The sequence below is a fragment of the Streptomyces sp. NPDC088554 genome (assembly GCF_044752945.1).
Taxonomy (GTDB): domain Bacteria; phylum Actinomycetota; class Actinomycetes; order Streptomycetales; family Streptomycetaceae; genus Streptomyces.
Genome location: NZ_JBIVMF010000017.1, coordinates 1 through 56,709, shown reverse-complemented (window position 1 = coordinate 56,709; position 56,709 = coordinate 1). Strand labels below are relative to the sequence as shown.

Below are 56,709 nucleotides of genomic sequence, written 5' to 3'. Positions count from 1 at the left end.
CATCTCCTCGATGGAGGCGGCGCCCACGTACCCCATGGTCTGGCGCAGTCCGCCGACCAGCTGGTGCAGTACGGCGGAGAGCGGGCCCCGGTAGGGAACCTGGCCCTCGATGCCCTCGGGGACGAGCTTGTCGTCCGCGGAGACCTCGCCCTGGAAGTAGCGGTCCTTGGAGTACGAGCGTCCCTGGCCGCGCGACTGCATCGCGCCCAGCGAGCCCATGCCCCGGTAGGACTTGAACTGCTTGCCGTTGATGAACTGGAGCTCGCCCGGCGACTCCTCGCACCCGGCGAGCAGGCTGCCGAGCATGACCGTGCTGGCTCCGGCGGCGAGCGCCTTGCCGATGTCGCCCGAGTACTGGAGGCCGCCGTCGCCGATGACCGGGATCCCGGCGGCCATACAGGCCACCGCGGCCTCGTAGATCGCCGTGACCTGCGGGACACCGATACCGGCGACCACGCGGGTGGTGCAGATCGAGCCGGGGCCCACGCCGACCTTCACGCCGTCGACACCCGCGTCGATCAGCGCCTGGGCGCCGTCACGAGTGGCGACATTGCCGCCGATGATGTCCACCGGGACGCTGGACTTGATCTTGGACATCCAGCTGAGCGCGTTGCTGTTGTGGCCGTGCGAGGTGTCCACGACCAGGAAGTCGACGCCCGCCGCGACCAGCGCCTGGGCCCGCTCCAGCGCTTCCGGGCTGGCGCCCACGGCGGCACCGACGAGCAGCCTGCCCTCGGCGTCCTTGGCCGCGTTCGGGTACTTCTCGGCCTTGACGAAGTCCTTGACCGTGATGAGGCCCTTGAGGATGCCCGCGTCGTCGACCAGCGGCAGCTTCTCGATCTTGTGGCGGCGCAGCAGCTCCATGGCGTCCACGCCGGAGATGCCGACCTTGCCGGTGACGAGCGGCATCGGGGTCATGACCTCGCGCACCTGGCGCGTACGGTCCGCCTCGAAGGCCATGTCGCGGTTGGTCACGATGCCCAGCAGCTTGCCCGCGCGGTCGGTGACCGGGACGCCGCTGATCCGGAACTTGGCGCAGAGCTGGTCGGCCTCGCCGAGCGTCGCGTCCGGGTGGACCGTGATCGGGTCGGTGACCATGCCGGACTCGGAGCGCTTCACCAGGTCGACCTGGTTGGCCTGGTCGGCGATGGAGAGGTTGCGGTGCAGCACGCCCACGCCGCCCTGCCGCGCCATGGCGATGGCCATGCGGGACTCGGTGACCTTGTCCATCGCCGCGGAGAGCAGCGGGATGTTCACCTTGACGTTCCGGGAGACGAGAGACGCGGTGTCCACCTGGTTCGGCAGGACCTCCGAGGCGCCCGGCAGCAGCAGCACGTCGTCGTATGTCAGCCCGAGCGTCGCGAATTTCTCGGGCACTCCGTCGACGTTTGCAGTCATGACACCTTCCCCATATGGCCTTGATCGGTGCGGATGTCCATGCTAACGGGCTCTGCGAGCCCCTCATTCCATGAAACATTCCATGGACAAGATCACCCATAAGCTTTGTATGTTCATACGTCGTATACGTCATACGTCGCATACGCCACGGATGCTCATCCGCCGCCCACCGACCGCCGCCGCCCGCCGCCACCGCCCGCCGCCACCGGCCATCCGCCGGGACGGCCGGCCGTCCCGGCGGATCCCGATCCACCGGCCGCCGGTTGCCTCACTGCCTCGCCAGGGCCCGCAGTCTGCTCAGTGCCCGGTGCTGGGCGACCCGGACCGCTCCCGGGGACATCCCCAGCATCTGGCCGGTCTCCTCGGCGGTCAGCCCGACCGCCACCCGCAGCACCAGCAGCTCACGCTGGTTGTCCGGGAGGTTGGCGAGCAGCTTCTTGGCCCACTCGGCATCGCTGCTGAGCAGCGCGCGCTCCTCCGGGCCCAGCGAATCATCGGGCCGCTCCGGCATCTCGTCCGAGGGCACGGCCGTGGATCCCGGGTGCCGCATGGCGGCGCGCTGGAGATCGGCGACCTTGTGCCCGGCGATGGCGAAGACGAATGCCTCGAAGGGCCTGCCCGTGTCGCGGTACCGGGGCAGCGCCATCAGGACCGCGACACAGACCTCCTGCGCGAGGTCCTCCACGAAGTGGCGGGCGTCACCCGGCAGCCGGTTCAGCCGCGTACGGCAGTAACGCAGCGCGAGCGGATGGACCCGGGCCAGAAGGTCGTGCGTGGCCTGCTCGTCGCCGTCGACGGCACGGTGAACGAGCGCACCGATCACCGTGGTCTCGTCATCGCGCATCGGTCCATGGTGCCTTGGCGGCTGTTCATCGGCTGCACCGCGTCCGTAGTTGTGCACTGAAGCGTTATGAGCAGGTGCGGCAGAACTCATACCCTGCGCCCTCCCCTCGCGCTCGTCCGACTCGTCCCCGAGGACTTCCACATCTCCAAGGATGCGGCATAGCCCGGGAAACGGGTGTGTACGGGCGTACGTTGCCCCGCCCGCCCGGAAAACCCGCAGGGAAAACCGTCCGGAAACGATCCGGCCGGCAGGCCCCCGGCGACAGGCGGGGAGTGACGCCCCGCCGTCAGCGGACCAGGCCCCAGCGGAAACCGAGCGCCACCGCGTGCGCGCGGTCCGAGGCGCCGAGCTTCTTGAAGAGCCGCCGGGCGTGCGTCTTGACCGTGTCCTCCGAAAGGAACAGCTCACGGCCGATCTCCGCGTTGGAACGGCCGTGGCTCATGCCTTCGAGCACCTGGATCTCGCGCGCGGTGAGCGTGGGCGCGGCGCCCATCTCGGCCGAGCGCAGCCGGCGCGGCGCGAGCCGCCAGGTCGGGTCGGCGAGCGCCTGGGTGACGGTGGCGCGCAGCTCGGCGCGCGAGGCGTCCTTGTGCAGATAGCCGCGGGCACCGGCGGCGACCGCGAGGGCGACCCCGTCCAGGTCCTCGGCGACCGTGAGCATGATGATCCGGGCGCCGGGGTCGGCGGAGAGCAGCCGGCGGACCGTCTCCACACCCCCCAGCCCCGGCATCCGGACATCCATCAGAATCAGGTCGGACCGATCCGCGCCCCAGCGGCGGAGGACTTCCTCGCCGTTGGCCGCGGTCGTCACGCGCTCGACACCGGGCACGGTCGCGACCGCGCGGCGGAGCGCCTCTCGGGCAAGCGGGGAGTCGTCGCAGACGAGGACGGATGTCATGACCGTCCTCCGCAGCTGATGCGCGTCACCTTGAGCCTCCAGGCTGGGTACATATCTTCACCTGTGCGATTGACGCTCTCGGACATGTGCCCGATCACTCATTCTCTCAACCGCCTCGCATACTCAACGATGGTCACTCGAAAGAGTTACGGGTCGGACGACCGGGTTCCGCACTCCCCGTAAGGGCCCGCACACACACGAGCACACCGGGGGCCGCCCACCCCCCTCTCCGCGCCATGCCCCATTTAGCGGCTTTTCTTCACTTTTGCTGGTGTCTGTGGCTAGATTCGCAATGAGTCATATTTACATCTACTTACATAGTAGATGTACGGTCGTGAGCACCGGTGCCGCAACGCGCCGGGCTCGTACCCGACGCCCAAGCGGCCCGTATCCGCCTCAGCACGGTTTCAAGGGGACATGAGCAATGGCAGATTTCTCCCGCCTTCCCGGACCGAACGCAGACTTGTGGGACTGGCAGCTCCTCGCGGCATGCCGCGGTGTGGACAGTTCGCTCTTCTTCCATCCGGAGGGGGAGCGGGGCGCGGCGCGCAGCGCGCGCGAGAACTCGGCGAAAGAGGTGTGCATGCGCTGCCCGGTCCGCGCGGAGTGCGCGGCGCACGCGCTGGCGGTACGGGAGCCGTACGGCGTGTGGGGCGGCCTGACGGAGGACGAGCGCGAGGAGCTGATGGGCCGCGCGCGCACCCGGCTGATCAGCACGTCGGCCCCGACATCCGGCGCGGGCGCGTCCCACGGCGGCCACGGCGACGACTGACACCCGAGGTCCGAACGGAGTGCAGAAACGTTCCTGCACGGACCACGCAGACCACGTGGACCACGCAGACCACGTGGACCACGTGGACCTCGGGACTCCGCGTCCCCGGGAACACCCGTGCCCGGCGCCACTGGCGTGGCGCGCATGAGAGTTCTCACCGTGAACGCGGGACGGCCGAAGACCGTGGAGTACACCGACGCACCCGGCGGCGCCACAGCCATCGACAAACGTCCGGTGGACGGACCCGTCCGGGTGACCGACCCCGGACCCAAGGGCGAGGGCGCGAGCGGCGTCGCCGGGGACACGGTCCGCGATCTGCGCCACCACGGCGGCACCGACCAGGCGGTGTACGCGTTCGCCAGGGAGGATCTCGACTTCTGGGAAAGGGAGTTGGGTCGGCCGCTCGCCAACGGCGTCTTCGGGGAGAACCTCAGGACGTACGTCTCGACATCACCGGCGCGAAGATCGGCGAGCGCTGGCGGATCGGCCCCGATCTGGTGCTGGAGGCGACGAGCGGCCGGATCCCCTGCCGTACGTTCCAGAGCTGGCTGGGCGAGCGGGGCTGGGTCCGGCACTTCACCCGACAGGCCGTGACCGGGGCGTACTTCCGCGTCATCACCCCGGGCGGGATCCGCGCGGGCGACCGGTCGAGATCGTCCACCGGCCCGCCCACGAGGTGACGGTGTCGATGGCGTTCCGCGCGGTCACCACCGAGCGCGAGCTGCTGCCGCGCGTCCTCGCCGCGGGTGAGGCGCTGCACGCCGAGTCGCCGGGAATCGCGCGGAAGTACGTGGCCGAGCACGGCGCCGCCGGATAGAGCCGCCCGGCCGGCGGGCCGTCCACCTGGGGAACACCCCCATCGGGCCGGGTGGGGCAGGCACTAACGTGCCGCGTATGACGACTGCTCTGATTACGGGCTCGACGGCGGGCATCGGCGCCGCCTTCGCGCGGCGGCTGGCGGCGGACGGCCACAACCTGGTGCTGGTGGCCCGCGACACCGAGCGTCTGCGCGAGCAGGCGACCGAACTCCACGACCGGCACGGCATCGAGGCCGAGGTGCTGACCGCCGACCTCTCCACCGACGGCGGTATCGAGTCGGTGGAGAAACGGCTCTCGGACCCCAAGCACCCTGTCGACCTGCTGGTCAACAACGCGGGCTTCGGCAACAAGGGCCGCTTCCTCGACGTCCCGATGGCCGACGAGCTGACCATGCTGAAGGTCCACTGCGAGGCGGTCCTGCGGCTCACCTCGGCGGCGGTCCCCGGGATGCGGGCGCGCGGGCGCGGCGGGGTCGTCAATGTGGCGTCGGTGGCCGCGTTCGTACCGCGTGGTACGTACGGCGCCTCGAAGTCCTGGGTCGTCCAGTTCACCCAGGGCGTGGCGCGGGATCTCACGGGGACGGGGGTGCGGCTGATGGCGCTGTGCCCCGGTTTCGTACGGACCGAGTTCCACGAGCGCGCCGGGATGGGCACGGACAACATCCCGGGGTGGCTGTGGCTGGACGCGGACAAGCTGGTGACGGCCGCGCTGCTGGACCTGGCGCGCGGGAAGGCGGTGTCCATCCCGGATCCGCGCTACAAGGCGCTGATGGGAGCGGTGAAGCTGGCCCCGCGCGGGCTGCTCGGCGGGCTCACCTCGAAGACGGGCCGCAAGTTCGGCCCGCGCTAGGCAGGGCCTCCGACAAATCCCTCCGGGGCGCGCGCCCCCGTACAGGAGCGGAACGCGGCGCGGCCCGGCGCCCCTGGGAAGGGGTGCCGGGCCGCGCTGTGTCGTTCGACGTCAGTGGCTGTGGCCGTGGCCGCCGTGACCGGCGTCGCCCTCGTCGTCGGCCGGCTTCTCGACGACCAGGGTCTCGGTCGTGAGCAGCAGGGAGGCGATCGACGCGGCGTTCTCCAGGGCGGAGCGCGTGACCTTGACCGGGTCGATGACGCCGGCCTTCACCAGGTCGACGTACTCGCCGGTGGCGGCGTTGAAGCCGTGGCCCGGCTCCAGCTCCGACACCTTGGAGGTGATGACGTAGCCCTCGAGACCGGCGTTCTCCGCGATCCAGCGCAGCGGCTCGACGACGGCGCGGCGGACGACGGCGACACCGGTGGCCTCGTCGCCCTCCTTGCCGAGGTTGCCCTCGAGCACCTTGGCGGCGTGCACCAGGGCGGAGCCACCACCGGAGACGATGCCCTCCTCGACCGCGGCGCGGGTCGCGGAGATGGCGTCCTCCAGACGGTGCTTCTTCTCCTTCAGCTCCACCTCGGTGGCGGCACCGACACGGATCACGCACACGCCGCCGGCCAGCTTCGCGAGGCGCTCCTGGAGCTTCTCACGGTCCCAGTCGGAGTCCGTGGACTCGATCTCGGCCTTGATCTGGTTGACACGGCCGGCGATCTCGTCGGCGGCACCGGAGCCGTCGACGATGGTCGTGTCGTCCTTGGAGATGGTGACGCGGCGGGCGGTGCCCAGTACGTCCAGACCGGCCTGGTCGAGCTTGAGGCCGACCTCCTCGGCGATGACGGTCGCGCCCGTGAGGGTGGCGATGTCGCCGAGCATGGCCTTGCGGCGGTCACCGAAGCCGGGGGCCTTCACCGCGACCGCGTTGAAGGTGCCACGGATCTTGTTGACGACGAGGGTGGAGAGCGCCTCGCCCTCGACATCCTCGGCGATGATCAGCAGCGGCTTGGAGCCACCCGCCTGGATGACCTTCTCCAGCAGCGGCAGCAGGTCCTGGATGGAGGTGATCTTGCCCTGGTGGATCAGGATGTACGGGTCGTCGAGGACGGCCTCCATACGCTCCTGGTCGGTCACCATGTACGGGGACAGGTAGCCCTTGTCGAAGGCCATGCCCTCGGTGAAGTCCAGCTCCAGGCCGAAGGTGTTGGACTCCTCGACGGTGATGACACCGTCCTTGCCGACCTTGTCCATCGCCTCGGCGATCAGCTCGCCCACCTGCTCGTCCTGCGCGGAGAGCGCGGCGACGGCGGCGATGTCCGACTTGTCGTCGATCGGGCGGGCGGTCGCGAGGAGCTCCTCGGACACGGCCTTGACCGCGGCGTCGATGCCCTTCTTCAGGGAAGCCGGGGAGGCGCCCGCGGCGACGTTGCGCAGGCCCTCGCGGACCAGCGCCTGGGCCAGCACGGTGGCGGTGGTGGTGCCGTCACCCGCGATGTCGTTGGTCTTGGTCGCCACCTCCTTCACGAGCTGGGCACCGAGGTTCTCGTACGGGTCGTCGAGCTCGACCTCGCGGGCGATCGTGACACCGTCGTTGGTGATGGTGGGGGCGCCGAACTTCTTGTCGATGACGACGTTGCGGCCCTTGGGGCCGATCGTCACCTTCACCGTGTCGGCAAGCTTGTTGACGCCGCGCTCAAGGGCGCGACGGGCGTCCTCGTCGAACTTCAGGATCTTCGCCATGGCTGCTTCTCTCGTCCTCTCGAATGAGCTGCGCCCCCGTCCGCCCGGCAGTAGCGGGGTGGCCGAGGGCGCAGCTCAAAGCAAAACTTCCGGTGAATTACTTCTCGATGACCGCGAGTACGTCGCGGGCCGAGAGGACGAGGTATTCCTCGCCGCTGTACTTCACTTCGGTGCCGCCGTACTTGCTGTACAGGACGACATCGCCGACGGAAACGTCGAGCGGGAGACGCTCGCCGTTCTCGAAACGGCCCGGACCGACGGCCAGGACGACGCCCTCCTGGGGCTTCTCCTTGGCAGTGTCCGGGATGACCAGGCCAGAGGCCGTGGTCTGCTCGGCGTCGAGCGGCTGGACCACAATGCGGTCCTCAAGCGGCTTGATGGCAACCTTGGTGCTGGCGGTCGTCACGATCCGACCTCCCCCTTCGGAGATCTCGGTACTCACTGTCTATGGGTGGCGACCAGATAGACCCGTCGTCGCGGGTGCCGGATCTGCCGATCGCGCTCTGGCACTCTCCAGTGGGGAGTGCCAGACCAGAGACTATGACCGCGATTAGCACTCGGTCAAGCGGAGTGCCAATCCAACTGCCGTGGCGGCCGGGTTCCGTTACGGAAACGCGCACCCGGGGCCAGGGGTTCCAGCCCCGGCCCCGGCCTCGCGCGCCGGCTCACACGTAGTCCTCCAGCCGCGCCACGGCGTACCCCTTGTCCGTGATGGTCTTCATCGCGGCCCGGACCAGATCGGTCATGGAGCCCTTCCACTCGTCGCGCCCGCGGAAGTGGGTGAGGACGATGTCGCCGGGGTGCAGGTCCTCGTCCCACTCGCGCCACTCCATGTGGTCGGGGAACGCCTCGGCCGACCAGAGCGGCGCGGCCGTGATGCCGCAGCTCTTGGCGGCGCGCAGGGTGTCGCCGTTGTAGTTGCCGAACGGCGGCCGGAAGAGCGTGGGCCGGTTCCCGTACCGCTTCTCCAGCTTGTCCTGCTGGCCGCAGATCTCCTCCCGCTGCTCCTCGTACGAGAGTCCGGGCAGGTAGGGGTGGTTGAGCGTGTGGTTCTGGAGGGAGACACCCCGCTCCTGCATCTGCCGGAAGTAGCCGTAGTCGTCGTTGATGACGTAGTCGCTGAGGAAAGCGGTGTACGGGATCTTCAGCTCGGTCATCATCCGCAGCAGCTCGGGGTCCTTCTCCGAGCCGTCGTCCATGGTCAGGAAGACGACCTTCTCCTTGACCGGGACGGTGGTGAAGATGGGCGGGAGGTCCTCGCCGCCCTCGACCTCGAACCCCTTGCGGGTGGTGATCTCCGGCTTCACCGTGGGGGGCGGGGGCGCGGCGAGGGGTGTTTTCGCGAGCCCCCACTTCTTCGCCGCGACGGCGCGCGCGGCCTGCGCGCGGCGCGTGGCCTCGGCGGCCGAGAGCCCCTCGGGCCCGGCGGGCGGCGCCCCGTGCAGCACTCCGGGTACGGGGCGGGCGGGCGGCTGCGCGGGCGGGCGGTCGGGCGCGTCGGTCCCGGAGGCGCAGCCGGAGCCGATCGCGGCGGCCATCAGTACGGCGAGGACGGTACGGGCACGGCGCCCGCTCCGTCCTTTCCGCGCCGCCCGGGGAGGGATCCCGATGCTCGTACCGTTTGCGGTCATTTCTTCGTTTTGTCGTACTAGTTGCATGGCGCTGCATCCTGTCAGCGCCACGCTCCCGCGCACGGGCGACACCGCCGCCGGGCGCGCACCATCCCCCGGCTGGCCCACAATGGACCGGGTGACCGACCGCGCCCCCGTCCCCGCCCCGCCCCTCCTCGCGCCGCTGCTCTCCGCCGAGGGGCAGACGCTCCTCGCCGAGCTGCGCGACCACGACCCGGCCGGGGAGCTCGCCGTCGCGACCCGGCTGCGCCGCGATCACCCGGCCGAGCTGGTCTCGGCGGCGCTGGCGCAGGCGCGGCTGCGGCAGCGGGCCGTCGCGAAGTTCGGTGCCCGGGACGCGTACCGCATGTACTTCACGCCGAACGGCGTCGAGCAGGCCACCCGCTCCACCGTCGCCGCCTACCGCGCCGCGCGGTTCCGCGGCCTCGTCGCGGACCCGGCCGCCGGTGTCACCGACCTCTGCTGCGGGATCGGCGGCGACGCCATCGAGCTGGCCCGCGCGGGCTTCGCCGTGACAGCGGTCGATCTGGATGCGCCGACCTGCGAGATCGCCCTCACCAACCTGCGCGTCCTGGCACCGGACGCCCCGCCGGCGACGGTGGTCCGCGCGGATGTGCTGGAGTACGACACGACCGGCGCCCCGGCCCTGTTCATCGACCCCGCCCGGCGCGGCGGCCGGGGCCGGATCTTCCACCCCGAGGCGTACTCGCCGCCGCTGTCCTGGGCGATCGAGGCGGTACGCCGGGCGGGCGCGGGCGCGGTCAAGATCGCCCCCGGGATCCCGCACGAGCTGGTCCCCGACGACTTCGAGGCCGAGTGGATCTCGGACGGCGGCGACGTCAAGGAGGCCGTGCTCTGGCACCACGCGGCCGGCCGGGCCGACGGCCACCCGGGCGCCGTCGTCCCCGGCACCCGCCGCGCCACCCTGCTCCCCACCACCACCGGCCTCACCACCCTCACCGGCCGCGGCCTCCCCGACCCGCCCGTCCGCCCGACCGGCCGCTTCCTGTACGAACCCGACGGCGCCGTCATCCGCGCCCATCTGGTCGCCGAGGTGGCCGAGGAGCTGAACGGCGGGCTCATCGACGAGACGATCGCGTACATCACCTCCGACGAGGCCCGCCCCACCCCGTACGCCACCGCCTACGAGATCACCGACGAGCTGCCCTTCAACCTGAAGAAGCTCAAGGCCCTGCTCCGGGAGCGCGAGGTCGGCGTCCTCACCGTGAAGAAACGCGGCTCCGCCGTCGAACCGGAGGAACTGCGCCGCCGGATGAAGCTCAAGGGCCCGAACACGGCGACGGTCTTCCTCACCAGGACCGCCGGCGCCCCGGCCATGCTGATCGGCCACCCGGCGGAGCTCTGAGACGGCCGCCGGGGCGCGCGGCGACCAAGCGGTGTTACGCCAGGTCCGTCAGCTCGTCCGCGTAGATCCGGGACAGCGGCTGCGGGCCGACGTACTGCTGGCAGTTGCACTGGCGCAGCTCGTACCGCAGTGGCTTCTTGTCCGCGTCCCACTCGATGGGCGTCTCCACGTCCTCGTGGCACTTGCCCCGGCGGTCGTGTTTGGCGAGGTGGTGCGAGCAGCCGCAGACGGGCTCCGGCTGTCTGTTGGCCTCCTCGATGGCCAGCCGTTCCCTCTCGCGCTCCTTCTCCGCCAGCGCGAAGCGTTCGGCTCTTCGCTCGTGCCGGGTCCGCAACGCGGAGCGGCCCGTATCGGCCACCCAGCCGAAACCGCCCACCATGAAGAAGATGAAGACCCACCAGAGCCAGTCCATCCGCCGCCCCTTACCCCTGAATGGCGCACGCGTTCCCTCCCGAGAATAGGACGGACGGCGTAGGAACGGCCTCAGCGGTGTGCGCCCCCGCGGGCGCGCACCGGCACCGGGTGCAGCAACCGCCCTGCCCAGCGCTGGTGTTCGACCGCCTGGAAAAGGCCGAGCAGCCCCGTCGCCAGGACCGTGGCCCCCAGCCCCAGCGCGTACACCGTCTCGCCCAGGGTGACCGGCTCCGTACCGGCGCCGCCCCCGAGCGCGGTCATCAGCGTGGCGCACCCGCGCAGCGTCAGCGCCAGCCCCGCCAGACACACCGCCACCGACGGCAGCAGCCACATCACCGTCCGCCCGTGCGCCCGCAGCCGTTCGTCCGTCACGGGGTCGGGGCCGACCGCCACCCACGCCGCCAGCCGCTCCCGGACGGCACGGCCCCGGCGCAGCCACAGCGCGGCGCCGGCCACCGCGGGCACCAGCAGGGCCAGCGCGAGCACCAGCGCCACCAGCCCGGTCGGATAGCCGAGGCCGCCCGTCTCCAGGCTCCGGACGGCCAGCCCCAGCGCCGCCCAGCCCAGCGCCGTGACCACCCCCAGCAGCCCGAGCAGCGCCAGCCGCCCGGCCGTGAGCCCGCGCCCGGCCAGCTCGGCCAGGGCCGCGTCCCGCTCGGCGAGGCGCGCTCCACGGTCGGGCCAGAAACGTATCCCCTCGGGCGGCGGAGGGGGTGGCAGCGGGTTACGGCTGATCATCTGGCAGAGATTAGCGCTGCCGCCGGAGCATCACTACCGGTGGGTAAGGAGCGAGTACGGGCGGTAGCCCCGGCGCGGTGACACCCCCTCCGAACGTATCGGCCCGCCCGCCACGGGCAGTGAGCGCGAAACCCTCCGTGCCTTCCTCGACTTCCACCGCGCGGCCCTCGCGACCCTCGCGACGAAGACCGAGGGCCTCTCCGACGACGACCTGCGCCGCCGCTCCATGCCGCCCTCCGCCCTCCGCCCGCTCGGCCTGGTCCGGCACATGGCGGAGGTGGAGCGCGCGTGGTTCCGCCGGGTGCTGAACGCCGAGGAGATCCCCCTCGTCCGGTCCGCGGAGGGCGACTTCCAGCAGGCGTACGACGTGAGCACGGCCGGCGCCGAGGAGGCGTTCGCCGCCTGGCGCACCGAGATCGAGCACGCGCGCCGGATCGAGGCGGCGGCTCCGTCGCCGGACGTCACCGCCCACGCGCCCCGCTGGGAGGAGGACGTGTCGCTGCGCATGGTGATGCTTCATCTGATCCACGAGTACGCCCGCCACAACGGGCACGCCGGCCTCCTGCGCGAGGGGATCGACGGAGCGGTGGGGGTCCGGGCCCGTACCGCTCGCTTCACCCGCGGCGGCCCGCGGGGCGAAGACGGGGGTTGGCACCGCTGCCCCGGGCGGCGCCGGAAGGCGGAAGGACCGAGGAGGGGGAAGTAGTCGCGGGGACCGCCGCACCCCCGTTACCGGGGGGCGGGACGACGGCGGTCCCCGCGAGGGACACGCTCCGGGTCAGGGCCGGCTTACGTGTCCGGTGGCGTCCGTGGAGGTCCGGGAGCCGCTCCGGAGGTCCTGTGACGCCGACGAGGACCACTGTGCCCGACGCGTGTTAAGGCGGTGCTGCGCGGACGTGTCGCGCTCGTACCACTTTCGCGAACCCGCGGATTTCCGGTGGATCCGGCCTCCGCGGATCCGCGGCTCCCCTGCCTCCGCCGGCGCCTTTCGCCGCGTACCGGCGGCTACTTCGCTTCCCTGGACAGGAACGCCAGCAGGTCCTGCCTGCTCACGACCCCGGTCGGCTTGCCCTCCACCAGCACGATCGCCGCGTCGGAGCCGTCGGTCCCGCTCAGCACGGCCATCAGGTCCGCCACCGGCTCGCCCGAACCGACCTGCGGCAGCGGGACGGACATGTGCCTCTCCAGCGCGTCACCGAGCGAGGCCCGCCGGGTGAACAGCGCGTCCAGCAGCTCCTTCTCCACGACCGAGCCGATGACTTCGGCGGCCATCACATCGGGGTGTCCCGCGCCCGGCTTCACAATGGGCATCTGCGACACGCCGTACTCCCGCAGGACGTCGATGGCGTCGCCGACCGTCTCCTCCGGGTGCATGTGCAGCAGCGTCGGGATGGGGCCCGCCTTGTGCTGGAGCACGTCGGAGACGCGCGGCGAGTCCCCGGTGTGGTCCAGGAAGCCGTAGTCGTTCATCCACTCGTCGTTGAAGATCTTGCTGAGGTAGCCACGGCCGCTGTCCGGCAGCAGGACGACGACCACATCGTCCGGGCCGAGCCCCTCCGCCACCTTCAGCGCGGCCACGACGGCCATGCCGCAGGAGCCGCCGACGAGCAGGCCCTCCTCCTTGGCCAGGCGCCGGGTCATCCGGAAGGAGTCCTTGTCGGACACCGCGACGATCTCGTCCGTCACCGTGCGGTCGTACGCCGTCGGCCAGAAGTCCTCACCGACGCCCTCGACCAGGTACGGCCGCCCGGAGCCGCCCGAGTAGACCGACCCCTCCGGGTCCGCGCCGACGACCCGGACGCGTCCCTCGCTGGCCTCCTTGAGGAAGCGGCCGGTGCCGGTGATGGTGCCGCCCGTGCCGACGCCCGCGACGAAGTGGGTGATCCGGCCGTCCGTCTGCTTCCACAGCTCGGGACCGGTCGTCTCGTAGTGCGAGCGCGGGTTGTTCGGATTGCTGTACTGGTCCGGCTTCCAGGCGCCCGGCGTCTCACGCACCAGCCGGTCGGAGACGTTGTAGTACGAATCGGGGTGCTCGGGGTCGACCGCCGTGGGGCAGACGACGACCTCCGCACCGTACGCGCGCATCACATTGATCTTGTCCATGGAGACTTTGTCAGGGCAGACGAAAACGCACTTGTAGCCCTTCTGCTGGGCCACGATGGCAAGGCCGACGCCTGTGTTGCCACTGGTCGGTTCGACGATCGTGCCGCCGGGCTTGAGCTCCCCGCTCGCCTCGGCGGCCTCGATCATGCGCAGGGCGATCCGGTCCTTCACCGAACCGCCGGGGTTGAAGTATTCGACCTTGGCCAGGACTGTCGCCTGAATGCCTTCGGTCACGCTGGTCAGCTTCAGCAGCGGGGTATTGCCAACCAGACTGATCATCGAGTCGTGGAATTGCACCGTTGTCTCCGGGGTCTCCGTGATGGTCCGGTCAGCGTATGCGGCCGGGACCGGAATCGGGCTATGGCCGAGATTGGACGGTGGTCCTTCCGGGGCAGTTAGCTGGTGTACGTACTCGTGCGTACGACGACGAGGAGGTGACTCGGACTGTGTCGAGGGCGAGGGTGGCACGGCGGATCGCCGCGGGCGCGGCCTACGGCGGCGGAAGCATCGGGCTGCTGGGCGCGGCGGGGGTCGGCGTACTGCTGGCGGAGGTCCAGCTCGCGAAACGGTCGGTGGGCGGCGGGACGGCTCCCGTACCGCCGAGCGGCGACGGGTGGTACGGACTGGCGTTCGGTCACACGGAGCCGCTGCGGATGGGGATGCTCGGCGACTCCACGGCGGCCGGCCAGGGCGTGCGCCGGGCCGGGCAGACCCCGGGGGCGCTGCTCGCCTCGGGGCTCGCGGCGGTGGCCGAGCGGCCCGTACAGCTGCGGAACGTGGCGCTGCCGGGCGCCAGGTCGGACGATCTGGAGCGCCAGGTCAGCCAGTTGCTGGCCGATCCGCACCGGGTCCCGGACGTCTGCGTGATCATGATCGGCGCGAACGACGTCACGCACCGGATGCCCGCCACCCAGTCCGTGCGGTGTCTGGCGGCGGCGGTACGCGGACTGCGCACCGCCGGTGCGGAGGTGGTCGTCGGCACCTGCCCGGATCTGGGCACGATCGAGCCGGTGTACCAGCCGCTGCGCTGGGTGGCCCGCCGGGTGAGCCGGCAACTGGCCGCCGCGCAGACGATCGTGGCGGTGGAGCAGGGCGGCCGTACGGTGTCGCTGGGCGACCTGCTGGGCCCGGAGTTCGCCGCCAACCCCCGGGAGCTGTTCGGTCCGGACAACTACCACCCCTCGGCGGAGGGGTACGCGACCGCCGCGATGGCCGTCCTGCCCACGCTCTGCGCGGTGCTCGGCCTGTGGCCGGAAACCGACCGGCTGGACGCGTCCCGCGACGAGGACATGCTCCCGGTGGCGAAGGCGGCCTCGGCGGCGGCGGCCCAGGCCGGTACGGAGGTCACCGGGGCCCGCGCGCCCTGGGCACTGCTCAAGCACCGCAGGCGGCGCCATGTGCTGCCGCCCGCGGACGTACGGGCGAGCCCGGAGGCGGACACGGTGGCCACGGGGGACACAGGAGGCGCCGGGGGCACAGGAGCCACCGGGGGCGCCGGGCGGCAGGAGCCGAGCGACAGCCGGGTGGAACGGCGCTGATCGCGGCGCGGGCCCGGCCGCCCCGTGCGCCGGCCGTCCCGTGCGCCGGCCGCCCCGCTCGCGCCGGCCGCCCCGCTCGCGCCGCCCCGACCGCGCGCACCTCCCCGCACACCGACTGAGCAAGCGCTTAGAAAAGAGTCCCTCATCACACGACCGGCCCGGTGACCCAAGCCATACGTGCGGGTAATTTCCCTCTACAGCCTCGTCCTTCCCTGGGAGCCCCTGATGCCAGAAGCCGTGATCGTCTCCGCCGCCCGCTCCCCCATCGGCCGGGCCTTCAAGGGCTCGCTCAAGGATCTGCGCCCCGACGACCTGACCGCCACGATCATCGAGGCCGCGCTCGCCAAGGTCCCCGGCCTCGACCCCACCGACATCGACGACCTGATGCTCGGCTGCGGCCTGCCCGGGGGCGAGCAGGGCCACAACCTGGGCCGTATCGTCGCCGTACAGCTCGGGATGGACCATCTCCCCGGCTGCACCATCACCCGTTACTGCTCCTCGTCGCTCCAGACCTCCCGGATGGCGCTGCACGCCATCAAGGCAGGCGAGGGCGACGTCTTCATCTCGGCGGGCGTCGAGATGGTCTCCCGCACCACCAAGGGCAGCTCCGACGGGATGCCGGACACCCACAACCCGCTCTTCGCCGACGCGGAGGCCAGGACCGCCGCCGTCGCGCAGAGCGAGGGCGCCGAGTGGCACGACCCGCGCGCGGACGGGCTGGTCCCCGACCCGTACATCGCGATGGGTCAGACCGCCGAGAACCTGGCCCGGCTGAAGGGCGTCACGCGCCGGGACATGGACGAGTTCGGCGTACGGTCGCAGAACCTCGCCGAGGAAGCGATCAAGAACGGCTTCTGGGAGCGCGAGATCACGCCTGTGACGACCCCGGACGGCACGGTGATCACCGCGGACGACGGACCGCGTGCGGGCGTCACCCTGGCGGGCGTGGAGGGCCTCAAGCCGGTCTTCCGGCCGGACGGACTGGTCACCGCGGGCAACTGCTGCCCGCTCAACGACGGCGCCGCCGCGCTCGTCATCATGTCCGACACCAAGGCCCGCGACCTGGGCCTGACCCCGCTGGCCCGGATCGTCTCCACCGGCGTCACCGGCCTCTCGCCGGAGATCATGGGGTACGGACCGGTCGAGGCGTCCCGCCAGGCACTGTCCCGGGCCGGGCTGACCGTGGACGACATCGACCTGGTCGAGATCAACGAGGCGTTCGCCGCCCAGGTCATCCCCTCCTACCGCGACCTCGGCATCCCGCTGGAGAAGGTGAACATCAACGGCGGCGCCATCGCGGTCGGCCACCCCTTCGGCATGACCGGCGCCCGGATCACCGGCACACTGATCAACAGCCTCCAGTTCCACGACAAGCAGTTCGGGCTGGAGACGATGTGCGTGGGCGGCGGCCAGGGAATGGCGATGGTGATCGAGCGCCTGAGCTGAACCAGGACGAATCGAGCATCTGACCCGAAACCGGTCCGAACAGCGACCGCTTCCGGCGTTTCCTTACGTTACGTAATCGCGCGGTCCGGAAAGGCACCGTTCAACCCCACCGATCCCCAGTCGTGACTGAATCTCCCCCAGGATGTGACCTACCTCCGGGGGAGATTCGTTTTCCCAGGTCAGAACTGTGACTGCCGGAAACCCAAGGCCCAAAGACCTATCTATTTCATGACGTAATGCACTGACGGTGGGTCTACGCCCGCGACAAGCTGAGGTAGGAAGTCGGGGTTATCGATTGAATCGGGAGTAGTCAGTGAGCGCCATGTCTCTTGCCCTGCTGCTGACCACGGCCACCGCCACGGCCGTGGGTGTCGTCGCCCTGCACGCCGCCCATGCCCTGCGCAAGCAGGTCGCCGCCCTGCGCGGGGAACTGGCCGCGGCCGACCCGCGGGGCCTCACCGCCTCCGTACCGCAGGCCAGGAACGCCGCACAGCACCACCCGCACCACTGCACCGACGCCATACGGGCCGCCATCACCGAGGCCCTCGCCGAGGAACGGGAACGCGAGCTGGCCGAGGCGCGCGCCTTCTGGGCCGCGCAGGAGGCCAGAGACGCCGCCGACGCCCCGTCGATGCTGGGCGGACCCGCCGGCCTCGGTACCGAGGACGCGCCCTTCTACGTACCGCGCCAGGCCGACTTCATCGGCCTGGAGGCGCTGGAGGCCCTGGAGGCGCTGGACCTCGACGCCACCGACGCGCTCGACGACTTCACCGACTTCGCCGACCACCCGGAGCTGACGGCGCTCCCCGAGGGCGGCGGGGAGGGCATGGAGTTCGCCGAGGACTCCCCCGAGCTGGCCGCCGCCCGCCGCAGGCACCCCTCGCACCCGGACTTCGTACCGGTGCGCACGCCCGTCGTCACCGACCACGAGCGGACCGTCGCGCGGCTCGAGGAGCTGGCCGAGACCCGTACGGCGCTCGCGGACGTCCGTCCGGGGCCGCTGGGCACGCTCGACGTCTATGTCTTCGCCGACGGTACGACGCTCTGCATGACCCCGGGTCACCGCGAGACCGCCGAGCGGCTCGCCGAGGCGCTGCGCGCGGGCGCGGCACCGTTCCTGCTGGGCGGTTCGGGTGTCTCCGGCGCGTACGCCCTGACCTTCGCCTGCGGGGACGACGGCCACGGCGCGGACGGCCGGGGCTCCGACGGCGCGGAGCACGTCTACATCCTCGCGGACCGCGTCATAGCCTCGCTCTGACCCTCGCGCGGCCCCCGCCCCGCCATCGCTTCACAGCCTCGCTTCGGCGACCGTCCGCTCGACCGATCTCACGGCCTCGTCCAGCTCGCCCCCGGACGGGGCCGTTCGCAGTGCCTCGGCCAGATCGGCGGCGGCGACGGTGAGTTGGTCGGCCACCGCGAAGACCCCCGCGTCGGGCATGATCCGCGGCTCCTCCACAGGCGTCCCGCCGGGGGCCGCGAGGGCTTCGAGCCGCTGCGCGCGTACGGAGAGTTCCCTGGCCAGCGCCAGTGCCGCGGCGGCCGCTCCGCGCTGGAGCCTGCTCTGCGGGGCGGTGCGCAGCCGGTCGGCGAATCGGTCCGTGGCGGCCGTCAGGGACGTGGTGTCGAGCACGCCGTGACCCTACACGCCAAGGCGATCGTCCACGAGTACGGCCTGAGGCGGGCGGCCCGCCGCCCGCGTCAGCCCGCAAAGCCGACCGGAGGCCGGCCGGAAAGCGCATCGGGAGCGCACCGGAAAAGCACCCGCGGAGACGAAGAGGGGGCCGTGGGCGGATTGCCCACGGACCCCTTCTCCCGCGCGGTACGCGTTGTCACGCGGTACGCGTCAGGTACCGCTAGTCGTTGCCCGAGAGGATCGAGAACAGCCGCAGCATCTCCATGTAGATCCACACCAGGGTCACGGTGAGACCGAACGCCGCGAGCCAGGACTCCTGGCGCGGAGCGCCGTACGCGACGCCGTCCTCGACCTGCTTGAAGTCGAGCGCCAGGAAGCACGCGCCGAGGATGATGCCGATGACACCGAAGAGGATGCCGAGGCCACCACTGCGGAAGCCGAGGCCGTCACCGCCGCCGAAGACGCTGAAGAGCATGTTGGCGACCATCAGGAGCATGAAGCCCATGGCCGCGGCCATCACGAAGCCGTAGAACCGCCGGGTGACCCGGATCCAGCGCATCTTGTACGCGAAGAGAACGCCGGCGAAGACCGCCATCGTGCCCATCACGGCCTGGATCACCACGCCGGGAGCGACATACGTGCTCACGACATTGCTGATCACGCCGAGGAAGACACCCTCGAACGCCGCGTACGTCAGGATCAGCGCCGGCGACGGCTTGCGCTTGAAGGACTGGATCATCGACAGGACGAACGCCACCAGGACGGCGCCGAACGCGATGCCGTACGACATGCCGAGGTTGGACTGGTCCACCGGCAGCATGACCCACGACAGGACCGCGGCGAGCACGACCGTGCCCAGTGTCATGGCGGTACGCGTCACGACGTCGTCGATCGTCATGACGTCGGCGCGCGCGGGCGCCTGCGGGCCGGTGCCGAACTGGACATCCTGCTGCGCGTACGGGTTCGTCGCGTACGGGTTGGTTCCCACGGTGCCTACGGCGGGGCCCCCGGCCTGCGTCGCCGCGTTGAAGCCCGCGTGGCCGTTGTCGCGGCTGAAGCCCCGTCGCGAGAAGACCGGGTTGCTGCTCCTCATCTCACTCCTCCATGGCCACCCAGCGCGGCCTTGCGTCAAGAGTAATGGGAGCGCAAAGCGTATGCCCTAGTGCTCGGGGAGGATCTTTCGGGAATCGTGATGTCGCGGAAACCGGGAAATCACCGCGGTGACCGCCGAAACGTGCCGCCCGTCACACCGGAGAGCCGGGCGGGAAAGGGGGGCCGGCCCGACGTGTCGGGCCACTCCGACGCCGGTCGTTGACGTGCCCGGAGCCGGGCGGGGAGCCCGCGCCGTGGCTTCGCCCCGAGGACCTGGGCCGGTGGGGCGAGGTCGTATCCGGACCCGCCGTACCCACAGTGCGCTTGCCGTTCCCGCCACCCGTGCCGGAAAAGCCGTCCGGGGACGTAGGGGACGTAACGGTGCCCGCGCCGCCGTCAGTGCGCTCGGCGGCCACGGCGGTACCCGGGGCCACATACACACTCGTACGCGTTCATCGACGAGCACCGGGACCGCTTCGGCGGCGTCGAGCCGCTCTGCGGGACGAGTCGATCCACCACTCGGACGCCGGGTCGCAACACCTCGTCGCGCTCGCCGAGCATCCGGACCGGGCGGGGACTGCCGCATCGACCGGCTCGATCGGCGACGCCTACGGCAACGCGCTGATGGAATGTCGACGATCGGCCTGTTCAGACCGAGCTGATCAAACCCGGCCGCCCCTGGAAAAACTCTCCCAGGTCGACTCGCCACCGCCGAGTGGATCGACTGGGACCGCCACCGCCGACTCCACGGTGAGATAGGACACGTACCACCCGTCGAGCACGAGACCGACCACTGCACGAAATCCACGAAACCCCAGGCCACAACCACAACCACAACCTGAGACCTCTGCCGAACCCGGGGCGATTCATGCCGATTCACCCGATAGCCGATGATCTCCCCCACGCGGCTTCCCGCGCCCGAATCGCCGCCATGGGGCCGACGCCAGGGGATGGTGAGGCCACCGTGAGGCCAGGGCCGTAAGGATCCAGGCGGACAGCCGCCACAAGCCCTGGTCAGCACGGTTCATTGAAGATGTGCCCGGAGCCGGACTTGAACCGGCACGCCCCCGAGGGGCAGCGAGGTTTAAGCTCGCCGTGTCTGCATTCCACCATCCGGGCACGGCGCGCGCGACGCCGCGTTGGCACAGGAGCCTATCGGGACACGCCACTCGAACAGCCGAGCCCGTACCCGATGTTGTCTTATTTTATTGAGGTCTGAGGGTGCGTCAGACCGCGTCCTGAGCCATCGGCACATGCCGGGCGCGGATGGGCATCTCGTACCGAGGCATACAAGAATGACGAAAAGTCGCCGCCCGGTCACGCATTCAGTACCTCCTCAGTACCTCCCCAAGCCGTACACCGGGTGAACGCCGTACACCCGGAGCGACTCCCGGCGTACGCGTCCTCGGGGTCGTGTCGTCCCCGAGGAGGAGAATCCGGGCAGGCGGTCAGCCCGGGGAGGGGCCGGACCCGGTGAGCATCGGGGTCCGGCCCCTCCTTTCAGACGTACGGACGTTCCGTCAGCCGCCGGTGCCCCAGACTCGGGTGCGCCGGGGCAGTCCGGCGGCGCCGTCCTCCGGGGTCTTCACGGCCAGGATCTGGTTGACGCCGATCGCGTTCCGCTCGAAGGCGAGCGCGGACGCCGTCATGTAGAGCCGCCAGACGCGGGCGCGCCCTGCGGAGGTGGCGCGGACGGCCTCGGCCCAGTGGTCCTCCAGGTTCGCCACCCAGCGGCGCAGGGTGAGGGCGTAGTGCTCCCGTATCGACTCGACGTCCCGGGCCTCGAAACCCGCCTCCTCCAGGGTGGCGACGGTACGGCCGAGCGGCGCCAGTTCACCGTCGGGGAAGACGTACGCGTCGATGAACGCGTCCACGCTGTAGGCGTCCTCGTCCCGCTCCGGGCGCCGGGCGATCTGGTGGTTGAGCAGCCGTCCGCCGGGTCTGAGGAGCCGGTAGAGGTCGTCGGCGTACTCGCGGTACCGGACCGAGCCGACGTGCTCGGCCATCCCGATGGAGGAGATCGCGTCGTACGGGCCGTCCCTGACGTCCCGGTAGTCCTGGACGCGGATCTCGACCCGGTCGGTGAGCCCCTCCTCCGCGACCCGTTTGCGGGCGAAGGCGGCCTGTTCTCGGGAGAGGGTGACGCCGGTGACCCGGGCGCCGTACTCGCGGGCGGCGTGCAGGGCCATCGAGCCCCAGCCGCAGCCGACGTCGAGGAGCCGGTCGTCCTCCCCGATCCCGAGCTTGCGGCAGATCAGGTCGAGCTTGTCGCGCTGTGCGTCTTCGAGGCCGAAGCCGGGGCCCGCGTCCCAGTAGGCGCAGGAGTAGACCATGGAGGGGCCGAGGACCAGTGCGTAGAAGTCGTTTCCCACGTCGTAGTGGTGGCTGATCGCCGCCCTGTCGCGGTGCCGGGTGTGCAGCGCTCCGCCGCGTCGCCGTACCTCCTCGACGGGCGGGGCGGGCGGTGGCCAGGGCCTGGCGATCCGGGCGAACCCGAGGGCTGCGGCCCGTGTCCGGGGGTCCCGTACGGGATGGGCGGTGTCCTCGGCGGCGCGCTCCCAGACGAGCCCGGAGATCCGGTCGAGGAGGACGTACAGATCGCCTTCCACCTCGATCTCGCCGGCCACCCAGGCGCGGGCGAGGCCGAGTTCACCGGGCTTCCACAGGAGACGGCGCAGGGCGCGGCGGTTACGGATGATCAGGGTCGGTCCGTCCGGGGGGCCCGCTTCGCTGCCGTCCCAGGCACGGATACGGACCGGGAGGGGCGCTCCCAGCAACTCTTCGGCGAGAGTGGTCAGCCGCAGCGCGGCGTCGGCCATGACGTATACCTCCGTGACGGTGGATACCTGGCATGTTCAACACCACGTAAACACCGTCCGGGCGCGGAAACAGTCCCGTACGCGCGCCATGTGACGGCAAAATACCGCTACCGGACGGCGCGGGCCGTACGCGGACAGACCGAAGGGCCGCCCGCACCACGGATGGCGGACGGCCCTTCGGATACGCTCCGCGGCGTCAGGAGGCCTTGGCCTTCTCCGGCGCGGCGGCAGCGGCTGCCGGGGACGGCTTGGCGGCCTCGTAGAACTCCTCGCGGGGAGTCTCCATGGCGCCGAGCGAGACGACCTCGCGCTTGAGGAACATCGCGAGCGTCCAGTCCGCGAAGACCCGGATCTTGCGGTTCCAGGTCGGCATGGCCATGCCGTGGTACCCGCGGTGCGCGTACCAGGCCAGCCGGCCCTTGAACTTGATCTTCATCTTGCCGACGACGATCATCGCGACGCCCTTGTGCACGCCGAGACCCGCGACCGCGCCCTTGTTGGCGTGGCTGTACTCCTTCTGCGGGAAGCCCCGCATACCGGAGATCACGTTGTCGCCGAGGACCTTCGCCTGACGCAGCGCGTGCTGGGCGTTGGGCGGGCACCAGGCGTTCTCGACGCCGGCCCGGCGGGAGGCCATGTCCGGGACCTGGGCGTTGTCGCCCGCGGCCCAGATGTAGTCGGTGCCCTGCACCTGGAGCTTCTCGCTGGTGTCCACGTGGCCACGGGGGCCGAGCGGCAGACCGTAGCGGGCGAGCGCCGGGTTCGGCTTGACGCCCGCGGTCCACACGATCGTGTCGGAGTCGACCTCAAGGCCGTTCTTCAGGACCACACGGCCGTCGACACAGGAGTCCATGCTGGTGGAGAGGTAGATCTCGACACCGCGCGCCTCCAGGTGCTCCTTGCCCCAGACGCCCAGCTTCGGGCCGACCTCGGGAAGGATCTTGTCGGCGGCGTCGACGAGGATGAACCGCATGTCCTCGCGCGACACGTTGGTGTAGTACTTCGCCGCGTCGCGGGCCAGGTCCTCGACCTCACCGATGGTCTCCGCGCCGGCGAAGCCGCCGCCCACGAAGACGAAGGTCAGCGCCTTGCGGCGGACCTCCTCGTCGGTGGTCGAATCAGCCTTGTCGAGCTGTTCGAGTACATGGTTGCGCAGCCCGATGGCCTCCTCGATGCCCTTCATGCCGATGCCCTGCTCGGCGAGGCCGGGGATCGGGAAGGTGCGGGAGACCGCGCCGAGCGCGACGACCAGATAGTCGAAGGGCAGCTCATAGGCCTCGCCGACGAGCGGCGCGACCGTGGCGACCTTGCGGTCCTGGTCAATGGTCGTGACCCGGCCGGTGAGCACCTCGGCCTTGGGCAGGACGCGTCGCAGCGGGACGACGACATGCCGAGGCGAGATGCTGCCGGCGGCAGCTTCGGGGAGGAAGGGCTGGTACGTCATGTACGAGCGAGGGTCGACGACCGTGACGGTCGCCTCCCCGTAGCGCATCTTCTTCAGAATGCGTCGAGCTGCGTACAGGCCTACGTACCCACCGCCTACAACGAGGATCCTGGGACGCTCCGTGGTGCTCATGCCATCGAGTATCCACCCCGTCCGAAGGGGGTGCTCGTGAGCCCCTTCACAAGGACCTGGCCCCCTAGTGCTACACTCCGCGGCCCACGTGACCCAGGTCATGGTCCAACAGGGGAACCCGACCGGGTGTTTGGTCGTTCCCCACCCCTTGTGAGCTGCCCGTCCGCCGCGACTGCACGGCCGGACCGATCATCTGAACGATCTTCCCGCAACACGTCCGGAACCGCCCGGTATAAGGGCGCGAACCCCGTTCGGCCCTGACACATGGCGCCGCGACCGGGAGATGACACCCAGGAGGACCGATTTCCTTGTGAAGAAGTTCACGAACTTTCTCCGGGAGGCGCTCCGGGGCCCTCGCGAGAGCGCCCGCCGGACCGTAGTTTCGGGGGGTCGGGGGGTCGGGGGGTCGGGGGGTCGGGGGGTCGGGGGTTCGCGCCCCTGGCGCGCACCCGCCCGACCCTCCCTGCGTGTACACGATAGTGCGTACACTTGCTCCATGGCGGAAAACAGTGTGACCGTACGGGAAGCCCGTGCGCATCTCGCGGATCACATCAACAGAGCCGAGCTGGGCACCTCCACGGTGATCACTCGCAACGGGGTCGCGGTGGCCGCCCTGGTTCCGATCGCGGACTTCAACGCGCTGGAGGAAGCGGCTGATGTGCTGCTGGCCAGGGAAGCGGAAGCGGTTCTGGCCGAGGGCGGGCCGACCGTGACGATGGCCGAGTTGCTGGCGGACCTGTTCACCGAGGACGCCGCGTGAAGTACGCGTTCCGGTTCACCGCAGCGGCACAGCGGCAGCTCCGGGCCATCGACCGGCCTGCCGCCATGCGCGTCCTGGCCGCGCTGACCTCGTTGGGCGACGACCCCTGCCGCGAGGACGCCGACATCAGGAAACTCGCCGGCCCGTCCGGCCTCCACCGGCTCCGGGCCGACGGCCACCGGATCGCTTACCACATCCTGGACGGCGAGCTGGTCATCCTTGCCGTCGAGGTCGGTGACCGGCGCGATGTCTAGGACACGCAGCTCCAGGCGATCCCGTCCAGGATGTCGTGTTCGCTGACGACGACCTCGTTCGCGCCGGTGCGTTCCATGACGGCGAGGAGGATGAGGCAGCCCGCGCCGATGACGTCCACCCGGCCGGCGTGCAGGACGGGGATCGCGGCGCGTTCGTCGTGGGTGGTGGTGAGCATGCGGTCGGTGACCGCCTTGACCTGCTCGTACGAGATCCGCGCGCGGTGGATGGCGGTCGGGTCGTACGCGGTCAGGCCGAGCGCGACGGCGGCCACCGTGGTGACCGAGCCCGCCAGGCCGACCAGGGTGCGGGGCTCCCGGAGCGGGACGGTTCGCTCCGCGAGGTCGAGCGCCGCCTCGATGTCGGCGCGGATCGCGGCGATCCGCCCGGCGGACGGCGGGTCCTCGACCGTACCGTCGTGTACGAGATGGCGCTCCGTCAGCCGGACGCAGCCGATGTCCACGGAGCGGGCGGCCCGCACCCGGTCCTCGCCGACGACGAACTCCGTCGAGCCGCCGCCGATGTCCACGACGAGGCGGCTGTCCCGCCCCGGCAGTTCCCTGGTGGCCCCGGTGAAGGAGAGCGCCGCCTCCTCGTCGCCGGTGATCACCTCGGGCTCGACGCCCAGGATCTCCAGGACCCCGCCGACGAACTCGTCGCGGTTCTCGGCGTCGCGCGAGGCGGAGGTGGCCACGAAGCGGATCCGCTCCACACCGTGTTCCTTGATCACGGCGGCGTACTCGCGGCACGCGGCGAAGGTACGTTCCAGCGCCTCCGGCGCGAGCCGGCCGGTCCTGTCCACTCCCTGGCCGAGCCGGACGACGGTCATCCGCCGATCGAGATCGGTCAGCTCGCCCGTGTCCGGGTCGGCGTCGGCGATCAGGAGGCGGATCGAGTTCGTACCGCAGTCGATGGCGGCGACCCGGGTCATGCCGTCCCCTCCTCGGCCGCGCAGGTGCCGGCGCTGACGCACGGGCCCTTCGCCCACCACTCGGGCAGCATCGCGAGCGCCTCGTCGCCCAGCGGGTTCACCCCGGGGCCCGCCGCCAGCGAGTGGCCGACCAGGACGTGCAGGCACTTGACCCGGTCCGGCATACCGCCCGCGCTGGGGAAGCCCTCCAGCACCTCGATGGCGTCCCGGCGCGCGATGTAATCCTCGTGTGCCGCGCGGTACGCGGCGGCCAGCTCGGGATCGGTCGCGAGACGTTCCGTCATCTCCCGCATGACCCCGTTCGCCTCCAGCGTGCCGATGGCCGAGGCCGCGCGCGGGCAGGTGAGGTAGTACGTCGTCGGGAAGGGCGTGCCGTCGGGGAGCCGGGGCGCGGTCTCGACGACATCCGGCTGCCCGCAGGGGCAGCGGTGCGCGATGGCGCGCAGTCCGCGCGGCGGCCGGCCGAGCTGTTCCTTGAAAGCCGCGACGTCCGCCTCGGTGGGCTCGGTGCGTACGGTCTGCGGAGGGGGCGTGTCCATGCCTGCCTTGCTGTTCTGCTGTCAACGGTGGTCGGGTGTTATCCGGCGGATCGGTCGGATCCGTTCGCGGCGTCGGCGGCGTCCACGCCGTCCAGGACATTGGAGTACCAGGGACGGTCCGCCGCCCCCCGGTCCTCCCGCCGCTGCTTCGTGGCCTCCGGGTCGATCACGATATAGCCCGTCTCGCCCGGCATCACGAAGTGCAGATGCTCGCGGGCCAGCCGCTGCACATAGGCGTCGTCCTGGAGCCGCGCCTTCTCGTCGCGCAACTCCTCGACGCGCTGCCGCGCCTCGTGGGTCAGCCGCCGCTGGTCGGCGATCTCGTTCCGCTGCGATACGTACTGCCGCATCGGATACGCGAGCGCCACCACCAGCGTGCAGACGACCAGGGCGAGGAACGCGGCCCGGCCGGTGAGCCGGGATCGCCGGTCCTGCCTGCGGTTCTGCGAGCGGTAGACACGGGCGGCGGTCTGCTCGCCGAGCACCCGCAGCCTGGTCGCGGTGGAGAACCGGTCCCGGTTCCCGGCCATCGCTCGCCTCCCCTGTTACGTGCGTACGTCCCCGGACACGGTACGGGACCGCGGCCGGGGACGTACGGACGACGGGCTGGTCATCCGCGCCCGGGACCTGATTCGGGATCAGGATCGGGTTCGGGCTCAGGCGGAGCGCATCCCCGGTCAGTTCGCGGAGCGCATCCCCCGGTCAGTTCGCAGAGCGCATCCCCCGGTCAGTTCGCGGAGCGCATCCCCCGGTCAGTTCGCGGAGCGAAACCTCGGGAACGCGCTGCGGCCCGCGTACACCGCCGCGTCGTCGAGGATCTCCTCGATGCGCAGCAGCTGGTTGTACTTGGCGACGCGGTCCGAGCGGGCCGGGGCGCCGGTCTTGATCTGGCCGCAGTTCACCGCGACGGCGAGGTCGGCGATGGTGACGTCCTCGGTCTCGCCCGAGCGGTGGGACATCATGCACTTGAAGCCGTTGCGCTGGGCCAGCTCGACGGCGTCCAGGGTCTCCGTCAGCGAACCGATCTGGTTGACCTTGACGAGCAGGGCGTTGGCGGAGCCCTCCTCGATGCCGCGCGCGAGGCGCTCCGGGTTGGTGACGAAGAGGTCGTCGCCGACGATCTGGACCTTGGAGCCCAGCTTGTCGGTGATGACCTTCCAGCCGGCCCAGTCGTCCTCGTACAGCGGGTCCTCGATGGAGACGAGCGGGTACGCGGAGACCAGCTCCTCGTAGTACTCGGTCATCTCGGCGGCCGAGCGGGACTTGCCCTCGAACTCGTACGCGCCGTCCTTGTAGAACTCGGACGCGGCGACGTCGAGCGCGAGCGCGATGTCGCGGCCGGGGACGTAACCGGCCTCCTTGATCGCTTCGAGGATCAGGTCGAGCGCGGCGCGGTTGGACTCCAGGTTCGGGGCGAAGCCGCCCTCGTCGCCGAGGCCGGTGGACAGGCCCTTCTGCTTCAGGACCTTCTTGAGGGTGTGGTAGACCTCGGCACCCCAGCGCAGCGCCTCGGAGAAGGACTCCGCGCCGATCGGGGCGATCATGAATTCCTGGATGTCGACATTCGAGTCGGCGTGCGAGCCGCCGTTCAGGATGTTCATCATCGGAACGGGCAGCAGATGCGCGTTCGGGCCGCCCAGGTAGCGGAAGAGCGGGAGGTCCGAGGCCTCGGAGGCGGCGTGCGCCACGGCCAGGGAGACGCCGAGGATGGCGTTGGCGCCCAGCGAGCCCTTGTTCTCCGTGGCGTCCAGGTCGATCATCGCCTGGTCGATCAGGCGCTGCTCGGTGGCGTCGTACCCGACCAGCTCGGGACCGAGCTGCTCGATCACGGCGAGGACGGCCTTCTCCACACCCTTGCCCAGGTAGCGCTTGGGGTCTCCGTCGCGGAGTTCGACGGCCTCGAACGCACCGGTGGACGCACCGGAGGGGACAGCAGCACGACCGGTGCTGCCGTCGTCGAGGCCGACCTCGACCTCGACCGTGGGGTTGCCTCGGGAGTCGAGGATTTCCCGGGCTACGACGACGTCGATGGACGGCACGAGCATCTCCTTCTGGGATGTGACGCTTGAAGTGCAGGGTCTCTGTGGCCTTGCGACATGAGCCTAACCGGATCGGGCTCGCCGGTCGGCCGGTGCCCGCCCCCTAAGACGAAAAGAGCACCTTTTGCGCCGGTCACCCCGTACGCCCGGATACGCCCCGCATCTCCCGACCACCGCCGAAGCCCCGGTCCGGCGCGCACGGGGGTCGCGCGCCGGACCGGGGCCGTCTGTGGGCCGGTCAGCTCAGGTGGAGCCGCTGGCCGGGGTAGATCACATCGGCGTCGCGGACGATGTCCTTGTTCAGCTCGAAGATCTTCTCCCAGCCGCCCTCGACCTTGTGGGCCGTGGCGATCCTGGAGAGGGTGTCGCCGGACTTGACCTTGTACTCGCCGTCGCCCTTCTTGATCGTGAAGGTACGGCTCTCGCCGCGCGAGGCGGGCTGGGCCTCGGTACGGGCCGACCGCTGCTGGGGCTGGGCCCGCTGCTGCGGGGCGGCCTGCTGCTGGGGAGCGGCCTGCTGCTGCGGGGCGGCCTGCCGCTTCGACGTACCGGAGTTGCTGGAGCTGCTGGAGTCGCCGGAGCCCCCGCTCGCGGAGCCGCCGTTGTACGCGGCACCGGACAGGTTCACACCACAGCTCGGCCAGGCGCCCTTGCCCTGGCCCGCCAGGACCTTCTCGGCGACCGCTATCTGCTGGGACTTGGAGGCCAGGTCGGCGCGGGAGGCGTAGGCAGTGCCACCGAACGCGGCCCAGGTGGAGTTGGTGAACTGGAGGCCGCCGTAGAAGCCGTTACCAGTGTTGATGGACCAGTTGCCGCCGGACTCGCACTGGGCGACCTGGTCCCACTCGGCGGCGGTGGCGGCGGAGGCGGAGGCGGCGCCGATCAGCGGGGCCGCCACAGCGGCACCGGTGATCCCGGCGAGTGTGGCGTAGCGGACCGCCCTGGACGGACGACGGTGCCTGGCCTTGCTGGAAAACAGCAGCATGGAGCATCTCCTCACCGACGCCTACGAGGTCAGCTGTCGGGTTCGGGCCAATGAGTTGCCCGGCCGCGTGCTCTCGCACGCGGCTTCACCCCTAGCCGGCCCCGGCCGTCTCCCGACGACCTGTGACCGGCGCGAACCTTTGGGTCCCCCGCTCCTGCCTACGGCGCTTTACGCGACGACTGCTCCCCCGACCGACGGCAGGATTCGGCGTTTCGGTCGACGGGGCCCGCGGTGCGAGCGGTTCAGACCGTAATCACAGGTCCATCGGTTGATCAAAGAAGCACATCCCGGAAAAATCGCCCTTAACGCCCTTGAGGCTCCCGTCATTTCCGCAGGTGGGAGAGGGATCCGGGCAACCGCCGGCCCAAAAGTACCCAGTTACGGCAAAGAGACCCTTGTCTCACTTACGCAGAAGCGGACACACCACCCTGAACTACCCCTCGGAACGGCCTCACTTCGGACCTCGCCCGAGCCGTTGGCCAGGGCGGAAGGGGCCGAGGGCGGCGTCAACGGGGCCTCGCTCATCCGGGGTTCGCCCCGGGGCCGCCCGCGGGTCCCCCCGAAGGCCGCCCCCGAGCGTCTCCGGGCCGGCTCAGACCCACCCGCCGACGACCTTCTGGGCGCCGATGATGCCGGACAGGGTCTCGCCGCCGACGACGACGGACTCGGCCCGGGACTCCGTGGGATGCGTCACCCCGCCGTCCGTGAGGCTGTCGGTGCCGCGGTCCGCTCCGTCGCGCGAGGCGCGGCTGTCCGGCTCGCGGTCCGGGGCCGGGGCCTCCGGGCCTGCCTCCTCCTTGGCGGCGGCGCCCCGGTGCTTGCCCTTGGCGGGGGCGCTGTCGGCGGCCTTGTCCCCGGTGGGGCCCTTGGCGCCGTCCTTGTCGGTGGCGTCCTCGCCGGGCGCCGGGGAGGCGGGCGAGGCGGAGGGGGCGGGCTCGGTGCCCTTGCCCTTCTCCCCCGCGGCGGAGTCGGAGGTGCCCGGTGTGGCCGCCGGGGCCTCCGGGGAGCCCGCCTCCGTACCGGCGCCCCGGTCGCCACCGGCCACCCCGGAGACGACGCTCTTCGCCAGCCCGGAGACCGCCGCGCAGCTGGGCCACGCCAGCGGGCCCTGGGCCGCGAAGACCTTCTCGGCCACCGCTATCTGCTGCGAACGGCTGGCCAGATCGGGGCTGGCCGCGTAGTCGGCGCCGCCGAACCTGTCCCAGGTCTCCTGGGACATCTGGAGGCCGCCGTAGTGGCCGCTGCCGAGGCTGGCGCTCCACTGGCCGCCGCTCTCGCACTCGGCGACACGGTCCCAGGTGGTGGCGTCCGCCGCGCCGGCGCTCGCGGCGCCGAGCAACGGAATGGCGATGGCGGATCCGGTCACCCCCGCCGCGACGAGAAGGGCAGGGGCCTGGCGGGGCCGGCGGTGTTTCCCGGAGCGCATGCGGTCGCCTTCCGTGTGACAGTCGGTTCGACCCGGCGTGGTACTGCCGAGTCGTCGTGAACGTAGCGGTACTCGAACGCTTGTCACAAGCTGATGCAGCGGAGATCACGCGAAAGTCACAGTCTTGACGCACTGTCAGGAAATTCTTGTGGAATGCACCGGGATTGCCCGGCCCGCCGTCAGTCGGACAATGGCGTGAACTGCACCGGAAGCGTGCGCAATCCACGCATGATGAGCCCGCCACGCCAGCGCAAATCGGCAGGATCTTCCGCAAGACGCACATCGGGAAGGCGCTTCAGCAGGGTGCCGATCGCGGTCTGTCCCTCGATCCGCGCCAGCGGGGCGCCCAGACAGTAATGGATGCCGTGCCCGTACCCGAGGTGCTGATTGTCACGCCGGGCGAGGTCGAGGGCGTCGGGGTCGGCGAAGCGCTCCGGATCCCGGTCGGCGGCGGCGAGGACGACGAGCACGGGGTCGCCCGCGCCGATCCGCCGGCCGCCGAGCGTCAGCGGCTCGGTGGCGTACCGCCAGGTCGCCATCTCCACCGGCCCGTCGTAGCGGAGCAATTCCTCGACGCCCGTCGCCAGAAGTCCGGTTTCCCCGGCATCCAGTGAACTCTGGAGACGGGCCCGCTGCACCGGATTTCGAATCAGCGTGTACACGCCGTTGCCGATAAGATTCACCGTGGTCTCAAAACCGGCGAACAGGATGATGAAAGCCATCGCGGCGGCCTCATTCTCCGTGAGATGTTCGCCGTGGTCGCTCGACCGGATCAGATCCGAGATCAGGTCGTCGCCCGGATTCTCTCTTTTACGGTGGATGAGTTCGGCGAGATAGCCGCGCATCCTCTTCACCGCCCGCGCGACCCCGCCGCGCGGTCCGCCCGCGTGTCGGATCATCATCCCCGCCCAGTCGCGGAAGTCGTCCTGGTCCTCCGGCGGCACCCCGAGCAGATCGCAGATCGCGTAGATCGGCAGCGGGAACGCGAAATCATGGATCAGGTCCGCCTCGCCCTTCGCGGCGAAGGCGTCGATGAGCCGGTCCGTCAGTTCCTGTACCCGCGGGGCGAACACCGCGACCCGGCGGGGCGTGAACGCCTTGGACACCAGCCGCCGCAGCCGGGTGTGGTCGGGCGGGTCGATGTTCAGCAGATGCGTCATCAGCTCCGCCTTGCGCTCCCCCGGGATGCCCGTCTTCCCCTTGGTGTGCGCGGGACCCGCGTGGTGCGTGGGGTTCTTGGAGAGCCGGGTGTCCGCGAGCGCCTGCCGGGCGTCCCCGTACCGCGTCACGAGCCAGGCCTCGACCCCGCTCGGCAGCTCGGTCCTGTGCACCGGCGCGTGCTCGCGCAGCCAGGCGTACGCGGGGTACGGATCGGTGGCGAACTCCCAGGTGAAGAGTTCCGGGGCGACGGGACGCAGGGCGGAACGCCGGTCGGAACGCCGGTCCTGGCACTGTTCGGGACGCGGGGCCGGGCGCGGGGCCGGGCGCTGCTCGGGGCACTGGTCGGGCATGCCCCCGACAGTATGCGACCCCGGTACGCCCGCCTCCGCGCGCCCGCTACCCGTGCCCCTCGGCCGCGCGGATCGCGTCCCGGTAGGCGCGGGAGGCGGCGCGCAGCTCCGTCTCCGGGTCGGCCCCGGCCGCCTCGGCCCGTACCGCCAGCGCGAGCAGTTCGTACCCGAAGCCCTCGGTCACCGGGAGGTCCACCACCAGCCCCGCCGTCCGGACGCGGCCCGCCAGCTTGGCGGCGAGGGCCAGCGCGGGCTGGGTGAGGGGGACGCCGTCGGTGACGGAGTCGCGCCGCTTCTCGGCCGCCTTGGTGCGGAGCCAGTGCGCTTTGACGTCCTCCGGGGTGTGCGCGCTCTCCCCGCCGAAGACATGGGGGTGACGGTGGATCAGCTTCTCCACGATCGTCCCCGCGACATCGTCGATGGAGAACGGCCCGTCCCCTTCTTCACCCGTCCCCTCTTCCGTCTCTTCCGTCTCTTCCGCCTCCTCCGCGATACGGGCGTGGAAGACGACCTGGAGGAGTACGTCCCCCAGCTCCTCGCGGAGTTCGGCGCGGTCGCCGTCCTCGATCGCCTCGACGAGTTCGTACGCCTCCTCGATCGCGTATTTGGCGAGCCCCCTGTGGGTCCGGGTGGACGACCACGGGCACTCGTTCCTGATGCGGTCCATCACCTGGACGAGATCGAGGAGCCGGGCGCCGGGCAGGTCGTACGAACCGGGGAGCAGCTCCAGGTCTGGCATCCGCGTCCGGCCCGAGCCCGCCAGCCGGGCGAGGCCGTCCGTGAGCGCGCTGTCCGTCCCGTCCTGCCCGGCGGAGGGGATCACCACGACCGTACGGCCGCCTTCGCACTCCGCGACCAGCTCCCCCGCGCCCGGGGCCGCGTGCTCGACCGCGATTCCGGCCTCGCGCAGATACGGCAGCTGCGGGTGGCCCGCGTCGGCGCAGAGCACCCGGTCGGCGGCGTGCAGCGTCTGCCAGGCCGGCCAGGACAGCAGTCCGGGCGCGACCCGGTGGCTCGCGGTCAGCAGGACGATACGGCCGGGGGCGGCGGGAGCTTCGTGAGTCACCGGTCGAACCTACCTCCGCCCCACCGGGCCGCGTACCTCAGATGCCGGACGGTGGCTGCTGCGCGGGGGTCTCCTGGGTGAGCTGCGTGATCCACGGGGTCTTGGCCCCGACGAGCTTGACCTCCGCGTCGTCCCAGCTGCCGTAGCGCGGGTTGACGTCCACGCGGAGCTTCTTGGACGTCGCGACCAGCTCGGCGAGGACCTTCTGCTGGCCGTGCGGTGTCATCGTGTCCGCGCCGAGCGCCATCGCCAGCTTGTTCAGCAGCACCTCGCGGCGGACCGCCGAGTCGATCTGGCCGGGGGCCAGCCCGCCCTGCTGGAGCGCCGTCTCGGCGAACCGCGCCGCCCCGCCCGACTGCGCGGCGGCCTGCTGCCGGGCCGTCTGGATCTCCTTGCGGGTGATCTTCACCCCGGCATCGGCGGCGGACCGCGTCAGGACCCGGTCGAAGATCATGCCGTTCAGCTTGGCCAGGTTGAGCCGCTCGGTGTTCTCGATGAGCCGGACGGGTTCCGGGGCGGCGAGCTGGGCCTCCCGTACCTCCCGTACCTGCGACTGGAGCGTGGCCACCTCGATCCGCTGCCCGTCGATGACGGCCGCCGCCCCGGGGTGGGAGTCGTTGCCGCAGGCGGTGAGAAGGGGGGCCGCGGCGAGAAGCGCGGCGGAGACGGCGAGCACGGTGCGACGGCGGCGTTGCAAAGGGGCCTCCCGGCGTGATTGTGCGGCGATGCACAAGACCTTGCGGTGATCGATGTTAGGCAGTGGAGGTGGCGCGGGCCACTGCTTCGACCAACGATTCACGGGGAGATTGGGGTACGCAGCTCCTGACCGCTGTCCCGGGGCCCGTCCGGAGCCCCGTCCCCGCTCTTCCCCCGGTCCGGGCGGAGCATGATCGTCCGGGAGAGCGCGAAGGTGACGGGGATGGCCGCCGCCGCGGTGACCAACGGGGAGTAGCGGCTGCTGAGGTGCGCCACGTCGACCATCAGATAGACGCCACTGGTGGTGATCACGAAGTTCGCCGCGTTGGTCAGCGGGAAGAGCAGGAACTTCCGCCAGGTCGGACGGGTCCGGTAGGTGAAGCGGCTGTTCAGGAAGAACGACCCCGTCATGCTCAGCGCGAACGCCAGGACATGCGACACGACGTACGGCAGCCGCTGGAGGAAGAACAGGTAGCAGGCGTAGTACGTGCCGGTGTTGACCAGCCCGACCAGGGCGAATCTGATCAGCTGGACCCGGACCGTCATCCGCTCGCACCTCCCTGCCCGGCTCCGCCCGGCGCGCCCGCACCGGTCCTCAGGAGTGTGGCACAGCCGCTCCCGTCCGCCCCGGAACGCCCGGCCCCTCCCGTCTCACCCCCTGAACTGCTGCCGGCGGTCGAGCACGCGGCGGATCTCCGCCGGGAGCGGGTGGTACGGACCGTAGACCCGCTCCGTGTCCCACAGCAGGTTCTGGAAGTGCTGCCGGGCGCCCGTGTGGTCGCCCAGCACGAGCAGCAGATTGCCGACGCGCTGCCGGATGTCGAAGGCGCGCCCCGGGTCGGTGCCGGGCCCGCGCGCGTTCTCGTGGTGCGGGAGGACCGCGCGGTACTCCGTCAGCGCGGCGGCGGCCTCGCCGAGCTGCTCCAGACACTGCGCGGCGTCGTAGCGGAAGCCGAGCGTCTGCGGATCGCCCGGACCCGCCTCGGCCGACCGGTCGTCGGCGAGACGGCGCAGCTCGGGCAGGGCGCGGCGGTACTGGCCGTCGTCCATGAGCGTCGACGCGTACTGCTTGCGCAGGATGCGGACGACCGGGGAGTGCTCGCCGTGCTCGGCGGCGGCGGCCGGGAGGATCGCGCCGAGGATGTCCACGGCCTGGGTGATGCTGCCCTCGCCGAGGAGCCGCTTGGCCTCGTCGACGGCGGCCGCCACATCGGGCCGGCGCGCCGGGACCGGTGGATGCGGCGGTACGGGCGGGGGCGCCGCCGGCGGGGTGGCGACCCGGTCGGGCCAGGGCGCGTGCGGGCGGATGAAGGGCCGGGTCGGGTCGAGCGGGCCGGTCGCGGGGACGGGGTGCCGGGGCAGCAGCGGAGCGAGCCGCTCGTACACCTCCCGCGCTCCGGAGGGGCGGTGCAACGGGTCCTTGGAGAGCAGTCCCAGCACGAGCGCCTCCAGCGGTTCGGGGACCTCGGGCCGCACTCCGCGCAGGGGCGGGGGCTGCTCGTACAGATGGCGGTGCAGCACCCCGAGGGCGGTGGAGCCCTCGAACGGGACGCTGCCGCTGAGCAGTTCGTGGAGGAGCACGCCGAGCGCGTACAGATCGGTGTACGGGCCGACCGCGCTGCCCATCGCCTGTTCGGGGGCCATATAGGCGGGGCTGCCGATGGGCGAACCGGTGTGGGTGAGGCGGGTGGTGTCGGTGTCGATGACGGAGGCGACCCCGAGGTCGAGGACGGTGATCGTGCCGTCCGGCTTGACCATGACGTTGCGCGGCTTGAGGTCGCGGTGGACGATCGGCACGGCGTGTACGGCGGCGAGGACACCGCAGAGCTGCGCGGCGACCGCGACGGCCCACTGCCAGGGGTACGGGTCGTGCTCGGCCAGATGGTCGGCGAGGTCGGCGCCCTCGACGTACTGCATGACGAGGTAGAGGTCCTCGCCGTCGCTGCCCGCGTCATGGACGGTGACCAGTCCGGGGTGGTCGACCTGGGCGGTGACCCGGCACTCGCGGACGAAACGTCGGCGCATCTCCTCGGCCGCCGTGGCCGCGGCCATCCGGTCGGGCCGCAGCAGCTTCACGGCGACGCGCCGGTCGAGGCGCTGGTCGTACGCGGTCCAGACCTGGCCCATGCCGCCCTGGCCGATGAGGGCGGACAGCTCGTAACGGCCCCCGATGACGCGTCCGTTCACCGGCCTTCCCGCTGGTTTCTCAGGAGGTCGCTGAGGTCGTCCAGCTCGGCGCGCACCTGGTCGATCCGGGGGCGGGGCGCGGGCGGGGTGGACGGTATCGGCGGTGCGACGAGGTGCTGCGGCGGCGGAGTGTGTCGCTGCGGCTGCGGCTGCGGCTGCGGCTGCTGTTGTTGCGGATGCTGTTGCGGCTGCGGCTGCGGCCCCGGATAGCCGTAGCCGAACTGTGGTGTCATCGGCGGGAGTTGACGGGAAAGAGCGGCGAAGTGCCGTATCTCCGCGTACAGATAGAAGACCAGCACGGCGACGTCCAGCAGAAGCAGCAGCAGGGTGGCGATCACCACATTCGGCGTGGCCTCGGCCGTGTCCGGTTCCATCCCCAGGACGGCCATACAGCCCACCGTGAACGCCACGGCCAGCACGAACAGCGTCCAGTGCAGTGTGCGGCCCGTGACGATCGCGAGCCGCAACAGCGCGGCCCAGGCCAGCAGTCCGCAACTGACCAGGGTCAGCAGACAGAAGAGCACCCGCAGTCCGAGCACCGCCGCTCCGCTCCCGCCCGGCCGCTGTCGCCGCGGCTGCGGTGGGGGCTGCGGGGGCTGCGGGGGCTGCGGGGGCTGCGGCGGCGGCACATGGCCATGGCCGTGCATTGCTGCTCCTGGGATGCCTGGGGAACGCCTGAGGCTTGAGCGTATACACCGTGACCGACAGCCCGCGCCGGGTTGCCGGTCATGCGCGCGTCCGCCGGTCACGTCGGGCGGCGGGCCCGGCCGTGCGCTTGAGTGACAAATGTCAGCGAAAGGGATGAGGAATCACAACAACCCCGCTCCGGTAAGGCCGTTAGTTTTTCGGTAGGCCGCCCCACCACTCGGCGGTGCGGCCCCGCAACCTTCGCCTCCCCGTCCGTACGTACGACCGTGAAGGAGACACCATGCCGCACCTCGCCCGTCCCTCCGCTCCCAGCAGGCGGCGGGTGATGGCCACGGGCACCGCGCTCGCCGCCGGTCTCGCGCTCACCGGAGCGGGAGCGGGAGCCACGACCGCCGCGGCGGCCACCCCGAGCGGCAGCGCCCCCGCCCCCGTGCGGCTCGCCCTCCCCCGGCCGACCGGGCCGCACGCCCTCGGGACCGTGACCCTGCACCTCACGGACCGCTCGCGACGGGATCCCTGGGTCGGGTCCGTGCCCGTACGGGAGCTGATGGTCCAGATCTGGTACCCCGCCCTCCGGGGCGCCGGGCTGCCCAGGGCGCCGTGGATGGATCCGAAGGCGGCCGAGGTCTTCCAGCGGACGGGCTATCTCCTCGACGGCTATGTCACCCTGCCGCCCACCCACGCCCGTACCGGCGCGCCCGCCGATCTCTCCGGTGGCCGGCTGCCGGTGATCCTCTACTCCCACGGGCACGGGCAGTACCGCGCGTCCAGCACCGCGCTGGTCGAGGATCTCGTCAGCCATGGGTACGTCGTGGTCACCATCGACCACACCTATGACGCGGGCGTGGTCGAGTTCCCCGGCGGCCGGGTCACGACACACCGGATGCCGGAGCTCACCGAGGCGAACATGACGGAGGTCATCGACAAGGCGGTCGACGTCCGGGTGGCCGACACCCGTTTCGTACGGGAGGAGCTGTCCCGGCGGGTACGGGCCCGGGGCAACCCGCTTCCGGCCCGCCTCGGCGAGCTGCTCGACCTGTCCAGGACCGCCCTGTTCGGCCACTCGCTGGGCGGGGCGACGGCCGCGGCGGCGATGGCGGAGGGGATGCCGTTCCTGGCGGGCGCCAATCTCGACGGCCATCTGTTCGGCCCGGCCCTGACGAAGGGCGTACCCGGTCCGTTCCTGCTGATCGGTGAGGACGCCGCGACCAACGACAACTGGACGGCGGCGTGGCCGAAATTGCGCGGCTGGCGCCGGATGCTCCTGCTGACCGGGTCGCGGCACTTCTCGTACACCGACTACGAGGCGTTCCTGCCGCAGGCCCTCGACCGCCTCGGCGGCACCGCCGAGCAGCTGGCCGAGGTCATCGGACCGCTGGACAGCGCACGGAGCATCGCGATCCAGCGGCGCTTCCTGCGCGCCTACTTCGACCTGCATCTGCGGGGGCGCCGCGCGCGGATCCTCGAAGGGCCGACGGGCGCCTACCCGGAGATGCGTTTCCTCGGCTGAGAGCCTGACGGCGCTGGTCACCGGCGGCGGGTGTGCGGGACGACCTCGCGGTTGACGTGGTACGTCAACGGCTCGCCCCGGAGGACCTCGACGACGTTCCGCGCCGCCTTGGTCCGTATCTCCTCCTCGGAGTCCTCCGAGTACCAGGCGCAGTGCGGCGACAGCAGGACGTTGTCCATCCCGCGCAGCGGGTGGTCCGCCGGCAGCGGCTCGCTCTCGAACACGTCGAGACCGGCGCCCGCGATCCGCCCCGACCGGACCGCCGCCACCAGCGCGTCCTGGTCGATCACCGGGCCACGGGCGGTGTTGACCACATAGGCGGTCGGCTTCATCAGCGCGAACGCCTCGGCGCCGACCATCCCGGCCGTCGCGTCGGTCAGCGGTACGTGTACGGAGACGAAGTCGGCCTCCCGGAAGAGGGTTTCGGCGTCGACGAGGGTCACTCCGTACTCCTCGGCGGTCGCGGGCCGCGCGTACGGGTCGTGCGCCAGCACCCGCAGCCCGAACCCGGCCAGCTTGCGGGTGACGTACTGCGGGATCCGGCCGAAGCCGAGCAGCCCGAGTGTCCGGCCGCGCAGCCGGAAGAGCGGGCCCGCGACCGTGTAGTCCCAGCCGCCCGCCGCGAGCGAGGCGCGGTAGGGGCCGAGCCCCCGGGCCAGCGCCAGGATCATCGCGGACGCGTGGTCGGACACGTCGTCGAGCGAGCCGTCCGGGACATGGGCGACGATGATCCCGGCGGCGGTGGCCGCGTCGACGTCGATCGTGTCGAGCCCGATGCCGTAGCGGGAGATCACCCGGAGCGCCGGGAGCCGCCCGATCACCTCGGCGGTGAGCCGGGCGTACTGGTTGATGACGGCGTCGGCGTCGGCACAGGCGGCGACCAGCTCGTCCGGCGTGGACGCCTGCGCCGGTACGAGCCGGAAGCCGGCCCCCTCGATGACGGCCCGCTCCGGCGCGAGGTCGGCGAACTCGTAGTCGGTGACGACGACGGTGGCGGTGGCGTTCGCGTTGGCGGTCACGGTGGCCCTCCGTTCTGTGGTGGCCGCGGGCCCGGGTCCGTTGCGGACGCGGGCTCAGGCGCCGAAGCGCTGGTCGAGGTCCTGGTGGTGCGGGAGCCCCACCAGGTCGCTGAACTCCCCGTACGTGTGCTGCGCCGGACCGCCCCTCGGGGTGCCGGTCCTGGCGAGATGGCCGAGCGCGTCGGCGACCGCGCGGGTGGCGGTGAACAGGGCGGTGACGGCGTACAGGACGACGGAGAAACCGAGTTCCTCCAGGTCGCGGGCTGTCAGCCGGGTCGTCTCGTTGCCGTCCACGATCGAGACGACCTTGGGCCCCGGCACCGCCTTCGCGACGGCCTCCACCTCGCGGATGTGTTTGATCCCGTCGACGAACACGAGGTCGACGCCCGCCTCCTGGTAGAGCCGCGCGCGCCGGATCGCCTCCGCGGCGCCGAGGGCGGGCATCGCGTCCGTACGGCCGATGACGATCAGGTCGTCGGCACCGCGCGCGTCGATCGCGCAGCGCAGCCGCCGCGCGCTCTCCTCCGCGTCCATCAGCCGGATCCCGGCCAGCTGCCCGCAGCGCTTGGGGGCGACCTGGTCCTCCAGATGGATGGCGGCGACCCCGGCCTGGACGTACTCCCGTACGGTCCGCTCGATGTTGGACGGGCCGCCGTAGCCGGTGTCCGCGTCGGCGATGACCGGGATGGAGACGGCGCGCGTCATATTGCGGGCGTGCTCGGTCATCTCGGTCTGGGTGAGCAGCCCGATATCGGGCGTGCCCAGCCGGCTGGCCGTCGCCCCGAACCCGGTCAGGTAGACGGCCCCGAATCCGGCGGCCTGGACGAGGCGCGCCGTGACCGAGTCGGGCGCGCCGGGCGCGACCACGATGCCCCGGCCGTCGAGGAGGGTGCGCAAGCCGTTGGAACGCTGCACGGCGGGATCCTTCCGGTGTACCGGTGTGTACGACGGGCGTCAGACGGCGGGGGTGCGCGCGGAGGCCGGGGCGGCGCCGGTGTCTGTGGTGCCTGTGGTGCCTGTGGGCTTCTCCGGCCCGGTGCGGTGGTCCCGCGCGAGGTTCCAGGCGAGTACGGCGGAGATGGCGCAGCCCACGAAGAGGTACGCCGCGACCAGATGCCACGATCCGCCCGTCGCGGTCGCCAGCGCCACCGCGATGAAGGGGGTGAAGCCGCCCGCGATGGCGCTGGCGAACTGGTAGCCGACGCCCGCGCCGCTGTAGCGGTACTCCGCGCCGAACATCTCGGTGAACAGGGGCTGCTGGACGCTGACCGCCAGGTCGTGGGCGACGTTGAAGAGCAGGACGGCCGCGATGACGGTCGCTGCCTCCGAGCCGCTCTCCAGCGCCAGGAAGAACGGCGCGGCCATGACCGCTCCGGAGACGGCGCCCGTGATGTAGACCCGACGCCGTCCGAACCGGTCGGAGAGGTAGGCGTACGTCGGGATGGTGATGATGCCGAGGGCGCCGACGAGCAGCCCGATGTTGAGCATGAACGCGCGCGAGTAGTCGAGTTCTTCGGTCGCGTAGCTCAGGGCGAACGCGGTGACGATATAGCCGGAGAACAGCTCGACCAGCCGGAGCCCGAAGATCTGCGCGAAGGCGCGCGGGTGGGTGCGGAGCGCCTCCAACAGCGGGACGCGCCGCCGTCCCCGTACCGCCGCGTCCTGTTCGGCCTCCTCGACCTTCTGGAGAACCTCCTCGGAGTCATGGACCCGGGAGCGGACCCACAGCCCGGCGACGACGAGGACGACGCTGGCGAGGAACGGCACCCGCCAGCCCCAGGACAGGAACTGGCTCTCGGTCGTCAGCCCGCTCATCAGCAGGACGAAGCCGGTGGCCATCACCAGGCCCACGGAGTAGCCGACCTGGACGCCGCTGCTGTAGAAGGCGCGTCTGGCCTTGGGCGCGGACTCGACCGCCATCAGCGCGGCGCCGCCCCACTCGCCGCCGACCGCGAAGCCCTGCACCGCGCGCAGGACGACCAGGAGGAACGGCGCCCACCAGCCGATGGTCCCGTATCCGGGCAGCAGCCCGATCAGCGTGGTCGAGGCCCCCATCAGGACCATGGTCAGTACGAGCATCCGCTTGCGCCCGAGGCGGTCGCCGTAGTGCCCGAAGACGATGCCGCCGAGGGGCCGGAACAGGAAGCCGACGCCGAAGGTCGCGAAGGCGGCGAGGGTGCCGATGGCGGGGCTGACGTCCGGGAAGAACTCGGTGTTGAAGACCAGGGCGGCGACCAGGCCGTACAGGATGAAGTCGTACCAGTCGATGACCGCACCGGCGAAGCTGCCGAACGCGGCACGGCGGGCCTGCCCCTCGTCGAACGCGTCGGTGTCGGTGGCGGTGGCGGTATCGGTGCCGGCGGCGTCCGGCGATCCGGGCGTTACGGGGATGCTCATGAATGCTCCATACTGTTCGCTACCGTTCGCTGAGCGAACTTCGGTGCGCTCTCCGAAACATGGCTGAAATCGGGACGGTAAATTCAGCAGGGGGCTGTGTCAAGGGTCACAACTCGCCTCCGTATGCTCGGGCCCGTTCGAAAGGAGTCCGCGATGGCACCACGGGAACGGGGACAGCAGCGCGAACGGGAGCGTGAACAAGGACGTGACCAGGGGCGGGGCGAACACTTCCTGGAGTCGCTGGACCGGGGTCTCTTCGTCCTCGGCTCGTTCGACGCACGCCATCCGCACCGCACCCTCAGCGAGGTCGCCGAGGCGACCGGGCTGAGCAGGGCGACGGCCCGGCGGATCCTGCTGACCCTCGTCGACCTGGGGTATGTCGCCCAGTCCGGACGGGACTTCTCGCTCGCGCCGCGCGTACTGGACTTCGGCTTCTCGTATCTGGCCAACCTGGGCGTGGCCGCCGCCGAGCCGTATATGCGCGAACTCAGCCATCAGGTCGAGGAGTCCGTACTCCTCGCGGTCCTCGACGGACACGACGTCCGCTATGTCACCCGGGCCAACGCGCCCCGGACGCTGCACCTCAACATCCCCATCGGGGAGCGCTCACCCGCCCATGTCACCTCGGCGGGGCGCATGCTGCTGGCGCATCTGCCCCCCGCCGACCTCGACCGCTACCTCGCGACGGCCGACATCCGGGCGTACACCTCCTGGACGGTGACCGACCGGGAGGTCATGCGTGAGCAGTTGCGTGAAACGGTACGGCGGGGCTGGGCGCACTCGGTGAGCGAACTCGACGTCGGGATGGAGGGCGTGGCCGTGCTGGTCCCGGCGGTCACGGGCGGGCGGAACGCGGCGCTGTCGGCGGTGTATCCGGTGACCCGGTTCTCCGCGGAGGAGTTGGAGGAGAAGGTGGTCACGCCCCTGCGCCGGCAGGCCGAACGCATCGCGGAGAGCCTGCGCGTGCGGTGACGCGGTGACCCGGTGACCCGGTGACCCGGTGACCCGGTGACGGACGGTACGGACCGCCCGGTGGCGGACACGGGCACCCCTCGCCCGCCACCGGAAACAGGGCTCAGCCGCCGCACTGGGCGAGCATGGCCTCCTTGTCCGGCACGGTCACGGGCAGCTCGTACTTGAGCGCCACCTGCGCGAACCGGGCCACATACGCGCAGTGGATCTCCTCGTTCGGCGGGAGCCAGTCCGCCGGTCCCGAGTCGCTCTTCGAGCCATTGGTCGGGCCGTCCACCGGGATGAGGTTGAGCGGGTCGTTGGCGATCTGCTTGCGCTGGGACGAGGTCCAGCGCGAGGCGCCCATCTGCCAGTCATACGAGAGGGGCATCACATGGTCTATCTGGACCTTGGACGCCGCCTCCTTCCGCCACTCGATCTCCTGGCCCGTGTACGGGTCGTTCAGGGTCATGGAGATGACGACGCAGTCGGAGCCGGAACGATACTTCAGGTCCTTGCCGTCCCTGGCGAGCAGATCGTTCCTGGTGTCGCAGCCGTTCCCGGCGAGCGGGATGCCCTCCGCCGTGTCCATCCAGGCGTAACCGAACTTCTTCCGGTCGTACCCGGCCCTGGAGCCCCGGTCGGCGGTCGGCACCGTCCTGATCAGCTCCAGCGCGGCCTTTCTGTCGGCCTCGGCGGTGACGGGCGCGAGCCCACGCTTCGTCCCCTCGGGGTTGGCGAGCGGAAGCACTCCGTACACGCTGCCGCCACTGCCACCCGCGGCACCACTACCGGTGGCGGTGGGGGTGGGCGAGGCCGTGGCGTCGGGCTCCGGGGCCGTCGCACAGCCCGCCAGCAGGGCCGCCGAGAGGGCAAGTGCCCCCGGGATCAGGAACGTTCGCGATATTCGATCTTCGACTCTGTACACACCCGCACCCTATGTCTCACGTAACCAGAGCCCGCACCGATGCCCGAACCGCGTCCGAACCGCGTCCGAACTGGCGCGCCAGATGATCATCGATAGTACGAAATATCGCCCTGACCAGGAAGAACGCCCACTCCACCTAGGTAAAGAAAGATCAAAATAGAGCTATCCGCATGGTTCGACTCACGAGCAGAGGAGAAGGTTGTACAAATCTTTCGCTCATTTCTTCAGTAGAGGCTCCACCCATGCGTGTTCGACGGGTCCGTGGTTCTCGCTTATTCGCGCCCGGCAGTGCCGGACGCCGAAGAGCGAGAGTCACGGCTCTCTCCGTGCTCGTCCTCTTCTCCCTCGTACTCACCACCGAGGCCGCCACCGCCACCGGCGCCGCCCTCCCGGCGCGCGACCCCGCCCAACAGGGCGGCACCGCCAGGGGTTTCACCCCGGCCGTCTCGGACTTACAGGCCACCACGAAGGCCGACGCCGAAGCCGACGGCTCCGCCACCCTCCGTGTCCGCCCGTCGACCGTCGACACCCCCGCCCCGGCCATCGCCGTCAGCGGCTCCACCTACGCGCAGAACACCCGCCCGGGCGACCACTCCGCCCGGGACCGCGTCAAGGTCGGTTCGTACGACTCCGGTACGAACAAGGCCAACGCCTTCCTCCGGTTCGGCGCCCTCGGCGCGACGCTGAAGGACCGGCGCGTCTCCGCCGCCACCCTCACGGTGTGGGCGCTGTGGTCCTCGTCCTGCGTCCCCTCGCCGTTCTCGGTCCACCCGGTCACCACGGACTGGACCCCGGCGGGGGTCACCGGCTACCCGGGCCCGGCGTTCGACCCCACCCCGCTCGGTACGGTCACCCCCGAGCCCGGCGCGTCCTGCGCCAACACCACCGGGGCCTCCTCGGTCGGGGTGCGGATGCACGTACCGCTCGACGCCTCGTGGTTCACCCGGATCGCCACGGAGGGCGGCGCCGACCACGGTCTCGCGCTGACCGCCCCGACCGGCGACGCGGCGCACTGGAAGAAGTTCCACTCCAGTGCCTCCGCGACCGCCGCCTGGCGCCCGTCCCTGGACCTGACCTACGAGGCCGTCACCCCGGCCGCCGCCCCCGGCCCGGACACCTCGAACGCCGCCGACACCCTCCCGGTCCCGGACCCGCTCTGCGTCCCCCGCCGCGGCCACGGCTCGCTCCCGCCCGGCCCGGACGACCTGTCCGGCGCCCTGGACAACGCCCTCCGGCCGACGCCGATCTCGGCCGGGCTCCCCGGCCGGCGGTCCCCCCGGTCCCCGAACCGCGCGCGGCGCCGCCGTCGCCGTCCCCGCGCGGCCAGGGCCGGCGGCGCGTCGGCCCGTCGTACGCGCTACCGGGGAAGGCGACGGACCGTGCGCCGGTGACGGACGTCCGGAGGGGATGCGCTCACCCGGTGCCGCGCGTCGGCCGGGTCACGTGTCTCCAGGTCCGGATCAGCTGGCTGAACTCCTTGACCTGGACGAGCACATGGTCGCGAGCCGCGTTCTCCGCGGCCTCGGCGTCGCCTCGGGCGATGGCGTCGGCGATCTCCCGGTGCTCGGCCAGGGAACGCCGCATGCGGTCCGGTACGCGCAGTTGCAGCCGCCGGTAGGGCTGCAGGGCCCGCTTGAGCGCGTGGGCCTGCTGCCGCAGGTACTCGTTGCCGGAGGCGTCGTAGACGACGCCGTGGAAGCAGGCGTTGGCGTAGTAGTAGCCGTCGGAGTCACCCGCCAGCGCGTGTTCCTCGCATTCCCGCAGGGCGTGTTCGAGCGTGTCCAGCGACTCCCGCTCGATACGGCGGGCGGACAGCCGCGCCGCCATCCCTTCCAGCTCGGCCATGACTTCGAAGCGCTCGGCCAGCTCGGAGACGCTCAACTCGGTGACGTAGGTGCCCTGTTTGGCGCGGATCTGCACCAGTCCGGAGCGCTCCAGCGCCTGGAGGGCTTCGCGGATCGGTGTGCGGGAGCAGCCGAACTCCTTCTCCAGCCGCGCGGGGTCCAGTCGCTCGCCGGGGCGGTAGCGGCCCTCCACGACGGCGTTCTCCAACGCGTCTCTCACACGCTGGGATTCCGGGACTCGGGCCATGCCCACCTCCGATCGCTCAGGCTTCCGGTGTCAGTCCGCTCCAGGGGCTGGCGCACCTCACTTCCGTACTCTACGGTGCGCTTGTTATATACATCACTTCCCACGATGCATACAGAGAAGGGGCGGGAGGAGTCGGGATGGAATCTCATGGCGGCTGGCTGCTGAGCGACCTGTTCCAGATCCTCGGGCAACCGGACGGCGGCGGCTCGGCGGCCGGGGATCCCCAGGGCCCCCCGCTGGACCGGCTGCTGGCGGCCTGCGAAGTCCTGATGAGCGACGTGGGCGAAGCCTCGATGCGCGCGGTCGCGGCACGGGCCCTCGCCGCCTACGGCGAGCTCGACGACACCGGCAGGCGGGCCTTCTTCACCCACATCACCCGGACCTACGATGTCGACGCCGATCAGGTCCGTACGGCCTTCCGCCACTGGGAAGCCGCCAGGGACGGCGGAACCCAGGGCGAGGCGGAGCTGGTCCGGCTCTTCGACGCGGTCGAACCGGCCCGTCAGCAGCTGCTCCGCCGGATGAACCACGCGCCCGACGCCACGCTCGCCCTCGTCGGCATGCGCGCGGATCTGCGCCGGCTGATACGCCACCACCCCGAGTTGCGGCCCCTCGACCACGATTTCCACCACCTGCTCACCTCCTGGTTCAACCGCGGCTTCCTCCGCATGGCGGAGGTCACCTGGGACGCGCCGCAGGAGCTGCGCCAACACCTGCTGCACAGCGAGAAGGTCCACCCCATGGCGGGCGGGGACGAGCTGCGCCGCCGGCTCCAGCCCGAGGACCGCCGGGTCTACGCCTTCTTCCACCCGGCCACCGGGGACGTGCCCCTGATCTTCGTGGAGGTCGCTCTCGTACGCGGCCTGCCGGACCGTGTCGCCCCCCTGCTGGAGCCCGGTCCGGCGCTCCGCCCTTCGCGGGCGGACACGGCCGCGCTCTACTCGATCAACAACGCCTTGGACGGGCTGGCCGGGGTGTCCTTCGGCAGCTTCCTCATCAAGCAGGTCATCGAGCACGTGGGGGAGCAGCTGCCGCACCTCACGCAGTTCGCCACGCTCTCGCCCATCCCGGGATTCCGGCGCTGGCTCGGGGAGCGGGCCGAGTCGGAGGACGGTCTGCGGCTGCTCGCCGAGGAGCTGGACGCCGTGCGGGAGCCGGCGCACCTCGCGGTGCCGGACATCGAGCGGATACGTTCCCGGCTCTTCGCCGCTCTGGCCCGGTACATCGCGGTCGAGCGGCGCGACGACGGACGCCCGCTCGATCCGGTCGCCCGCTTCCATCTGGGCAACGGAGCCGCCGCCTGGCAGCTGAACTGGCCGGCGAACAACTCGCCCGCGGCCTGGCGGCAGTCGTACGGCGCGATGATCAACTACCGCTACGAGCCGGATCAGTTGGAGCGCCGCCACGAGGACTTCGTCCGCCGCCGCGCCGTGGCGCTCGGCGGCCCGCTTCGGGACGCCTTCCCGGACGCCCGGGCGGCGCCCCCCACCCTAGGTACGCACACCGTCCCAGAGGACAAGACCTCGAAGGACCGGATCTCAGAGGACAGAGCCGCAGAGGGCAATGCCTCGCAGGACAAGAAAGGAACACCTCCGATGGCATCCTTCCGGACCATTCACCGGTCGTTCGCCGAGCAGGTGGAGCGACAGCCGGACAAGGCGCTCTTCGAGCTGCCCGACGGGCGGAACATCACCTACCGCGAGACCGATCGGACCGTGCGACGGATCGCCGCCCGGCTCGTCGCCGCCGGTGTCGTCCCCGGCGACCGGGTCGCCATGCAGGTGGAGAAGTCCCCCGAGGCCATCGCGCTGTATCTGGCGACCCTGCGGATCGGCGGGGTCTTCCTGCCGCTCAACACCGCGTACACCGGGGCGGAGATGGAGTACTTCATCGGGGACGCCCGGCCTCGCGTACTCGTCTGCGCTCCGGAGCGGCTGACCGACCACGCGCACCGCACGGGAGAGGGACTCGTCGTCGAGACCCTCGGCACGGCCGGCGACGGCACGCTCCTCGACGGAGACGAGATCCTCGACGCCTCGGGCCGTCACGAGGAGGTCCTCGACGCCTCGGGCCGTCACGAAGAAGACTTCGACGCCTCGGACCGTCACGAAGAAGACTTCGACGCCTCGGACCGTCACGAAAAGGACTTCGACGCCTCGGCCGACGACCCGGCGGCGATCCTCTACACCTCCGGCACCACCGGCCGCTCCAAGGGCGCGGTGCTCTCCCACGGCAATCTCGCCTCCAACTGCCGGGCTCTGCTGGACGCCTGGCGGTTCACCGCCGAGGACCGGCTGATCCACGCGCTGCCGATCTTCCACGTCCACGGGCTCTTCGTCGCGGCGAACATGGCCCTGACGGCAGGCGCCTCCCTGTACTTCCTGCCGAAGTTCGACGCCGATACGGTCATCGATCTGCTGCCCCGGGCCACCGTGCTCATGGGCGTGCCCACCTTCTACACCCGGCTGCTGAAGAACGACCGGCTCACCCCGGGGGCCTGCGCCTCGATGAGGCTGTTCGTCTCCGGTTCGGCCCCGCTGCTCGCGAGCGACCACGCCTCCTTCGAGGCCCGCACCGGCCACGCCATCCTGGAGCGTTACGGGATGACCGAGACCGGCATGAACACCACCAACCCCTACGACGGCGGACCGCGCAAGCCCGGCACCGTCGGCATGCCCCTGCCCGGCACCGAGATCCGCGTGGTGGACGGCGGGACCGGCCGGGCGCTGCCCGACGGTGAGGTGGGCAGCATCGAGGTACGCGGCCCCAACGTCTTCACCGGCTACTGGCAGATGCCCGAGAAGACCGCTTCCGAGTTCCGGGCGGACGGGTTCTTCATCACCGGCGACCTGGGCCGTATCGACGAGGACGGCTACCTGTGCATCGTCGGCCGGGGCAAGGACCTAGTGATCTCCGGGGGCTACAACATCTACCCCAAGGAGATCGAGGAGCTGCTCGACGCCCATCCCGAGGTGCTGGAGTCCGCCGTGATCGGGGTCCCCCACCCGGACTTCGGGGAGACGGTGGTGGCCGTCGTCGTCCCGGCGCCGGGCGAGCGGCCCCAGGAACGCGAGCTGCTGGACTTCCTCACCGCCGATCTCGCGCGGTTCAAGCACCCGCGTGCCGTGCGCGTCGTCGAAGAGCTGCCGCGCAACGTCATGGGCAAGGTCCAGAAGGCCGAACTACGCAAACGCTACCGCGACCTGTTCACCGACGTGGACGCCTGATCCTCCGGTCTCTGTCCCATGGCTCTCAGTGTGGAGAACTCTCAGTGTGGAGTAGACGATGATCATTTATGGAGTGGCAGCGCTGGCGCTCTGCATGCTCACGGGCACGCTCGTCGGTGAGCTGCTCGGCCACGCCCTCGGCGTCGACGCCAATGTGGGCGGAGTCGGATTCGCCATGATCATGCTGATGCTGATCACCCACTGGCTCCGGGAGAAGGGCAGGTTCCCCAAGCCCAGCGAGCAGGGCCTGCTCTTCTGGAGCGCGATGTACATACCGATCGTCATCGCCATGGCCGCCACCCAGAACGTGGTCAAGGCGGTCACCGGAGGCCCGATGGCCATCCTGGCGGGCCTCGCCGCGATCGTCGCGGGAGGCGCGCTGGTCCCCGTACTGGCGCGCATGGGCGGGCCGTCGCAGCCGCTGCCTCCGCTGACCGCCGAAGAGAAGCAGGAGGTCTGAGATGGACCGGTTCCTCTCCGTCTTCGAGGACAACGGCCTGCTCGTGGCCTTCGCGCTGGTCGGTACGTTGATCCTGGTCTCGGAGTGGCTGTCCCGGAAGCTGACCCGGGGCCGGTTGCAGGGCTCCGCCATCGCCATCCTCCTCGGCCTGGTGCTGGCCTACTGGGGCGGTTCGACGACCGGTGGCCATGCCGGACTGGCCGACTTCGCCGCCCTCTCCGGGCTGAGCCTGATGGGCGGTGCGATGCTCCGGGACTTCGCGATCGTCTCCACCGCGTACGGCGTCGACCTGCGGCAGATCAAGCGGGCCGGACCGACCGCCATGCTCTCGGTCATCCTGGGTGTGCTGGTCTCGTTCGCGGCCGGGTCCGTCGTCGCGGCGGCCTTCGGCTATACGGACGCCGTGTCGATGACGACCATCGGCGCCGGGGCGGCCACGTACATCGTCGGGCCGGTGACCGGCACCGCGGTGGGCGCCAGCTCGGATGTCATCGCGCTCTCCGTCGCCGCCGGTCTGGTCAAATCCGTCGTGGTGATGGTGGGGACACCGCTGATCGCCCCGCTGATCGGCCTGAACAACCCGAAGTCCGCCATGGCGTTCGGCGGTCTGATGGGGACGACCTCCGGAGTGGCCGGCGGACTGGCCGCCACCGACAAGCGGCTGGTGCCCTACGGTGCCATGACGGCCACCTTCTACACGGGCCTGGGCTGCCTGCTCGGCCCGTCGCTGCTGTACGTGACCCTGCGGGCGATCCTCGGCCAGTGAGACGGGCACCAGCCGTGTGTCACCCGACGGAGACCAGCCGGGGCCGGCCTCACCACAGAGGCCGGCCCCGGGCGGGCCTCACGACAGGATCGTCGTCAGGAACTCCCCCGTCCACGCCAGCAGTTCGCGCCCGACCACCGGCTTCCCGCCGATCTTCCCCGCCGTCGGGCGCGGCACCAGGATCTGGTGGGCGGCGGGCTTGATCACCGTGCGGGGGTGCAGGCGCTTGAGGCGCAGCTCCTGTGACTCCCGCAACTCCACCGGCGCGAAGCGGATGTTGGCCCCCTGGAGCACGATCTCGCCGACCCCGCACGCCCGCGCGAGCATCCGCAGGCCCGCCACCAGCAGCAGGTTCTCCACGGGCTCGGGGAGCTTGCCGTACCGGTCGGTCAGCTCCTCCCGTACGGCCGTGATGTCGGCCTCCGTGTTGGCGGAGGCGATGGCGCGGTACGCCTGGAGGCGCAGCCGCTCGCCGGGGGCGTAGTCGTGGGGGACGTGTGCGTCGACCGGCAGTTCGATCTTGACTTCGAGGGCGGCCTCCTCGATCTCGGCGCCGTCCACCGCCGCCCGGTAGTCCGCGACCGCCTCGCCCACCATCCGTACGTACAGGTCGAAGCCGACGCCCGCGATGTGGCCGGACTGCTCGCCGCCGAGCAGATTGCCCGCGCCCCGGATCTCCAGGTCCTTCATGGCGACGTACATGCCCGCGCCCATCTCGGTGTGCTGGGCGATCGTCGCGAGGCGCTCGTGCGCGGTCTCGGTCAGCGGCTTCTCCGGCGGGTACAGGAAGTAGGAGTATCCCCGGTCGCGGCCACGGCCCACCCGCCCGCGCAGCTGGTGCAGTTGCGAGAGGCCGAAGTTGTCGCCGCGCTCGACGATCAGTGTATTGGCGTTGGAGATGTCGATGCCGGATTCGACGATCGTCGTGGAGACCAGCACGTCGAACTTCTTCTCCCAGAAGTCGACGACGACCTTCTCCAGCGCCCCTTCCGACATCTGCCCGTGCGCCGTCGCGATCCGCGCCTCGGGGACGATCTCGCGCAGCTTGGCGGCGGCCCGGTCGATCGACTCGACCCGGTTGTGGATGTAGAACACCTGGCCCTCGCGCAGGAGTTCACGCCGGATCGCGGCGCCGATCTGCTTCTGCTCGTACGGTCCGACGAAGGTCAGCACCGGATGGCGCTCCTCCGGCGGGGTGGTGATCGTGGACATCTCGCGGATGCCGGTGACGGCCATTTCCAGCGTACGGGGGATGGGGGTCGCGGACATCGTCAGCACGTCGACGTTGGCGCGGAGCTTCTTGAGCTGCTCCTTGTGCTCCACGCCGAAGCGCTGTTCCTCGTCGACGATGACCAGGCCCAGGTCCTTGAACTTCGTCTCGGCCGAGAACAGCCGGTGTGTCCCGATGACGATGTCGACCGCGCCGTCCCGCAGCCCCTCCAGCGTCGCCTTCGCCTCCGTGTCCGACTGGAAGCGCGACAGCGCCTTCACCGAGACGGGGAACTGCGCGTACCGCTCGGAGAACGTGCCGAAGTGCTGCTGCACGAGCAGGGTCGTCGGTACGAGAACGGCGACCTGCTTCCCGTCCTGCACCGCCTTGAACGCGGCCCGCACCGCGATCTCCGTCTTGCCGTAACCGACGTCGCCGCAGATCAGGCGGTCCATCGGGACCGTCTTCTCCATGTCCTCCTTGACCTCGGCGATCGTGGAGAGCTGGTCGGGCGTCTCCACGTACGGGAACGCGTCCTCCAGCTCGCGCTGCCACGGCGTGTCGGGGCCGAAGGCGTGGCCGGGGGCCGCCATGCGCGCCGAATAGAGCTTGATCAGGTCGGCGGCGATCTCCTTGACGGCCTTCTTGGCGCGCGCCTTCGTCTTCGTCCAGTCCGCGCCGCCGAGGCGGTGCAGCGTGGGCGCCTCGCCGCCGACGTACTTCGTGACCTGTTCGAGCTGGTCGGTGGGGATGTAGAGCCGGTCGCCGGGCTGGCCGCGCTTGGCCGGCGCGTACTCGACGAGCAGATATTCGCGGGTCGCGCCCTGGACCGTACGCTGCACCATTTCCACGTACCGGCCGACGCCGTGCTGCTCGTGGACGATGTAGTCGCCGGGCTCCAGGGTGAGCGGGTCGATGGTCTTGCGGCGCTTGGCGGGCAGCCGCGTGCCGTCCTTGCCCGCGGCCTTCTGGCCGGAGAGGTCGGTCTCGGTGAGGACGGCCAGCTTCAGTCCGGGGTCGACGAACCCGTAGTCGATCGAGCCGCGCGCCACGTGCACCAGCGCCTGCGCGATCTCCGTGAGCCCGCCCGCGCCGTCCGCGCCGGGGGTGTCCAGGCGCGCGGGGATGCCCTCGCCGCCGAGCACCTCGACCGTACGCGCCGCCGTACCGTGGCCCTCCGTGACGAACACCGTCCGCCAGCCGTCCGCCAGCCACTGCTTGGTGTCGGCGAGCGCGCGGGCGGTGTCCCCCCGGTACGACTCCGGGGCACGCATCCCGAGCGTGATCGCATCGGGCGCGGTCTCGTCGTCCACGGCGAACGGCGAGACCGACCACCACGCCATCCCCAGCTCGCGCGCCCGCTCCCGGACGTCCGCGATGGACCACAGCGAGGCCGCGCCCACATCGATCGGCGCCTGGCCGCCGCCCGCGCTGGCCGCCCAGGACGCCTGGAGGAACTCCTGACTGGTCGCGACGAGGTCGGCGGCCCTGGTCCGGACCCGCTCGGGGTCGCAGACCAGCGCCATCGCGCCCTTGGGCAGGACGTCGAGCAGCAGCTCCATCTCGTCCACGAGTACGGGCGCGAGCGCCTCCATGCCCTCGACCGCGATGCCCTCCGCGATCTTGCCGAGCAGCTCCCCCAGCTCCGGATGGAGCTCGGCGAGGGCGGCGGCCCGCTCCCGCACCTGCGGGGTGAGCAGCAGCTCACGGCAGGGCGGCGCCCACAGCCCGTGCTCGGCGACCTCCAGCGAACGCTGGTCGGCGACCTTGAAGTAACGGATCTCCTCGACGTCGTCGCCCCAGAACTCCACCCGAAGGGGGTGTTCCTCGGTGGGCGGGAAGACATCCAGGATCCCGCCGCGCACGGCGAACTCCCCGCGCTTCTCGACCAGCTCCACCCGCGCGTACGCAGCGGCCGCGAGCGCCTCGGTCACCGCGCCCAGATCGGCGCTCCGCCCCGACCTCAGGGCCACCGGCACCAGGTCCCCGAGCCCCTTGACCTGCGGCTGGAGCACAGACCTGATGGGCGAGACGACCACACTGACCGGCCCGGCGCTCGGATCGTCCGCGACGGGGTGCGTCAGCCTGCGCAGCACGGCGATGCGCCGGCCGACGGTGTCCGACCGGGGCGAGAGCCGCTCGTGCGGCAGCGTCTCCCACGACGGGTACTCCACGACGGTGTCCGGGTCCAGCAGCGACCGCAGCGCCGCCGCCAGGTCCTCCGCCTCCCGCCCGGTCGCCGTCACCGCCAGCACGGGCCGCCCGGCCTCCCGCGCCAGCGCGGCCACGGCGAAGGGCCGCGCGGCGGCCGGACCGACCAGATCGACATGCGTACGGTGCCCGTCGGCGGCGGCCTTCACCGCCTCGGCGAGCGCCGGGTCCTCGGTGACGGCGTCGAGCAGACCGTGCAGGCTCATGGAAAGCTTCCGTCCAGGTATTCGGATAGGCAAGGGTCGGATGGGCGTACGGGCACGAAAACGGACCCGGCGAGTCATACGCACCGGGGGCTGTCCAGCGTACTTCCGCCCACTGACAGACGCGGCCGGGCTCGGGAATGACCACACCACGCGGGAGCATTGGAACCTACGGGTACCCGACGACAGGAGCAGCAGTCATGCCACTCAAAGGCGAGTACGAGCCCAGCACCTTCCCGATGGCCCGCGACCAGGTCGAGCTGTACGAAGGCTCCGGCGGCACGGAGGGGACGACGATCCACGGCCTCCCCGTCATCCTCCTCACGACCCTCGGCGCGAAGAGCGGCAAGATCCGCAAGAGCCCGCTGATGCGGGTCGAACACGAGGGCCGGTACGCGGCGGTCGCCTCCCTCGGCGGCGCCCCCAAGCACCCGGTCTGGTACTTCAACGTCAAGGCCGACCCCCGCGTCGAACTCCGCGACGGCACCGACCGCTGGGACATGATCGCCCGCGAGGTGACGGGCGAGGAGAAGGCCCTGTGGTGGGCGCGCGCGGTCGAGGCGTACCCGGACTACGCCGACTACCAGGAGAAGACGGACCGCGAGATCCCGGTCTTCGTCCTGGAGCCGTCCCCGACGGAGCACTGACCTTCACTCTGCCCCGACCACACCCGCCCCACCCCGGGGCGGGTGTGCTGTCGTACGCCCCCGCCTCAGGCGGCCCGCTCCTCCGCCGGTACGTCAACCCCGTCCCCCGGAAGCCACACGACCCGGGGAACACACCCCTCGCCCCGCCCGAAGTACCGCGCCACACTCTCGGGCGCCGCCAACCGCAACTGCCCGCCCCCACCCACCCGGGTCACCTCGGCCGCACCGTCCTCGTGCGCCAGCCCCCAGGCGACGACGGCGGCATCCCGGTCCTCTTCCTCCGGGCCACCCCGGTACTCGACGACGACGGCGAAGAGGCGGGGCGCGGTGGCCCGTACCAGGTCGTACACCTCCTGATCGAAATCGAACAGCTCCAGGGCAGAGTTCTGCGGCGATACGGTCACGGAAATCCCCTATCGGGAGATGGGCATGGTGAGTTGAGGGCGCCTGGTGGCGCGGGCCGGTTTTGTGTGGCCTGCTTCACACCGCAGGGGAGGCATTGCCATTCATGGCAAGAAAAACTCTCATGCATCAGAATGAGTGAAGGAGAACCGTGGTCAGGAAGCAGCTGCCGACGATGCGTCAGCGGCGTCTCGGTACCGAACTACGCAGGCTGCGCGAGCAAGCAGACCTGTCCGTAACGAAAGCCGCCGCACTCCTCGGCTCTTCGCAACCGCAGGTCAGCAGCGTCGAAACAGGTCGTTTCGCGGTAAGCGCGGACCGGGTCCGATCCATGGCTCGCAGCTACACCTGCGCGGACGAGGACCTGATCGAAGCACTCGCCGCAATGACCGGTGGTCGAACACGCGGCTGGTGGGACGAGTACCGCGACATGCTTCCGCCGGACACCCTCGATCTGGCCGAACTGGAGCACCACGCCACCACAATGCGTACGACATCAGTGATCCACCTGCCGGGACTGCTCCAGACCAGGGCCCACGCCCACGCGGTGATCAGTGACGACGTACCGGCGCTCGCACCACACGAGGTGGAGCACCGGGTCTCGTACCGGATCAAGCGTCAGACCGTGCTCTACGGGGAGCACCCAATGCCTCTGACCGCGATCATCCACGAAGCCGCCCTACGTATGGGGTTCGGCGGACCGGAAGCGGCCCGAGCACAACTCGACTACCTACTCGACATGAGCGAACGGGACCACATCACCATCCTCGCCATCCCGTTCGGCGTGGGAACCTTCCCCAGTTCCGGACAGAGCATCCACTACATGACCGGAACGGTGCCAGCGTTGGATACGGTCCAGCTCGACTCTGACCATGGCGCCGCGTTCCTCGATACCCAACCGCAGTTGGTCAAGTACCGAACCGTTCTGGACCGTATGGAGACTTGTACCCTCAAGCCAGCGGCGTCCCGCGATTTGATCCGCAGGATCGCGCAAGACCTCTGAGAGAGGGAACACACGTGTCCGCCCTCAACTGGCAGAAATCCTCGTACAGCGCCAACGCGAACAGTTGCGTCTACCTCGCCGCAGCCGACAAGGGAACCGTCAAACTCCGCGAGAGCGACGTCCCGGACGTCATAGTCACCACTACTCCGGAGACGCTCCGCACCTTCATCCTTGGTGTCAAGGCAGGCAAGCTCCGCCACGCCACCGCGTAAGGCAGCCCGAGGAGGCACTGACCATGTCCGCCCTCAACTGGCAGAAATCCTCCTACAGCGGCCAAGGGGCCAACTGCATCAACGTCGCCGCAGCCGACAAGGGCTCCGTCAAACTCCGCGAGAGCGACGTCCCGGCACGGTCGTCACCACCACACCCCAGAGCCTCCGCGCCCTCATCTCCCGTATCAAAACAGGCGGGGTCGACCGTGGAACAGGAAGCTTCCTAATGCTGTTGTCAAGCAGCCTCGGTGACGGGTGGTGTGATTTGGTAGCACCGTCGGTCACGGATGAGGGCCCACAGAACGTTGACGCGTCGGCGGGCCAGTGCCAGGACAGCCTGGATGTGGCTCTTGCCTTCGGCTCTCTTGCGGTCGTAGAACCGCTTGGAGTTGGGATCGCTCCAGGAGCTGACCAACGCGGAGGTATAGAAGACGCGTTGCAAGCGCCGGTGGTAGCGCTGAGGGCGCCGCAGGTTGCCGCTGGTCTTGCCGGAGTCGTGCGGTGCGGGAGCGACGCCGCCGAAGGCCGCGAGGCGGTCCGCGGTGGGAAAGCCGTCCAGGCTGCCGCCGACGGCGGCCAGGAACTCGGCGCCGAGTCTGGGCCCCATGCCGGGCATGCTCAGGATCACCTCGGCGAGTTCGTGCTCGCGAAACCGGCCCTCGATGAGCTTGTCGATCTCGGCGATCTTTTCGTTGAGGGCCATCACCTCCTTCGCGAGGGTGAGCACCATCTGCGCGATGGCCTTCTCGCCGGCGACGG

General features: G+C 70.7%; 51 protein-coding genes, 1 tRNA gene, 3 pseudogenes and 1 riboswitch (1 of these 56 only partly in view). Of the genes and pseudogenes, 21 read left to right on the top strand and 34 right to left on the bottom strand.

Translation table 11 applies throughout. The annotated features are described in order from the left end of the window. The 3 genes from guaB to ACIP8W_RS20845 all read right to left on the bottom strand — a co-directional run. A protein-coding gene (gene guaB, locus ACIP8W_RS20855) for an IMP dehydrogenase (RefSeq protein WP_401956049.1) crosses the window boundary here: on the bottom strand, positions 1-1,398 show its 5' portion. The gene continues 105 nt to the left of window position 1, outside the view; only the first 1,398 of its 1,503 coding nucleotides appear in the window; its start codon is at positions 1,396-1,398; its stop codon lies off the left edge, out of view. Positions 1,399-1,666: 268 nt separating this feature from the next. Beyond that, entirely contained in the window at positions 1,667-2,242 is a 576-nt protein-coding gene (locus tag ACIP8W_RS20850) for a sigma-70 family RNA polymerase sigma factor (protein ID WP_401956048.1), read from the bottom strand. Between the two features lie 286 nt (positions 2,243-2,528). Further along, positions 2,529-3,140, bottom strand: a complete 612-nt coding sequence (locus ACIP8W_RS20845) for a response regulator transcription factor (RefSeq protein WP_003948568.1) — start codon at positions 3,138-3,140, stop codon at positions 2,529-2,531. Between the two features lie 424 nt (positions 3,141-3,564). On the opposite strand from ACIP8W_RS20845, the gene ACIP8W_RS20840 reads away from it, so the two are divergent. The 3 genes and pseudogenes from ACIP8W_RS20840 to ACIP8W_RS20830 all read left to right on the top strand — a co-directional run bounded on the left by ACIP8W_RS20840 (position 3,565) and on the right by ACIP8W_RS20830 (position 5,580). Next, complete coding sequence (locus ACIP8W_RS20840) at positions 3,565-3,912, top strand: WhiB family transcriptional regulator (protein ID WP_402204085.1); 348 nt, start codon at positions 3,565-3,567, stop codon at positions 3,910-3,912. Between the two features lie 144 nt (positions 3,913-4,056). Then, a pseudogene (locus tag ACIP8W_RS20835) lies at positions 4,057-4,729 on the top strand (MOSC domain-containing protein). A 77-nt stretch (positions 4,730-4,806) separates the two neighbouring features. Then, positions 4,807-5,580 (top strand): SDR family NAD(P)-dependent oxidoreductase, encoded by a 774-nt coding sequence (locus ACIP8W_RS20830; protein ID WP_401956046.1) that lies wholly within the window; start codon positions 4,807-4,809, stop codon positions 5,578-5,580. Positions 5,581-5,691: 111 nt separating this feature from the next. On the opposite strand, the gene groL is transcribed toward ACIP8W_RS20830, so the two are convergent. From groL to ACIP8W_RS20815, 3 genes are all read right to left on the bottom strand, one after another. Beyond that, positions 5,692-7,317: a chaperonin GroEL gene (gene groL / locus ACIP8W_RS20825; RefSeq protein ID WP_401956045.1), complete on the bottom strand. Its 1,626-nt coding sequence runs from the start codon at positions 7,315-7,317 to the stop codon at positions 5,692-5,694. A gap of 97 nt (positions 7,318-7,414) precedes the next feature. After that, positions 7,415-7,723, bottom strand: a complete 309-nt coding sequence (gene groES / locus ACIP8W_RS20820; RefSeq protein WP_401956044.1) for a co-chaperone GroES — start codon at positions 7,721-7,723, stop codon at positions 7,415-7,417. A 259-nt stretch (positions 7,724-7,982) separates the two neighbouring features. Continuing rightward, complete coding sequence (locus ACIP8W_RS20815) at positions 7,983-8,855, bottom strand: polysaccharide deacetylase family protein (protein ID WP_401956107.1); 873 nt, start codon at positions 8,853-8,855, stop codon at positions 7,983-7,985. Positions 8,856-9,057: 202 nt separating this feature from the next. Between ACIP8W_RS20815 and ACIP8W_RS20810 the strand changes: the two genes are divergently transcribed. After that, complete coding sequence (locus tag ACIP8W_RS20810) at positions 9,058-10,314, top strand: SAM-dependent methyltransferase (RefSeq protein ID WP_401956106.1); 1,257 nt, start codon at positions 9,058-9,060, stop codon at positions 10,312-10,314. 34 nt (positions 10,315-10,348) lie between these two features. Here the strand turns inward: ACIP8W_RS20810 and ACIP8W_RS20805 are convergent, their stop codons facing one another. Then, positions 10,349-10,726 (bottom strand): hypothetical protein, encoded by a 378-nt coding sequence (locus ACIP8W_RS20805; RefSeq protein WP_401956043.1) that lies wholly within the window; start codon positions 10,724-10,726, stop codon positions 10,349-10,351. Between the two features lie 71 nt (positions 10,727-10,797). After that, on the bottom strand, positions 10,798-11,466 hold the full coding sequence (locus ACIP8W_RS20800) for a hypothetical protein (protein WP_401956042.1): 669 nt from the start codon (positions 11,464-11,466) through the stop codon (positions 10,798-10,800). 97 nt (positions 11,467-11,563) lie between these two features. Between ACIP8W_RS20800 and ACIP8W_RS20795 the strand changes: the two are divergent. Continuing rightward, positions 11,564-12,061 (top strand): annotated as a pseudogene (locus ACIP8W_RS20795) (DinB family protein); the annotation flags it as partial. A 410-nt stretch (positions 12,062-12,471) separates the two neighbouring features. Here ACIP8W_RS20795 and ACIP8W_RS20790 read toward each other — a convergent pair. After that, positions 12,472-13,866 (bottom strand): cystathionine beta-synthase, encoded by a 1,395-nt coding sequence (locus tag ACIP8W_RS20790; protein ID WP_401956041.1) that lies wholly within the window; start codon positions 13,864-13,866, stop codon positions 12,472-12,474. 164 nt (positions 13,867-14,030) lie between these two features. Here ACIP8W_RS20790 and ACIP8W_RS20785 point away from each other — a divergent pair, with 164 nt between their 5' ends. From ACIP8W_RS20785 to ACIP8W_RS20775, 3 genes are all read left to right on the top strand, one after another. Then, positions 14,031-15,107 (top strand): SGNH/GDSL hydrolase family protein, encoded by a 1,077-nt coding sequence (locus tag ACIP8W_RS20785; RefSeq protein WP_401956105.1) that lies wholly within the window; start codon positions 14,031-14,033, stop codon positions 15,105-15,107. Between the two features lie 225 nt (positions 15,108-15,332). Further along, on the top strand, positions 15,333-16,553 hold the full coding sequence (locus tag ACIP8W_RS20780; protein WP_401956040.1) for an acetyl-CoA C-acetyltransferase: 1,221 nt from the start codon (positions 15,333-15,335) through the stop codon (positions 16,551-16,553). 322 nt (positions 16,554-16,875) lie between these two features. After that, positions 16,876-17,811, top strand: coding sequence for a hypothetical protein (locus ACIP8W_RS20775; protein ID WP_401956104.1), 936 nt, complete (start codon positions 16,876-16,878; stop codon positions 17,809-17,811). Positions 17,812-17,841: 30 nt separating this feature from the next. On the opposite strand, the gene ACIP8W_RS20770 is transcribed toward ACIP8W_RS20775, so the two are convergent. The 5 genes from ACIP8W_RS20770 to ACIP8W_RS20750 all read right to left on the bottom strand — a co-directional run bounded on the left by ACIP8W_RS20770 (position 17,842) and on the right by ACIP8W_RS20750 (position 23,673). Then, positions 17,842-18,183 (bottom strand): hypothetical protein, encoded by a 342-nt coding sequence (locus tag ACIP8W_RS20770; RefSeq protein WP_401956039.1) that lies wholly within the window; start codon positions 18,181-18,183, stop codon positions 17,842-17,844. Between the two features lie 223 nt (positions 18,184-18,406). After that, on the bottom strand, positions 18,407-19,279 hold the full coding sequence (locus tag ACIP8W_RS20765; RefSeq protein ID WP_401956038.1) for a Bax inhibitor-1/YccA family protein: 873 nt from the start codon (positions 19,277-19,279) through the stop codon (positions 18,407-18,409). 1,035 nt (positions 19,280-20,314) lie between these two features. Continuing rightward, positions 20,315-20,397, bottom strand: a tRNA-Leu gene (locus ACIP8W_RS20760). A gap of 401 nt (positions 20,398-20,798) precedes the next feature. Continuing rightward, positions 20,799-22,097 carry a class I SAM-dependent methyltransferase gene (locus ACIP8W_RS20755; protein WP_401956037.1) on the bottom strand — a complete coding sequence of 433 codons (1,299 nt, stop codon included), beginning with the start codon at positions 22,095-22,097 and terminating at the stop codon, positions 20,799-20,801. A gap of 196 nt (positions 22,098-22,293) precedes the next feature. Continuing rightward, positions 22,294-23,673 (bottom strand): NAD(P)/FAD-dependent oxidoreductase, encoded by a 1,380-nt coding sequence (locus ACIP8W_RS20750; RefSeq protein WP_401956036.1) that lies wholly within the window; start codon positions 23,671-23,673, stop codon positions 22,294-22,296. Between the two features lie 496 nt (positions 23,674-24,169). Between ACIP8W_RS20750 and ACIP8W_RS20745 the strand changes: the two genes are divergently transcribed. Both ACIP8W_RS20745 and ACIP8W_RS20740 read left to right on the top strand, forming a co-directional pair. Further along, entirely contained in the window at positions 24,170-24,433 is a 264-nt protein-coding gene (locus ACIP8W_RS20745) for a type II toxin-antitoxin system Phd/YefM family antitoxin (RefSeq protein ID WP_401956035.1), read from the top strand. Continuing rightward, positions 24,430-24,687, top strand: a complete 258-nt coding sequence (locus tag ACIP8W_RS20740) for a type II toxin-antitoxin system RelE/ParE family toxin (protein WP_402204080.1) — start codon at positions 24,430-24,432, stop codon at positions 24,685-24,687. Before ACIP8W_RS20745 ends, ACIP8W_RS20740 begins: the two co-directional genes overlap by 4 nt. On the opposite strand, the gene ACIP8W_RS20735 is transcribed toward ACIP8W_RS20740, so the two are convergent. The 12 genes from ACIP8W_RS20735 to ACIP8W_RS20680 all read right to left on the bottom strand — a co-directional run bounded on the left by ACIP8W_RS20735 (position 24,684) and on the right by ACIP8W_RS20680 (position 36,712). Beyond that, the gene (locus ACIP8W_RS20735) at positions 24,684-25,616 is read right to left on the bottom strand and encodes an exopolyphosphatase (RefSeq protein WP_402152457.1); all 933 of its coding nucleotides are present in this window, start codon (positions 25,614-25,616) and stop codon (positions 24,684-24,686) included. The genes ACIP8W_RS20740 and ACIP8W_RS20735 overlap by 4 nt on opposite strands. After that, positions 25,613-26,155, bottom strand: a complete 543-nt coding sequence (locus ACIP8W_RS20730) for a DUF501 domain-containing protein (protein ID WP_401956032.1) — start codon at positions 26,153-26,155, stop codon at positions 25,613-25,615. Before ACIP8W_RS20730 ends, ACIP8W_RS20735 begins: the two co-directional genes overlap by 4 nt. A gap of 38 nt (positions 26,156-26,193) precedes the next feature. Next, positions 26,194-26,685, bottom strand: coding sequence for a septum formation initiator family protein (locus tag ACIP8W_RS20725; RefSeq protein WP_401956031.1), 492 nt, complete (start codon positions 26,683-26,685; stop codon positions 26,194-26,196). 222 nt (positions 26,686-26,907) lie between these two features. Beyond that, positions 26,908-28,200, bottom strand: coding sequence for a phosphopyruvate hydratase (gene eno / locus ACIP8W_RS20720; RefSeq protein ID WP_401956030.1), 1,293 nt, complete (start codon positions 28,198-28,200; stop codon positions 26,908-26,910). A gap of 232 nt (positions 28,201-28,432) precedes the next feature. Further along, a complete protein-coding gene (locus tag ACIP8W_RS20715) occupies positions 28,433-29,176 on the bottom strand; it encodes a transglycosylase family protein (protein ID WP_402204154.1) in 744 nt (247 codons plus the stop codon). Positions 29,177-29,182: 6 nt separating this feature from the next. Continuing rightward, a riboswitch (cyclic di-AMP (ydaO/yuaA leader) is annotated at positions 29,183-29,355 on the bottom strand. A gap of 416 nt (positions 29,356-29,771) precedes the next feature. Continuing rightward, complete coding sequence (locus tag ACIP8W_RS20710) at positions 29,772-30,605, bottom strand: transglycosylase family protein (RefSeq protein ID WP_401956029.1); 834 nt, start codon at positions 30,603-30,605, stop codon at positions 29,772-29,774. Positions 30,606-30,784: 179 nt separating this feature from the next. Beyond that, positions 30,785-32,116, bottom strand: coding sequence for a cytochrome P450 (locus ACIP8W_RS20705; protein WP_401956028.1), 1,332 nt, complete (start codon positions 32,114-32,116; stop codon positions 30,785-30,787). Positions 32,117-32,162: 46 nt separating this feature from the next. Next, positions 32,163-33,182 (bottom strand): nucleoside triphosphate pyrophosphohydrolase, encoded by a 1,020-nt coding sequence (locus ACIP8W_RS20700; RefSeq protein WP_402204077.1) that lies wholly within the window; start codon positions 33,180-33,182, stop codon positions 32,163-32,165. Positions 33,183-33,219: 37 nt separating this feature from the next. Beyond that, on the bottom strand, positions 33,220-33,879 hold the full coding sequence (locus tag ACIP8W_RS20695) for a SurA N-terminal domain-containing protein (protein ID WP_401956026.1): 660 nt from the start codon (positions 33,877-33,879) through the stop codon (positions 33,220-33,222). Between the two features lie 98 nt (positions 33,880-33,977). Further along, on the bottom strand, positions 33,978-34,424 hold the full coding sequence (locus ACIP8W_RS20690) for a GtrA family protein (protein ID WP_401956025.1): 447 nt from the start codon (positions 34,422-34,424) through the stop codon (positions 33,978-33,980). Positions 34,425-34,529: 105 nt separating this feature from the next. Then, a complete protein-coding gene (locus tag ACIP8W_RS20685; protein WP_401956024.1) occupies positions 34,530-36,065 on the bottom strand; it encodes a protein kinase in 1,536 nt (511 codons plus the stop codon). Beyond that, positions 36,062-36,712 (bottom strand): hypothetical protein, encoded by a 651-nt coding sequence (locus ACIP8W_RS20680; protein ID WP_402204074.1) that lies wholly within the window; start codon positions 36,710-36,712, stop codon positions 36,062-36,064. The genes ACIP8W_RS20685 and ACIP8W_RS20680 overlap by 4 nt, the downstream gene beginning before the upstream one ends. Before the next feature lie 281 nt (positions 36,713-36,993). Between ACIP8W_RS20680 and ACIP8W_RS20675 the strand changes: the two genes are divergently transcribed. Next, complete coding sequence (locus ACIP8W_RS20675) at positions 36,994-38,223, top strand: alpha/beta hydrolase family protein (RefSeq protein ID WP_401956022.1); 1,230 nt, start codon at positions 36,994-36,996, stop codon at positions 38,221-38,223. 17 nt (positions 38,224-38,240) lie between these two features. Here the strand turns inward: ACIP8W_RS20675 and ACIP8W_RS20670 are convergent, their stop codons facing one another. The 3 genes from ACIP8W_RS20670 to shiA are packed head-to-tail and all read right to left on the bottom strand — an operon-like array spanning position 38,241 to position 41,639. Then, entirely contained in the window at positions 38,241-39,242 is a 1,002-nt protein-coding gene (locus ACIP8W_RS20670) for a C-terminal binding protein (protein ID WP_402149685.1), read from the bottom strand. 54 nt (positions 39,243-39,296) lie between these two features. After that, positions 39,297-40,157, bottom strand: coding sequence for an oxaloacetate decarboxylase (locus ACIP8W_RS20665; RefSeq protein WP_401956020.1), 861 nt, complete (start codon positions 40,155-40,157; stop codon positions 39,297-39,299). A 39-nt stretch (positions 40,158-40,196) separates the two neighbouring features. Then, positions 40,197-41,639: a shikimate transporter gene (gene shiA / locus ACIP8W_RS20660; RefSeq protein ID WP_402204072.1), complete on the bottom strand. Its 1,443-nt coding sequence runs from the start codon at positions 41,637-41,639 to the stop codon at positions 40,197-40,199. A gap of 153 nt (positions 41,640-41,792) precedes the next feature. Between shiA and ACIP8W_RS20655 the strand changes: the two genes are divergently transcribed. Continuing rightward, complete coding sequence (locus ACIP8W_RS20655; RefSeq protein WP_401956018.1) at positions 41,793-42,611, top strand: IclR family transcriptional regulator C-terminal domain-containing protein; 819 nt, start codon at positions 41,793-41,795, stop codon at positions 42,609-42,611. A 103-nt stretch (positions 42,612-42,714) separates the two neighbouring features. Here the strand turns inward: ACIP8W_RS20655 and ACIP8W_RS20650 are convergent, their stop codons facing one another. Then, a complete protein-coding gene (locus ACIP8W_RS20650; protein WP_401956017.1) occupies positions 42,715-43,518 on the bottom strand; it encodes an HNH endonuclease family protein in 804 nt (267 codons plus the stop codon). A 326-nt stretch (positions 43,519-43,844) separates the two neighbouring features. Between ACIP8W_RS20650 and ACIP8W_RS20645 the strand changes: the two genes are divergently transcribed. Next, on the top strand, positions 43,845-44,909 hold the full coding sequence (locus ACIP8W_RS20645) for a DNRLRE domain-containing protein (protein ID WP_402204069.1): 1,065 nt from the start codon (positions 43,845-43,847) through the stop codon (positions 44,907-44,909). Positions 44,910-44,931: 22 nt separating this feature from the next. On the opposite strand, the gene ACIP8W_RS20640 is transcribed toward ACIP8W_RS20645, so the two are convergent. Then, complete coding sequence (locus ACIP8W_RS20640; RefSeq protein ID WP_401956015.1) at positions 44,932-45,582, bottom strand: GntR family transcriptional regulator; 651 nt, start codon at positions 45,580-45,582, stop codon at positions 44,932-44,934. A 164-nt stretch (positions 45,583-45,746) separates the two neighbouring features. On the opposite strand from ACIP8W_RS20640, the pseudogene ACIP8W_RS20635 reads away from it, so the two are divergent. From ACIP8W_RS20635 to madM, 4 genes and pseudogenes are all read left to right on the top strand, one after another. Then, positions 45,747-46,979 (top strand): annotated as a pseudogene (locus tag ACIP8W_RS20635) (malonyl-CoA decarboxylase domain-containing protein); the annotation flags it as partial. Between the two features lie 225 nt (positions 46,980-47,204). Next, on the top strand, positions 47,205-48,836 hold the full coding sequence (locus tag ACIP8W_RS20630) for a malonyl-CoA synthase (RefSeq protein WP_402204152.1): 1,632 nt from the start codon (positions 47,205-47,207) through the stop codon (positions 48,834-48,836). A gap of 58 nt (positions 48,837-48,894) precedes the next feature. Then, positions 48,895-49,296, top strand: a complete 402-nt coding sequence (gene madL, locus ACIP8W_RS20625; protein WP_401956014.1) for a malonate transporter subunit MadL — start codon at positions 48,895-48,897, stop codon at positions 49,294-49,296. 1 nt (position 49,297) lies between these two features. Then, positions 49,298-50,062, top strand: coding sequence for a malonate transporter subunit MadM (madM, locus tag ACIP8W_RS20620; protein ID WP_401956013.1), 765 nt, complete (start codon positions 49,298-49,300; stop codon positions 50,060-50,062). Positions 50,063-50,140: 78 nt separating this feature from the next. On the opposite strand, the gene mfd is transcribed toward madM, so the two are convergent. Further along, positions 50,141-53,689: a transcription-repair coupling factor gene (gene mfd, locus ACIP8W_RS20615; protein WP_401956012.1), complete on the bottom strand. Its 3,549-nt coding sequence runs from the start codon at positions 53,687-53,689 to the stop codon at positions 50,141-50,143. A 197-nt stretch (positions 53,690-53,886) separates the two neighbouring features. Between mfd and ACIP8W_RS20610 the strand changes: the two genes are divergently transcribed. Beyond that, on the top strand, positions 53,887-54,333 hold the full coding sequence (locus ACIP8W_RS20610) for a nitroreductase family deazaflavin-dependent oxidoreductase (protein ID WP_401956011.1): 447 nt from the start codon (positions 53,887-53,889) through the stop codon (positions 54,331-54,333). Between the two features lie 65 nt (positions 54,334-54,398). Here the strand turns inward: ACIP8W_RS20610 and ACIP8W_RS20605 are convergent, their stop codons facing one another. Beyond that, the gene (locus tag ACIP8W_RS20605) at positions 54,399-54,737 is read right to left on the bottom strand and encodes a hypothetical protein (protein ID WP_402204066.1); all 339 of its coding nucleotides are present in this window, start codon (positions 54,735-54,737) and stop codon (positions 54,399-54,401) included. 173 nt (positions 54,738-54,910) lie between these two features. Between ACIP8W_RS20605 and ACIP8W_RS20600 the strand changes: the two genes are divergently transcribed. From ACIP8W_RS20600 to ACIP8W_RS20590, 3 genes are read left to right on the top strand one after another with little or no spacing between them, the layout of a single operon-like run. Next, positions 54,911-55,738 carry a helix-turn-helix domain-containing protein gene (locus tag ACIP8W_RS20600; protein WP_402204150.1) on the top strand — a complete coding sequence of 276 codons (828 nt, stop codon included), beginning with the start codon at positions 54,911-54,913 and terminating at the stop codon, positions 55,736-55,738. 14 nt (positions 55,739-55,752) lie between these two features. Then, the gene (locus ACIP8W_RS20595) at positions 55,753-55,950 is read left to right on the top strand and encodes a DUF397 domain-containing protein (RefSeq protein ID WP_401956009.1); all 198 of its coding nucleotides are present in this window, start codon (positions 55,753-55,755) and stop codon (positions 55,948-55,950) included. 23 nt (positions 55,951-55,973) lie between these two features. Beyond that, positions 55,974-56,177 (top strand): DUF397 domain-containing protein, encoded by a 204-nt coding sequence (locus ACIP8W_RS20590; protein ID WP_401956008.1) that lies wholly within the window; start codon positions 55,974-55,976, stop codon positions 56,175-56,177. Between the two features lie 8 nt (positions 56,178-56,185). Here ACIP8W_RS20590 and ACIP8W_RS20585 read toward each other — a convergent pair. Continuing rightward, positions 56,186-56,709, bottom strand: a 524-nt coding sequence (locus tag ACIP8W_RS20585; RefSeq protein WP_402204064.1) for a transposase, incomplete at its 5' end; no start/stop codon positions are given.

Coding starts and splice junctions, on each gene's coding strand:
- ACIP8W_RS20730 (WP_401956032.1), bottom strand. CDS start 26,155: ATGGACACGCCCCCTCCGCAGACCGTACGCACCGAGCCCACCGAGGCG.
- ACIP8W_RS20745 (WP_401956035.1), top strand. CDS start 24,170: ATGGCGGAAAACAGTGTGACCGTACGGGAAGCCCGTGCGCATCTCGCG.
- madL (WP_401956014.1), top strand. CDS start 48,895: ATGATCATTTATGGAGTGGCAGCGCTGGCGCTCTGCATGCTCACGGGC.
- mfd (WP_401956012.1), bottom strand. CDS start 53,689: ATGAGCCTGCACGGTCTGCTCGACGCCGTCACCGAGGACCCGGCGCTC.
- ACIP8W_RS20655 (WP_401956018.1), top strand. CDS start 41,793: ATGGCACCACGGGAACGGGGACAGCAGCGCGAACGGGAGCGTGAACAA.
- ACIP8W_RS20775 (WP_401956104.1), top strand. CDS start 16,876: ATGTCTCTTGCCCTGCTGCTGACCACGGCCACCGCCACGGCCGTGGGT.
- madM (WP_401956013.1), top strand. CDS start 49,298: ATGGACCGGTTCCTCTCCGTCTTCGAGGACAACGGCCTGCTCGTGGCC.
- ACIP8W_RS20750 (WP_401956036.1), bottom strand. CDS start 23,673: ATGAGCACCACGGAGCGTCCCAGGATCCTCGTTGTAGGCGGTGGGTAC.
- ACIP8W_RS20725 (WP_401956031.1), bottom strand. CDS start 26,685: ATGGCCGGGAACCGGGACCGGTTCTCCACCGCGACCAGGCTGCGGGTG.
- ACIP8W_RS20690 (WP_401956025.1), bottom strand. CDS start 34,424: ATGACGGTCCGGGTCCAGCTGATCAGATTCGCCCTGGTCGGGCTGGTC.
- ACIP8W_RS20705 (WP_401956028.1), bottom strand. CDS start 32,116: ATGCCCGACCAGTGCCCCGAGCAGCGCCCGGCCCCGCGCCCGGCCCCG.
- ACIP8W_RS20675 (WP_401956022.1), top strand. CDS start 36,994: ATGCCGCACCTCGCCCGTCCCTCCGCTCCCAGCAGGCGGCGGGTGATG.
- eno (WP_401956030.1), bottom strand. CDS start 28,200: ATGCTCGTGCCGTCCATCGACGTCGTCGTAGCCCGGGAAATCCTCGAC.
- ACIP8W_RS20780 (WP_401956040.1), top strand. CDS start 15,333: ATGCCAGAAGCCGTGATCGTCTCCGCCGCCCGCTCCCCCATCGGCCGG.
- ACIP8W_RS20710 (WP_401956029.1), bottom strand. CDS start 30,605: ATGCGCTCCGGGAAACACCGCCGGCCCCGCCAGGCCCCTGCCCTTCTC.
- ACIP8W_RS20610 (WP_401956011.1), top strand. CDS start 53,887: ATGCCACTCAAAGGCGAGTACGAGCCCAGCACCTTCCCGATGGCCCGC.
- ACIP8W_RS20850 (WP_401956048.1), bottom strand. CDS start 2,242: ATGCGCGATGACGAGACCACGGTGATCGGTGCGCTCGTTCACCGTGCC.
- ACIP8W_RS20755 (WP_401956037.1), bottom strand. CDS start 22,097: ATGGCCGACGCCGCGCTGCGGCTGACCACTCTCGCCGAAGAGTTGCTG.
- ACIP8W_RS20815 (WP_401956107.1), bottom strand. CDS start 8,855: ATGGCCGCCGCGATCGGCTCCGGCTGCGCCTCCGGGACCGACGCGCCC.
- ACIP8W_RS20830 (WP_401956046.1), top strand. CDS start 4,807: ATGACGACTGCTCTGATTACGGGCTCGACGGCGGGCATCGGCGCCGCC.
- ACIP8W_RS20735 (WP_402152457.1), bottom strand. CDS start 25,616: ATGACCCGGGTCGCCGCCATCGACTGCGGTACGAACTCGATCCGCCTC.
- ACIP8W_RS20845 (WP_003948568.1), bottom strand. CDS start 3,140: ATGACATCCGTCCTCGTCTGCGACGACTCCCCGCTTGCCCGAGAGGCG.
- ACIP8W_RS20680 (WP_402204074.1), bottom strand. CDS start 36,712: ATGCACGGCCATGGCCATGTGCCGCCGCCGCAGCCCCCGCAGCCCCCG.
- ACIP8W_RS20630 (WP_402204152.1), top strand. CDS start 47,205: ATGGCATCCTTCCGGACCATTCACCGGTCGTTCGCCGAGCAGGTGGAG.
- ACIP8W_RS20800 (WP_401956042.1), bottom strand. CDS start 11,466: ATGATCAGCCGTAACCCGCTGCCACCCCCTCCGCCGCCCGAGGGGATA.
- groL (WP_401956045.1), bottom strand. CDS start 7,317: ATGGCGAAGATCCTGAAGTTCGACGAGGACGCCCGTCGCGCCCTTGAG.
- ACIP8W_RS20805 (WP_401956043.1), bottom strand. CDS start 10,726: ATGGACTGGCTCTGGTGGGTCTTCATCTTCTTCATGGTGGGCGGTTTC.
- ACIP8W_RS20810 (WP_401956106.1), top strand. CDS start 9,058: ATGGACCGGGTGACCGACCGCGCCCCCGTCCCCGCCCCGCCCCTCCTC.
- ACIP8W_RS20590 (WP_401956008.1), top strand. CDS start 55,974: ATGTCCGCCCTCAACTGGCAGAAATCCTCCTACAGCGGCCAAGGGGCC.
- ACIP8W_RS20765 (WP_401956038.1), bottom strand. CDS start 19,279: ATGAGGAGCAGCAACCCGGTCTTCTCGCGACGGGGCTTCAGCCGCGAC.
- ACIP8W_RS20600 (WP_402204150.1), top strand. CDS start 54,911: ATGCGTCAGCGGCGTCTCGGTACCGAACTACGCAGGCTGCGCGAGCAA.
- shiA (WP_402204072.1), bottom strand. CDS start 41,639: ATGAGCATCCCCGTAACGCCCGGATCGCCGGACGCCGCCGGCACCGAT.
- ACIP8W_RS20840 (WP_402204085.1), top strand. CDS start 3,565: ATGGCAGATTTCTCCCGCCTTCCCGGACCGAACGCAGACTTGTGGGAC.